A 57,671-nucleotide genomic window follows, 5' to 3' on the forward strand; every position below is an offset into this window, starting at 1 on the left:
CGACCCGGTCGACCCGGAGATCCTCGCCGGCCTCGCCCGCAACGCCCCGCTGACCCGCCCCCGCCCCGGCCACGCCGACCTCGCGGGCATGCAGAAGTACGGCTTCGACGAGGCCCGCCCGATCCTGGAGCGTGCCTCGGCCCGCGAGACGGCGGCCCGCGTGGCGCTGGGCGCGGTCGCCCGGTCGTACCTGAAGGAGACGACCGGCATCGAGATCGTCAGCCACGTCGTCGAGCTGTGCTCCGTGAAGGCGCCGCAGGGGGTGTACCCGACCCCGGCCGACGTCGAGCGGCTGGACGCCGACCCGCTGCGCTGCCTGGACGCGGACACCTCGAAGGCGATGGTCGCGGAGGTCGACCAGGCCCACAAGGACGGCGACACCCTCGGCGGCGTCGTCGAGATCCTCGCCTACGGCGTCCCCGTCGGCCTCGGCTCGCACGTGCACTGGGACCGCAAGCTGGACGCCCGGCTGGCCGGCGCCCTCATGGGCATCCAGGCGATCAAGGGCGTCGAGCTCGGCGACGGCTTCGAACTCGCCCGCGTCCCCGGCTCCAAGGCGCACGACGAGATCGTGGGCACCCCCGAGGGCATCCGGCGCGTCTCCGGCCGCTCCGGCGGCACCGAGGGCGGCCTGAGCACCGGCGAGCTGCTGCGCGTGCGGGCGGCGATGAAGCCCATCGCGACCGTGCCGCGCGCCCTGAAGACGGTGGACGTCACCACGGGCGAGGCCGCCCAGGCCCACCACCAGCGCTCGGACGTGTCCGCGGTCCCGGCGGCCGGCATCGTCGCCGAGGCCATGGTGGCGCTCGTCCTCGCGGACGCCGTCGCGGAGAAGTTCGGCGGCGACAGCGTGGCCGAGACCAGCCGCAACGTCCGCTCGTACCTCGACAACCTGCGCATCCGATGAGCGGGCCGCTGGTCGTCCTGGTCGGCCCGATGGGCGTCGGCAAGTCCACCGTCGGGCAGCTGCTCGCCGACCGGCTGGGCGTCGGCTACCGGGACACCGACGACGACATCGTCGCCGAGCAGGGCCGCACGATCGCGGAGATCTTCGTCGACGAGGGCGAGCCGGTCTTCCGCGCTATCGAGAAGGCCGCCGTGCGGCGGGCGCTCGCCGAGCACCGGGGCGTCCTGGCGCTGGGCGGCGGCTCGATCCTGGACGCGGACACCCGCGCGCTGCTGGCCGGGCAGCGGGTCGTCTACCTCTCGATGGACGTCGAGGAGGCCGTCAAGCGCACCGGCCTGAACGCGGCCCGCCCGCTGCTCGCGGTCAACCCGCGCAAGCAGTGGCGCGAGCTGATGGAGGCGCGCCGGCACCTGTACGAGGAGGTCGCCACGGCGGTGGTGGCCACCGACGGCCGTACGCCCGAAGAGGTCACGCAAGCCGCCCTGGACGCACTGGAGTTGAAGAAAGCATGAGCGAGGCAGTCACCCGCATCCAGGTCGGCGGCACCGCGGGCAGTGAGCCGTACGAGGTCCTGGTGGGCCGCCAACTGCTGGGCGAACTGGCCGGGTTGGTGGGCGAGAAGGCCAAGCGGGTCGCCGTCATCCACCCGGAGGCGCTCGCCGAGACCGGTGACGCCCTGCGCGCGGAGCTCGCCGAGCACGGCTACGAGGCGATCGCCATCCAGGTGCCGAACGCCGAGGAGGCCAAGACCGCCGAGGTCGCCGCCTACTGCTGGAAGGCCCTCGGCCAGTCCCACTTCACCCGCTCCGACGTCGTCGTGGGCGTCGGCGGCGGCGCCACCACCGACCTCGCCGGGTTCGTCGCCGCGACCTGGCTGCGCGGGGTGCGCTGGATCGCCATCCCCACCACGGTGCTGGCGATGGTGGACGCGGCGGTCGGCGGCAAGACCGGCATCAACACCGCCGAGGGCAAGAACCTGGTGGGCGCGTTCTTCCCGCCCGCCGGCGTCCTGTGCGACCTGGCCGCCCTCGACTCCCTCCCGGTCAACGATTACGTCTCCGGGCTCGCCGAGATCATCAAGGCGGGCTTCATCGCCGACCCGGTCATCCTGGACCTCATCGAGTCCGACCCGCAGGCCGCCCGCACCCCGGCCGGCCCGCACACCGCCGAACTCATCGAGCGCTCCATCCGCGTCAAGGCCGAGGTGGTCTCCTCCGACCTCAAGGAGTCGGGCCTGCGGGAGATCCTCAACTACGGTCACACGCTCGGTCACGCCATCGAGAAGAACGAGCGCTACAAGTGGCGGCACGGCGCGGCCGTCGCCGTCGGCATGCACTTCGCCGCCGAACTCGGCCGTCTGGCGGGCCGGTTGGACGACGCCACCGCCGACCGCCACCGCACGATCCTGGAATCCGTCGGGCTGCCCCTGCACTACCGCTACGACCAGTGGCCCAAGTTGCTGGAGAACATGCGGATCGACAAGAAGTCCCGCGGCGACCTGCTGCGCTTCATCGTCCTGGACGGTCTGGCCAAGCCGACCGTCCTGGAGGGCCCGGACCCGGCGGTGCTGCTCGCGGCCTACGGCGAAGTCGGCGAATAGGTCCGCCCACACCCCTCCGGTCCGCCCACACCCCCTCCGGTCCGCCCACGCCCCTTTCGGTCCGTCCACGTCCCTTCCGTCCGATGTGCCTTGCGCGAAAGGGCACTTCACACCGCCCCCGGCCGTTTCACCAAACGGCGGCCGGGGACGGTACCGTTCGGTAGGGAGCGGGGCGTCCCCGCTGCCAGCGCCAATTGCCTGTACGAGACGGAGTGGCACCGGATGCAGCACGCAGTGGGTTCTCCGCTGCCGCCGCCCCATCAGCCGGGGCACGGACCGGCCGCCGGCTGGTCGCCGGCCGCACACCACCCGGGCCACCCGGGCCCGCCGCAGGGCCCGGCGCCGGTCCCCGCGCCCCACCAGGGCTCGGCGCCGGTGCCTCCGCCGCCCCCGGCCCCCGGCTTCCAGGGCGTGCCACCGGCGGCCCCGCCGGTTCCGCAGCACGCTCCGGCTCCGCCCGCCCCGGACACCACCGGCCACGTCCCGCTCCCGCCCGGCGGCCCGGTCGCCATGCCCAGCGCGCCGCCCGCCCCGTCCGCCCCCGACCCGGCGGCGACGACCCTCGCCGTCCTGCTGATCGGGCCCGCGGGCGCCGGCAAGACCAGCGTCGCGCGGTACTGGGCGGACCACCGCCGAGTGCCCACCGCCCACATCAGCCTCGACGACGTCCGCGAATGGGTGCGCTCGGGCTTCGCCGACCCCCAGTCCGGCTGGAACGACAACTCCGAGGCGCAGTACCGCCTGGCCCGCCGCACCTGCGGCTTCGCCGCGCGCAACTTCCTGGCCAACGGCATCTCCTGCATCCTCGACGACGCCGTCTTCCCCGACCGCCCGGTCGTCGGCCTCGGCGGCTGGAAGCGTCACGTGGGTCCCGGTCTGCTCCCGGTGGTCCTGCTGCCCGGCCTGGAGATCGTCCTGGAACGCAACGCGGAACGCTCGGGCAACCGCCGCCTCACCGACGAGGAGGTGGCCCGCATCCACGGCCGCATGGCGGGCTGGTACGGCTCGGGCCTGCCCATCATCGACAACAGCCAGATGGACGTACCCCAGACGGCCCGGGTTCTGGACGACGTCCTGGCACGCTCGATCGCGAGCCCCCCGAACTGGTGACCAGGGTCCAAGGGGCGCGGGGCCGCATCGACACGCGCCTCCGCCGCGCGGACCCGGCAGGCCCCTGGCCACCCGCACCCGGCACCCACCCGCTCCAGGCACCACCGTCCCCCGATCGGCACCCCCTCAACCGGCACAAATCACCCACCGCTCCTACGCTCATCTCATGTCAGAGATGTACGCAGCCCGCCGAGGCCGGCTGAGGGAACGCTGCCAAGCCGGCGGCAGCCAGGCCGCGCTCGTCTCCCGCCCGGCCAACGTCCGCTACCTCGCCGGCCCGGCCCCGCAGGGCGCCGTACTGCTGCTCGGCAAGGACGAGGACCTTCTCGTGTGCCCGGGCCCCCTGGAGGACCGCCCCGCCGAAGGGCGCCCCGACGAGACCCTCCGCCTGCACGTCCTGCCCGGCCCGGGTGACCCCGCGGTCGCCGCCGTCGACCTCGCCCAGGGCATCCACGCCGACTCCCTCGCCGTGGAGGAACACCACCTCACCGTCGCCCGCCACCGGGCACTGCGTTCGGTCGCTCCCGGTGTGCGCGTTGCGGACCTCGGCACCGCGGTCGAACAGCTCAGGGTCGTCAAGGACGAGGAGGAGATCTCCTGTCTGCGCATCGGCGCCGAGATCGCCGACCAGGCCCTGGGCGAACTCCTGGAGTCCATCCTGGTCGGCCGCACCGAACGCCACCTCGCCCTGGAGCTGGAACGCCGCCTGGTCGACCACGGCGCCGACGGCCCGGCCTTCCCCACGTCCGTCGCCACCGGCCCGCACGCCGGCCGGCGTGCCCACCGCCCCACCGACCGGCGGGTGGAGGAGGGCGACTTCCTCTCCGTGTGCCTCGGCGCCACCTACCGCGGCTACCGCTGCGAGATCGGCCGTACGTTCGTCATCGGCACCACCCCCGCGGACTGGCAGATCGAGCTGTACGACCTGGTCTTCGCCGCCCAGCGCGCCGGCCGCGAGGCCCTCACGCCCGGCGCCGCCTGCCGGGACGTGGACCGCGCCGCACGTCAGGTCCTGGACAGCGCGGGGCACGCCGCGGGGCTGCCGTCCCTCACCGGTCACGGCGTGGGGCTCGAAATCGACGAGGACCCGCAGCTGGCCCCTTCGGCCATGGGTAAACTGGACGCTTGCGTGCCGGTCACCGTCGAACCGGGGGTCCACCTCCCGGGCCGGGGCGGCGTCCGGATCGATGACACGCTCGTCGTCCGCCCCGAGGCGGACGGCGGACCCGAGCTACTCACCATCACGACCAAGGAGCTGCTCGCCCTGTAGGCAGGCGCGTGCGCCGGGGTCGTCCACGTCAGTCCAGGAGATTCCGCAACCGTGGCTTCCACGAACGACCTCAAGAACGGCATGGTGCTCAAGCTCGAAGGCGGCCAGCTGTGGTCCGTCGTCGAGTTCCAGCACGTCAAGCCCGGCAAGGGCCCGGCCTTCGTGCGCACCAAGCTCAAGAACGTGCTCTCCGGCAAGGTCGTCGACAAGACCTTCAACGCCGGCGTCAAGGTCGAGACGGCCACTGTCGACAAGCGCGACATGCAGTTCTCGTACATGGACGGCGAGTACTTCGTCTTCATGGACATGGAGACCTACGACCAGCTCATGGTCGACCGCAAGGCCGTCGGTGACGCCGCCAACTTCCTCGTCGAGGGCTTCATGGCCACCGTCGCCACGCACGAGGGCGAGGTGCTCTTCGTGGAGCTGCCGGCCGCCGTCGAGCTGACCGTCGCCGAGACCGAGCCGGGCGTCCAGGGCGACCGCTCCACCGGCGGCACCAAGCCCGCCACGCTGGAGACCGGCCACCAGATCCAGGTCCCGCTCTTCATCACCACCGGCGAGAAGATCAAGGTCGACACCCGGACGAGCGACTACCTCGGCCGGGTGAACAGCTAACCGTGGCCGCCCGCAACACGGCTCGCAAGCGCGCCTTCCAGATCCTCTTCGAGGGCGACCAGCGCGGCGCCGACGTCCTGACCGTCCTCGCGGACTGGGTCCGGCTCTCCCGGGACGACACCCGGCAGCCGCCGGTGAGCGAGTACACGATGCAGCTCGTCGAGGGCTACGCCAAGCAGGCGAAGCGGATCGACGAGCTGATCGCGCAGTACTCGGTGGGCTGGACGCTCGACCGGATGCCGGTCGTGGACCGCAACATCCTGCGGCTCGGCGCCTATGAGCTCATCTGGGTCGACGAGGTCCCGGACGCCGTCGTCCTCGACGAGATGGTGCAGCTGGCGAAGGAGTTCTCCACGGACGAGTCGCCGGCGTTCGTCAACGGCCTGCTCGGCCGGCTCAAGGAGCTCAAGCCGTCGCTGCGCCGGGACGAGGCGTAGCGACGACACCGCAACGCCAGGGGGCCCGCAGCACGCACGCTGCGGGCCCCCTGGCGTTGCGGGTGCCCGGGAGGTCTCCGGGGCCGCAGAACGCCGCCGGGGTGGCCGGAACCGTGAAGTTCCGGCCACCCCGGCGGCACGTTTCTCCTGAGGCGCTGTGCGGCTCAGCCCTCCTCGTGGGACGCCACCGCACGGCGCGCGTCCGCGTCCAGCACGCCCCAGCTGATCAGCTGCTCGGTGAGGACGGAGGGGGACTGGTCGTAGATGACGGCGAGTGTGCGCAGGTCGTCCTGGCGGATCGAGAGCACCTTGCCGTTGTAGTCACCGCGCTGGGACTGGATCGTCGCGGCGTACCGCTGCAGGGGGCCCGCCTTCTCGGCCGGCACGGTGGCCAGCCGCTCCAGGTCCAGGACCAGCTTCGGCGGCGGCTCGGCGGCACCGCCGGGGGTGGTGCCGGGCAGCAGCTCCTGGACGGGAACGCCATAGAAATCCGCCAGCTCGGCGAGACGCTGCACGGTCACGGCGCGGTCACCGCGCTCGTACGAACCGACCACGACCGCCTTCCAGCGTCCCTGGCTCTTCTCCTCGACACCGTGGAGGGAAAGGCCCTGCTGGGTGCGGATGGCCCGGAGCTTGGCCCCGAGCTGTTTGGCGTATTCGCTGGACATATAGCTCCCCGGACACTGTGTCGACGCGGCTGAAGGGGTCCATGCCGCGCGTCTGGTAACTCACTGTGAGGTTACGCAGCGTGATTCTTCTGCGTCAAGCCGAATGGTCCACACCGACTCTTCCGTGCGAGCGATGGCCGATTACGCCAGGGGGGTGATCGGGGGTGTCGTCGGGGCCTGCTACCGTGGATGGCGCAAATCCGACGTCCTTTAAGGTCCGTCCCGTGAGGCGGAGAAGGAGGTCCGTTTCGTATGGACACGCAAGCGTCCGATGCAAGGCCGGTGCTCGAAGGCCCTGACATCGCGCGGGTGCTGACCCGCATCGCCCACGAGATCGTCGAGCGCGCCAAGGGCGCCGACGACGTGGTGCTCCTCGGCATTCCCACCCGGGGCGTCTTCCTCGCCCAGCGGCTCGCCGTCAAGCTGGAGCAGATCACCGACCGCAAGATCCCGGTCGGCATGCTCGACATCACCATGTACCGCGACGACCTGCGCATGCACCCGCCGCGTGCGCTGGCCCGCACCGAGATCCCCGGTGACGGCATCGACGGCCGCCTCGTCGTCCTCGTCGACGACGTGCTCTTCTCCGGCCGCACCATCCGCGCCGCCCTCGACGCCCTGAACGACATCGGGCGCCCGCGCGCGGTCCAGCTCGCGGTGCTGGTCGACAGAGGCCACCGCGAACTGCCCATCCGCGCCGACTACGTCGGCAAGAACCTCCCCACGTCGCTGCGGGAGACGGTCAAGGTCCAGCTCGCCGAGGAGGACGGTCGCGACACCGTCCTGCTCGGTGTGAAGCCGGCCGCCCAGTAGCGGTTCAGGCGTGTGCGCGCGCCCCGCCGTGCCCCAGCACGCGCCTGTCTGCCCCGAATCTCCCGAATGAACTGCCTTACGGAGCCTGACAGATGCAGCGTCATCTCATCTCGGCCGCCGACCTCACCCGCGACGACGCCGTCCTGATCCTCGACACCGCCGAGGAGATGGCTCGGGTCGCCGACCGGCCGATCAAGAAACTGCCGACCCTGCGCGGCCGCACCGTCGTCAACCTCTTCTTCGAGGACTCGACCCGGACCCGGATCTCCTTCGAGGCCGCCGAGAAGCGGCTGTCCGCCGACGTCATCAACTTCACCGCCAAGGGCTCCAGCGTCTCCAAGGGCGAGTCCCTGAAGGACACCGCCCAGACCCTGGAGGCCATGGGCGTCGACGCCGTCGTCATCCGGCACGGCGCCTCCGGAGCGCCCTACCGCCTGGCCAACTCCGGCTGGATCGACGCCGCCGTCATCAACGCGGGCGACGGCACCCACCAGCACCCCACGCAGGCCCTGCTGGACGCCTTCACCATGCGCCGCCGCCTCGTCGGCCGGGACGCCGGGATCGGCCAGGACCTGTCCGGCAAGCACATCACCATCGTCGGCGACGTCCTGCACAGCCGGGTCGCCCGCTCCAACGTCGACCTGCTGCACACCCTCGGCGCCGAGGTCACCCTGGTCGCCCCGCCCACGCTGCTGCCGGTCGGCATCGAGACCTGGCCCTGCGAGGTCTCCTACGACCTCGACTCCACGCTCACCAAGTCCGACGCGGTGATGATGCTGCGCGTCCAGCGCGAGCGCATGAACGCCGCGTTCTTCCCCACCGAGCGTGAGTACTCCCGGCGCTACGGCCTCGACGGCGACCGCATGGCGCGGATGCCCGAGCACGCCATCGTGATGCACCCCGGCCCGATGGTGCGCGGCATGGAGATCACCGCCGAGGTCGCCGACTCCGACCGCTGCACCGTCGTCGAGCAGGTCGCGAACGGGGTCTCCATCCGGATGGCCGTCCTGTACCTGCTGCTGGGCGGCAACGAACCCGCCGTCAGCCACGCCCGCATCGAGGAGAAGTAAGACACATGAGCAAGATCCTGATCCGTGGCGCGAGGGTGCTCGGCGGCGAGCCGCAGGACGTCCTGATCGACGGCTCCGTCATCGCCGAGGTCGGCACCGGACTGAGCGCCGAGGGCGCCGAGGTCGTCGAGGCCGACGGCAAGGTGCTGCTGCCCGGCCTCGTCGACCTGCACACGCACCTGCGCGAGCCGGGCCGCGAGGACTCCGAGACCGTGCTGACCGGCACGCGCGCGGCGGCGAGCGGCGGCTACACGGCCGTCTTCGCCATGGCCAACACCTTCCCGGTCGCCGACACCGCCGGCGTCGTCGAGCAGGTCTGGCGACTGGGCCGGGAGCACGGCTACTGCGACGTGCAGCCCATCGGGGCCGTCACCGTCGGCCTGGAGGGCAAGAAGCTCGCGGAGCTCGGCGCCATGCACGAGTCGGCCGCCGGCGTCACCGTCTTCTCCGACGACGGCAAGTGCGTCGACGACGCGGTGATCATGCGGCGCGCCCTGGAGTACGTGAAGGCCTTCGGCGGAGTCGTCGCCCAGCACGCGCAGGAGCCGCGGCTGACCGAGGGCGCCCAGATGAACGAGGGGATCGTCTCCGCCGAACTGGGGCTCGGGGGCTGGCCGGCCGTCGCCGAGGAGTCGATCATCGCGCGGGACGTGCTGCTCGCCGAGCACGTCGGCTCGCGCGTGCACATCTGCCACCTGTCGACCGCCGGCTCGGTGGAGATCGTGCGCTGGGCCAAGTCCCGCGGCATCGACGTCACCGCCGAGGTCACCCCGCACCACCTGCTGCTGACCGACGAACTGGTGCGCACCTACAACCCGGTCTACAAGGTCAACCCGCCGCTGCGCACCGAGCGCGACGTCCTCGCCCTGCGCGAGGCGCTCGCCGACGGCACGATCGACATCGTCGCCACCGACCACGCCCCGCACCCGCACGAGGACAAGGACTGCGAGTGGGCCGCTGCCGCCATGGGGATGGTGGGCCTGGAGACCGCGTTGTCAGTGGTGCAGGAGACCATGGTGGAGACGGGCCTGCTGGACTGGGCCGGGGTCGCCGAGCGCATGTCCTTCAAGCCCGCGCGGATCGGGCGGGCGAAGGGGCACGGGCGTCCCGTCTCGGCTGGTGAGCCCGCCAACCTCACGCTCGTCGACACGGCATACCGTGGGTCGGTGGACCCCGCGGGCTTCGCCTCGCGCAGCCGCAACACCCCGTACGAGGGGCGTGAGCTGCCGGGCCGTGTGACGCACACGTGGCTCCGGGGCAAGGCCACGCTCGTCGACGGGAAGCTCACGTGACACCTCTGATCCTGCTGGCGGCCGAGAAGAAGTCGGCCGAGGTCACCGACTGGGCCGCCCGCGTCGGCTGGCTGGTCGGCCTCGCCCTCTTCGTCGCGCTCGTCTACTGGCTGATGCGCGAGGGCTGGAAGTGGCGCGGCACGCTCCAGGGCGACCTGCCCGAGCTGCCCGGCGCGCCGGACGACCCCGGCGAGGCCAGACTGACCATGAGCGGCCGCTACCACGGCTCCACCACCGCCGGCCAGTGGCTGGACCGCATCGTGGCGCACGGCCTCGGCACCCGCAGCCGGGTCGAGCTCACGCTGACGGACGCGGGCCTGGACGTCGTACGGCCCGGGGCGACGGACTTCTTCGTCCCCCTGGAGGCCGTACGGGAGGCCCGGCTCGACAAGGGCATCGCCGGCAAGGTGCTCACCGAGGGCGGCCTGCTGGTGGTGACCTGGGCGCACGGCGAGCGGCTGATCGACTCCGGCTTCCGCTCCGACCGCGCGGCCGAGCACACCGAGTGGGTCGACACCCTGAACCACATGATCAACAAGACGGAAGGCGCACGATGACAACCTCCACCAGGGGAGCTGCCAGGGTTCCCGCCGTACTCGTCCTGGAGGACGGCCGGATCTTCCGCGGCCGTGCCTACGGGGCCGTGGGGGTGACCTTCGGCGAAGCCGTGTTCTCCACCGGCATGACCGGCTACCAGGAGACCCTCACCGACCCGTCGTACGACCGCCAGATCGTCGTCGCGACCGCCCCCCAGATCGGCAACACCGGCTGGAACGACGAGGACGACGAGTCCAAGCGCATCTGGGTCTCGGGCTACGTCGTGCGCGACCCCGCGCGCGTGCCGTCCAACTGGCGCGCCCGGCGCTCCCTGGACGACGAGCTGGTCGCGCAGGGCATCGTCGGCATCAGCGGCATCGACACCCGCGCCCTCACCCGCCACCTGCGCGAGCGCGGCTCGATGCGCGCCGGCATCTTCTCCGGGGACGCGATCGTCGCCGAGGACGAGCTCCTCGCGCGCGTGCAGGACCAGCCGCACATGAAGGGCGCCTCGCTCTACGAGGAGGTCGCCACCCAGGAGGCGTACGTCGTCCCGGCGATCGGCGAGAAGAAGTTCACCGTCGCCGCGATCGACCTCGGCATCAAGGGCATGACCCCGCACCGCATGGCCGAGCGCGGCATCGAGGTGCACGTGCTGCCCGCGACGGCCACCGCCGACGAGGTCTACGCCACCGACCCGGACGGGGTGTTCTTCTCCAACGGCCCCGGCGACCCGGCCACCGCCGACGGCCCCGTCGAGCTGATGACCGCCGTCCTGGAGCGCAGGACGCCGCTGTTCGGCATCTGCTTCGGCAACCAGATCCTCGGCCGCGCCCTCGGCTTCGGCACCTACAAGCTGAAGTACGGCCACCGGGGCATCAACCAGCCCGTGCAGGACCGCACCACCGGCAAGGTCGAGGTCACCGCGCACAACCACGGCTTCGCCGTCGACGCGCCGCTCGATAAGGTCAGCGAGACCAGGTTCGGCCGCGCCGAGGTCTCCCACGTCTGCCTGAACGACAACGTCGTGGAGGGGCTGCAGCTGCTCGACCAGCCGGCCTTCTCCGTCCAGTACCACCCCGAAGCGGCCGCCGGCCCGCACGACGCCGCCTACCTGTTCGACCGCTTCGTATCCCTGATGGAGGGCCAGCGTGCCTAAGCGCACCGATATCCAGTCCGTCCTGGTCATCGGCTCCGGCCCGATCGTCATCGGCCAGGCCGCCGAGTTCGACTACTCCGGCACGCAGGCGTGCCGCGTCCTGAAGGCCGAGGGCCTGAAGGTCGTGCTGGTCAACTCCAACCCGGCGACGATCATGACCGACCCCGAGATCGCCGACGCCACCTACGTCGAGCCGATCACCCCGGAGTTCGTCGAGAAGATCATCGCCAAGGAGCGCCCCGACGCGCTGCTGCCCACCCTGGGCGGCCAGACGGCCCTCAACACCGCCATCGCGCTGCACGAGAACGGCGTCCTGGAGAAGTACGGCGTCGAGCTGATCGGCGCCCGCCCCGAGGCCATCCACAAGGGCGAGGACCGCGACCGGTTCAAGGAGGTCGTCGAGGAGGTCCGCCGCAAAATCGGGCACGGCGAGTCCGCCCGCTCGGTCATCTGCCACTCCATGGACGACGTCCTCGCGGGCGTCGAGACCCTCGGCGGCTACCCGGTCGTCGTCCGTCCCTCCTTCACCATGGGCGGTGCCGGTTCCGGCTTCGCCCACAACGAGGAGGAGCTGCGCCGCATCGCCGGCCAGGGCCTCACGCTCTCGCCGACCACCGAGGTGCTCCTGGAGGAGTCCATCCTCGGCTGGAAGGAGTACGAGCTGGAGCTGATGCGCGACAAGCACGACAACGTCGTGGTCGTCTGCTCCATCGAGAACTTCGACCCCATGGGCGTGCACACCGGCGACTCGATCACCGTCGCCCCGGCCATGACGCTGACCGACCGCGAGTACCAGGTGCTGCGCGACGTCGGCATCGCGATCATCCGCGAGGTCGGCGTCGACACCGGCGGCTGCAACATCCAGTTCGCGGTGAACCCCGAGGACGGTCGCGTGATCGTCATCGAGATGAACCCGCGCGTGTCGCGCTCCTCGGCGCTCGCCTCCAAGGCGACCGGCTTCCCGATCGCCAAGATCGCCGCCAAGCTGGCCGTCGGCTACACCCTCGACGAGATCCCGAACGACATCACGCAAGAGACCCCGGCCTCCTTCGAGCCCACGCTCGACTACGTGGTGGTCAAGGCCCCGCGGTTCGCCTTCGAGAAGTTCCCGCAGGCCGACTCCACGCTGACCACCACCATGAAGTCGGTCGGCGAGGCCATGGCCATCGGCCGCAACTTCACCGAGGCCTTCCAGAAGGCGCTGCGCTCGCTGGAGAAGAAGGGCAGCCAGTTCACGTTCGTCGGCGACCCCGGCGACAAGAGCGCCCTGCTCGAAGCGGCCGTCCGCCCGACCGACGGCCGGATCAACACCGTCATGCAGGCCATCCGCGCGGGCGCCACGCCCGAGGAGGTCTTCGAGTACACCAAGATCGACCCCTGGTTCGTCGACCAGCTCTTCCTCATCAAGGAGATCGCCGACGAGCTGGCCGGGGCCGCGGAGCTCACGCCCGACCTGCTCGCCGAGGCCAAGCGGCACGGCTTCTCCGACCAGCAGATCGGCGAGATCCGGGGCCTGCGCGAGGACGTCGTGCGCGAGGTGCGGCACGCGCTGGGCATCCGCCCGGTGTACAAGACGGTCGACACCTGCGCCGCCGAGTTCGCGGCCAAGACGCCGTACTTCTACTCCTCGTACGACGAGGAGAGCGAGGTCGCGCGGCGCGAGAAGCCGGCCGTCATCATCCTGGGCTCCGGTCCCAACCGCATCGGCCAGGGCATCGAGTTCGACTACTCCTGCGTCCACGCCTCCTTCGCGCTGAGCGACGCGGGCTACGAGACGGTGATGGTCAACTGCAACCCCGAGACCGTCTCCACCGACTACGACACCTCCGACCGCCTGTACTTCGAGCCGCTGACGCTGGAGGACGTGCTGGAGATCGTCCACGCCGAGCAGCAGGCCGGCCCCGTGGCCGGTGTCGTGGTCCAGCTCGGCGGCCAGACCCCGCTGGGCCTCTCGCAGGCCCTCAAGGACAACGGCGTACCGATCGTCGGCACCTCGCCGGAGGCGATCCACGCCGCCGAGGACCGCGGCGCCTTCGGACGCGTGCTCGCCGAGGCCGGCCTGCCGGCTCCCAAGCACGGCACCGCCACCACCTTCGCCGAGGCCAAGGCCATCGCCGACGAGATCGGCTACCCGGTCCTCGTCCGGCCGTCGTACGTCCTGGGCGGGCGCGGCATGGAGATCGTCTACGACGAGACCCGCCTCGCCTCCTACATCGCCGAGTCGACCGAGATCAGCCCCTCCCGGCCGGTCCTCGTCGACCGCTTCCTGGACGACGCGATCGAGATCGACGTCGACGCCCTCTACGACGGCGAGGAGCTCTACCTCGGCGGCGTCATGGAGCACATCGAGGAGGCCGGCATCCACTCCGGCGACTCGGCGTGCGCGCTGCCGCCGATCACACTCGGCGGCTTCGACATCAAGCGGCTGCGCGCCTCCACCGAGGCCATCGCGCGCGGGGTGGGCGTGCGCGGCCTGATCAACATCCAGTTCGCGCTGGCCGGCGACATCCTGTACGTCCTGGAGGCCAACCCGCGCGCGTCCCGTACGGTCCCCTTCACCTCCAAGGCGACCGCGGTGCCGCTCGCGAAGGCCGCCGCCCGCATCTCGCTGGGCGCGACCATCGCCGACCTGCGGGCCGAGGGGCTCCTCCCGGCCGACGGCGACGGCGGCGAGCTGCCGCTGGACGCGCCGATCTCCGTCAAGGAGGCGGTCATGCCGTGGTCGCGCTTCCGCGACGTCCACGGCCGCGGCGTCGACACCGTCCTCGGCCCCGAGATGCGCTCCACCGGCGAGGTCATGGGCATCGACGCCGTCTTCGGCACGGCGTACGCCAAGTCGCAGGCCGGCGCCTACGGCCCGCTGCCCACCAAGGGCCGCGCGTTCATCTCGGTCGCCAACCGTGACAAGCGGTCGATGATCTTCCCGGCGCGCGAGCTGGTCGCCCACGGCTTCGAGCTGCTCGCCACCTCCGGCACCGCCGAGGTCCTCAAGCGCAACGGCATCAACGCCACCGTCGTGCGCAAGCAGTCCGAGGGCACCGGTCCGAACGGCGAGAAGACCATCGTCCAGCTCATCCACGACGGCGAGGTCGACCTCATCGTCAACACCCCGTACGGCACCGGCGGCCGCCTCGACGGCTACGAGATCCGTACGGCGGCCGTGGCGCGGTCGGTCCCGTGCCTGACCACGGTGCAGGCGCTCGCCGCCGCCGTGCAGGGCATCGACGCCCTCAACCACGGCGACGTGGGCGTGCGTTCACTCCAGGAACACGCGGAACACCTGACCGCGGCCCGCGACTAGCAGCCGACGAGGGGGACACCGGAAACGGTGTCCCCCTCGTCATGAGGCTCTTCATGAGGACAGCATGTACAAGATCTTCTTCAACCTCGTCTTCCAGCGCATGGACCCCGAGCAGGCCCACCGTCTGGCCTTCCGCTGGATCCGCCTCGCCGCCCGCGTCCCGGTGCTGCGCACCTTCCTCGCCGCCGCCCTCGCGCCCCGCTACAAGGAGCTGCGCACCGAGGCCTTCGGGCTGCGCATGCACGGCCCCTTCGGGCTGGCCGCCGGCTTCGACAAGAACGCCGTCGCCATCGACGGCATGTCGATGCTGGGCTTCGACCACGTCGAGATCGGCACGGTGACGGGGGAGCCCCAGCCGGGCAACCCCAGGAAGCGGCTGTTCCGGCTGGTGAAGGACCGGGCGCTGATCAACCGCATGGGCTTCAACAACGACGGTTCGCTGGCCGTGGCGGCCCGTCTGGCGTCCCGTGAGCCGGTCTTCAAGACCGTCGTGGGCGTCAACATCGGCAAGACCAAGGTCGTCCCCGAGGCCGAGGCCGTCGGCGACTACGTGAAGTCGGCCGAGCGGCTGGCGCCGTACGCCGACTACCTGGTCGTGAACGTCTCGTCGCCCAACACGCCCGGCCTGCGCAACCTCCAGGCCACCGAGGCGCTGCGCCCGCTGCTGACCGCCGTGCGCGAGGCCGCGGACCGGGCGGCGCAGAACCGCCGCGTGCCGCTCCTGGTGAAGATCGCCCCGGACCTCGCGGACGAGGACGTCGACGCGGTCGCCGATCTCGCGGTCGAACTCGGCCTGGACGGGATCATCGCCACGAACACCACCATCGCGCGCGAGGGACTAGGTCTGGCATCCGCACCGTCCGTCGTCAAGGAGACCGGCGGCCTGTCCGGCGCGCCGCTGAAGGCGCGCTCCCTGGAGGTGCTGCGCCGCCTCTACGCGCGCGTGGGCGACCGCATCACCCTCGTGGGCGTCGGCGGCATCGAGAACGCCGAGGACGCCTGGCAGCGCATCCTGGCCGGGGCCACCCTCGTGCAGGGCTACAGCGCCTTCGTCTACGAAGGGCCCTTCTGGGCCCGAGCCATCCACAAGGGCCTCGCCGCACGCCTGCGCACCAGCCCGTACGCCACCCTCGCCGACGCGGTCGGCGCCGACGTGAGGAAGACGGCATGACCTCGTACGAGCCCTTCGGCGCCCGGCTGCGCCGGGCCATGGACGAACGCGGCCCGCTGTGCGTCGGCATCGACCCGCACGCCTCGCTGCTCACCCAGTGGGGCCTGAACGACGACGTGGCGGGCCTGGAGCGGTTCAGCCGCACGGTCGTCGAGGCGCTGGCCGACCGGGTCGCCGTGATGAAGCCGCAGAGCGCGTTCTTCGAACGGTTCGGCTCGCGCGGGATCGCCGTACTGGAGAAGGCGGTCCAGGAGGCGCGCGCGGCCGGCACGCTGGTCGTGATGGACGCCAAGCGGGGCGACATCGGCTCCACCATGGCCGGCTACGCCGAGGCGTACCTGCACAAGGACGCCCCGCTGTTCTCCGACGCCCTCACCGTCTCGCCCTATCTCGGCTACGGCTCGCTCAGCCCCGCCGTGGCGCTGGCGCGGGAGAGCGGTGCCGGTCTGTTCGTGCTGGCGCTGACCTCGAACCCGGAGGGTCCCGAGGTGCAGCACGCCGTGCGTGGGGACGGCCGCACCGTGGGCGCGACGATGCTGGGCCACCTCGCCGCGGAGAACGCGGGGGAGGAGCCGATGGGTTCCTTCGGCGCCGTCGTCGGCGCCACGGTGGGCGACCTGTCGTCGTACGACCTCGACATCAACGGTCCGCTGCTCGCGCCCGGCGTCGGCGCGCAGGGGGCCACTGCGGCCGACCTTCCCGGCGTCTTCGGGGCGGCCGTGCGCAACGTCGTGCCGAACGTCAGCCGAGGGGTGCTGCGGCACGGTCCGGACATCGCCGCGCTGCGTGCGGCCGCCGAGGGCTTCGCGCGGGAGATCCGAACGGCTGTGACGGCTTCCTGACCGCCGTCAGAGGTGTTCGAGCCACTCGATCGAGTCCTCCGATCAGTGGTTCGAAGCCCACTTGAGTCTGAATACACCCTCAAATCCAGGGCAATATGTCTTAAATGTCCGCCCTGACGGAGGCTGACCAGGACTTTTCCGCTGTTCTCGCTGACTCTGGCGGAGTTGGCCGCTAGTCTCCGACGAGTGGGGGCACCCCCACACCCTTTGAGTAGTGGGGGACAACGGGCGAGCGTGTTGCTCGTGGCTCCCCAGGTGTGGGGCGACTAGGTTCCTCACCGGTCCGTATCCGACAGTTCGACATCCGAGGTGACGTAGGCGTGGCTCTTCCGCCCCTTACCCCTGAACAGCGCGCAGCCGCGCTCGAAAAGGCCGCCGCGGCTCGCCGGGAGCGGGCCGAGGTCAAGAATCGACTCAAGCACTCCGGCGCCTCCCTTCACGAGGTCATCAAGCAGGGCCAGGAAAACGACGTCATCGGCAAGATGAAGGTCTCCGCCCTGCTGGAGTCCCTGCCGGGCGTGGGCAAGGTCCGCGCCAAGCAGATCATGGAGCGACTCGGCATCTCCGAGAGCCGCCGTGTGCGTGGCCTCGGTTCCAACCAGATCGCCTCCCTGGAGCGTGAGTTCGGCAGCACCGGCTCCTGAGTCCGGACCTCCGGAACAGGAGTCCCGGGCACACCGGGATTGCTGGAATAATCGCTGCATGAGTGAACGTCCGCGGCTGACCGTGCTCTCCGGCCCCTCGGGGGTCGGCAAGAGCACGGTCGTCGCCCATATGCGCAAGGAACACCCCGAGGTCTGGCTCTCGGTGTCGGCGACGACCCGCAGGCCCCGCCCCGGCGAGAAGCACGGGGTCCACTACTTCTTCGTCACCGACGAGGAGATGGACAAGCTGATCGCCAACGGCGAGCTGCTGGAGTGGGCCGAGTTCGCCGGAAACCGGTACGGCACGCCGCGCGCGGCCGTGCTGGAGCACCTGGAGGCGGGTGTGCCGGTCCTGCTGGAGATCGACCTCCAGGGCGCCCGGCAGGTCCGCGAGACCATGCCGGAGGGCCGGCTGGTGTTCCTGGCTCCGCCCTCCTGGGAGGAGCTCGTGCGCAGGCTCACCGGCCGGGGCACCGAGCCGCCCGAGGTGATCGAGCGCCGCCTGGAGGCGGCGAAGATCGAGCTGGCGGCCGAGCCGGAGTTCGACATGACCTTGGTCAACACCTCCGTCGAGGACGTGGCGCGCGAGCTGCTAGCCTTGATGGACGTTGTGTGATCGTGCCTGATCGTTCAGGCTTGATCGTTTACACTGAATCTTTCCCATCCATCGGAAGGTAGAGCGTGTCCTCTTCCATCTCCGCGCCCGAGGGCATCATCAACCCGCCGATCGACGAGCTCCTCGAAGCCACCGACTCGAAGTACAGCCTGGTGATCTACGCGGCCAAGCGTGCCCGCCAGATCAACGCGTACTACTCGCAGCTCGGCGAGGGCCTCCTTGAGTACGTCGGTCCGCTCGTCGACACCCACGTGCACGAGAAGCCCCTCTCGATCGCCCTGCGCGAGATCAACGCCGGTCTGCTGACGTCCGAGGCCGTCGAGGGCCCGGCGCAGTAGTTCCTGGCGCAGTAGTACTTTCAGATTGCAGTTGGCTTTTCCACAGGCCCGGCAGCGCGACTGTCGGGCCTGTGGTGTGTCATGGAGGCCTAGGTTCAACGAATGGGAGTCCCGGTGGACAAGCCGAAGGTCGTTCTGGGCGTCAGTGGCGGCATCGCCGCCTACAAGGCCTGCGAGCTGCTGAGAAGGTTCACGGAGTCGGGGCATGACGTCCGCGTCGTCCCCACCGCCTCCGCCCTGCACTTCGTCGGCGCCGCCACCTGGTCCGCCCTCTCCGGCCACCCCGTCGCCACCGAGGTCTGGGACGACGTCCACGAGGTCCCGCACGTCCGCATCGGCCAGCACGCCGACCTGGTGGTCGTCGCCCCGGCCACCGCCGACATGCTCGCCAAGGCCGCCCACGGCCTCGCCGACGACCTGCTCACCAACACCCTCCTGACCGCCCGCTGCCCGGTCGTCTTCGCCCCCGCCATGCACACCGAGATGTGGGAACACCCGGCGACGCAGGAGAACGTGGCGACGCTGCGCCGGCGCGGCGCCGTCGTCATCGAGCCGGCCGTCGGCCGCCTCACCGGCGTCGACACCGGCAAGGGCCGGCTGCCCGACCCCGCCGAGATCTTCGAGGTCTGCCGCCGCGTCCTCGCCCGGGGCGTCCGCGAGCCCGACCTGGCCGGCCGGCACGTCGTCGTCAGCGCCGGCGGCACCCGCGAGCCCCTCGACCCGGTCCGCTTCCTCGGCAACCGCTCCTCCGGCAAGCAGGGCTACGCCCTCGCCCGCACCGCCGCCGCGCGCGGCGCCCGGGTCACGCTCGTCGCCGCCAACACCGGCCTGCCGGACCCGGCCGGTGTGGACGTCGTCCCGGTCGGGACGGCCGTCCAGCTGCGCGAGGCGGTGCTGAAGGCGGCCGCCGACGCGGACGCGGTGGTGATGGCGGCGGCCGTCGCCGACTTCCGCCCGCAGACCTACGCGGCCGGGAAGATCAAGAAACAGGACGGCCAGGACCCCGACCCCCTGGTGCTGGTGCGAAATCCGGACATCCTCGCCGAGATATCGGCCGAGCGCGCCCGCCCCGGACAGGTGATCGTCGGCTTCGCCGCCGAGACCGACGACGTCCTGGCCAACGGCCGGGTGAAGCTGGCGCGCAAGGGATGCGACCTGCTCGTGGTGAACGAGGTGGGCGAGCGCAAGACGTTCGGCTCCGAGGAGAACGAAGCGGTGGTGCTGGGCGCCGACGGCAGCGAGACGCCCGTACCGCACGGGCCGAAGGAACAGCTGGCCGAAACCGTCTGGGACCTGGTGGCGGAACGCCTCGGCTGAATGTTTCATTCGCTTCACGTCCCTCTCAAACCTCCGCAACCTCCGCGACAGAGGTGTGGCGGCTCTGGCCAAGCCGCCCGCGGACGGGGCAGAATGCCCGTGCCGCAGGTCACAGCGCTCCCGAGAGGCGAGACAGGGAGACCGGTGGCCGAGCGCGACCGATAAACTGTTCTCGGACGACGCCGGGCGCAGCCCCCGAGCCCGTCCGCCCATGATCAGCCAGCAGCCGCTGCAACCCCAGGGAGCGTTGTGTCCCGTCGCCTGTTCACCTCGGAGTCCGTGACCGAGGGTCACCCCGACAAGATCGCTGACCAGATCAGCGACACCATTCTCGACGCGCTCCTGCGCGAGGACCCGACCTCCCGGGTCGCCGTCGAGACGCTGATCACCACCGGCCTGGTGCACGTGGCCGGCGAGGTCACCACCAAGACCTACGCGGACATCGCGACCCTCGTCCGCAACAAGATCCTGGAGATCGGCTACGACTCCTCCAAGAAGGGCTTCGACGGCGCCTCCTGTGGCGTCTCGGTGTCCATCGGCGCGCAGTCCCCGGACATCGCGCAGGGCGTCGACGCGGCGTACGAGTCGCGGGTCGAGGGCGACGAGGACGAGCTGGACAAGCAGGGCGCCGGCGACCAGGGCCTGATGTTCGGCTACGCGACCGACGAGACGCCCACCCTGATGCCGCTGCCGATCTTCCTGGCGCACCGCCTGTCGAAGCGCCTGTCCGAGGTCCGCAAGAACGGCACCATCCCCTACCTGCGCCCGGACGGCAAGACGCAGGTCACCATCGAGTACGACGGCGACAAGGCCGTCCGCCTGGACACGGTCGTCGTCTCCTCGCAGCACGCGAGCGACATCGACCTGGAGTCCCTCCTCGCGCCCGACATCCGCGAGTTCGTCGTCGAGCCCGAGTTGAAGGCGCTCCTCGACGAGGGCATCAAGCTCGACACCGAGAACTACCGCCTGCTGGTCAACCCGACCGGCCGCTTCGAGATCGGCGGCCCGATGGGCGACGCCGGTCTGACCGGCCGCAAGATCATCATCGACACCTACGGCGGCATGGCCCGCCACGGCGGCGGCGCCTTCTCCGGCAAGGACCCGTCCAAGGTGGACCGCTCGGCCGCGTACGCGATGCGCTGGGTCGCCAAGAACGTCGTCGCCGCGGGCCTCGCCTCCCGCTGCGAGGTCCAGGTCGCCTACGCCATCGGCAAGGCCGAGCCCGTCGGTCTCTTCGTCGAGACCTTCGGCACCGCCAAGATCGACCACGAGAAGATCGAGAAGGCCATCGACGAGGTCTTCGACCTGCGCCCGGCCGCGATCATCCGCGACCTCGACCTGCTGCGCCCGATCTACGCCCAGACGGCGGCCTACGGCCACTTCGGCCGCGAGCTGCCCGACTTCACCTGGGAGAAGACGGACCGCGTGGACGCCCTCCGCAAGGCCGCGGGCCTGTAAGCCCCGAACGCCACACGAGGCCCGGTCTCCCTTCGGGGGACCGGGCCTCGGCGCGTCCCGGCGCGCGGCGGTGTCAGTGGGGTTTGGTAAGAATGCAAGGGTGAACGGCGAGGACGGGCGGCAGGGTGAGGGCGCTGAGGGGGTGGCGGGGGAGCAGCTCGCGCTGATCCGGGAGAGTGTGCGCAAGGGGGCGCGGGCCAAGCCCCGGACGTGGCGGGGGGCCGCGTTGGCCAAGGAGCTGCCCGTGGCGCGGGTGCTGGTGGACAAGGGGGTGCTGCACCTTGACCGGTACTTCGACTACGCGGTGCCCGAGGAGCTGGACGCCGACGCGCAGCCCGGGGTGCGGGTGCGGGTGCGGTTCGGGGCCGGACGGCACCGGGTGCGGGAAGGGCGGCGCGAAGGGGGCGGGCTGATCGACGGGTTCCTCGTCGAGCGGCTGGCCGAGAGCGACTACTCCGGACCCCTGGCCGCGCTTGCCCAGGTCGTGTCGCCCGAGCGGGTGCTGAGTGAGGAACTGCTCGGCCTGGCGAGGGCCGTGGCCGACCGGTACGCCGGGAGCCTCGCCGATGTGCTGCAGCTCGCCGTGCCGCCGCGCAGTGCGCGGGCCGAGCAGCGGCCGTCGCCCGAGCCCCTGCCGCCGCCCCCGGCGCCGGAGGCGGGATCGTGGACGCGGTACGAGCGGGGGGCCGCGTTCGTCGAGGCGCTGGCGGCGGGCGGTGCGCCGCGTGCCGTGTGGAACGCGCTGCCCGGACCCGAGTGGAGCGAGGAGATCGCGCGGGCCGTCGCGGCGACGCTGGCCTCCGGGCGCGGCGCGCTGGTCGTCGTACCGGACGGGCGGGCGGTCGCGCGGGTCGACGCGGCGTTGGACAGGGTCCTGGGGGAGGGGCGGCACGCCGTCCTCACCGCGGACGCCGGACCCGAGAAGCGGTACCGGGAGTGGCTCGCGGTGCGGCGGGGCGCCGTCCGGGCCGTCGTGGGCACGCGGGCCGCGATGTTCGCGCCCGTCCAGGACCTCGGGCTGGTCGTCATCTGGGACGACGGGGACGACAGCCACAGCGAGCAGCACGCGCCCCAGCCGCACGCGCGGGAGGTGCTGCTGCTGCGGGCCGCGCAGGACAAGTGCGCTTTCCTGCTGGGGGCCTGGAGCTGCACCGTCGAGGCGGCTCAGCTCGTCGAGAGCGGGTGGGCCCGGCCACTCGTCGCCGCGCGGGAGCAGGTGCGGGCCGTCGCGCCGCTCGTACGGACCGTCGGGGACGGGGATCTCGCCCGGGACGAGGCCGCGCGCGCCGCCCGGCTGCCCACCCTCGCCTGGCAGGCCGTGCGCGAGGGGCTGAAGCACGGGCCGGTGCTGGTGCAGGTGCCCCGGCGGGGATACGTACCGCGGATGGCCTGCGCCGACTGCCGGGCGCCCGCCCGCTGCCGGCACTGCTCCGGGCCCCTGGAGGCGCAGGAGTCGGGGGCCGCGCTGAAGTGCGGCTGGTGCGGGCGCGAGGAGGGGGCCTGGCACTGTCCGGAGTGCGGCGGGTTCCGCTTGCGGGCCCAGGTCGTCGGTGCCCGGCGCACCGCCGAGGAGCTCGGGCGGGCCTTCCCGGCCGTGCCGGTGCGGACCTCGGGGCGGGAGCATGTGCTGGACACCGTGCCGGGGGCGCCCGCGCTCGTCGTCAGCACACCGGGGGCCGAGCCCGTCGCCGACGGCGGCTACGCGGCGGCGCTGCTGCTGGACGGCTGGGCGATGCTCGGACGGCCCGACCTGCGGGCCGGTGAGGACGCGCTGCGCCGGTGGATCGCGGCCGCCGCGCTGGTACGGCCGCAGAGCGCGGGCGGCACGGTCGTCGCCGTCGCCGAGCCGACGCTGCGGCCGGTGCAGGCGCTGGTGCGGTGGGACCCCGTGGGGCACGCGGTGCGGGAACTCGCCGAGCGGGCCGAGCTGGGCTTTCCGCCCGTGTCGCGGATGGCGGCCGTGTGGGGGGAGGCGGAGGCTGTCGCGGACTTTCTCCGTACGGTCGAACTGCCGCCGCGAGCCGAGGTGTTGGGGCCGGTTCCGCTGCCGGTCACGGCCGCCGGGCGACCGCGTCGGACGGGGGCGCCGCCGCCGGGGGAGCGGTGGGAACGGGCGCTGGTGCGGGTGCCGCCGGGCAGTGGGGCCGCGTTGGCGGCCGCGTTGAAGGCGGGGCAGGCGGCTCGGATGGCGCGGGGGGCGCGGGGGAGTGGGGAGGCCGTGGTGCGCGTGCGGATCGATCCGCCTGACATCGGGTGAGCGTCGGGTGGGTCGGGTGGAGGGGTGTGGGCCGTGGGTGGGGGGAATCGGCGGGAATGCGGGTGCCCTCCCGGGGACGTGCCGGGAGGGCGGGCAGGGGGAACGTGGCTCAGCCGTTGCGCGGGCCGGGGAAGGCCGTCGGTCTCACCTCGTCGCGCAGCGCGGGGCTGCCGGCCGTCGGCTGGGTCGGCATCGAGCGGGCGGCGGGGACCGTCGGCATCGTGGGGATGCCGGTGTTCACGTTGACGGTCCGGGTGCCGGACGGCTCGGTCGTCCGCTCGGCCTCGGCGGCGGCCTGGGCCGCGGCGCGGCGGGCGCCGTAACGGCGGTGGACCGCCTGCTTGGTGACCCCGAGTGCGGAACCCACCGCGTCCCACGAGAAGCCGAGTGAGCGGTCGAAGTCGACCGCGGCCGTGACCAGGGTCTCGACACTGTCCCGCAGTTCCTGCGCGAGGCGGACCGTCGGGGCGGGGGCGCGTCCGTAGACGACGAAGCCCGTGGAGGGGCCGGAGCGGCGCGGACGGTAGACGTTGCCCAGCTGGGCGGTGAGCGTGCGCAGTGCGTCCACCTGCCGGCGGACCCGCTCGATGTCCCGCACCAGCAAGTGCAGGCTGGCCCGGGCCTGGGCGTCGTGGGTTGCGTGGTCGGCCATGAACAAGCCTCTCGAACCGGCGTTGAAAAGGGTCGGGCCGCGCGGAAGCGGCCCGTTGTGGTCAACTCTTTCTTGACCAACGCGGGAGTGGTCCGCGGGTCACGCAGAGGGGGCGTGTGGGCATATGCGTGCGCCCCGGTGGGGGTGGCGGTGCGCCTCGGCCTTCGGCCGTCGTGCGGGTTCTTGCCCACCCCGCCCACCCGTTTCCAGTCGGCCAGGAGGCTGGACTCGCCAGCGGGGGTACGACACCGTCGGCGGCTTTCCCGGCTACGGGGGCTTTCGCGGTTACGGGGGCTTTCCCGGCTATGGGGGCTTTCGGGGTTACGGGAGCTTTCCGGCCCGCGTCGGCTTCCTGCCCACGGCGGGTTTCCTGCCTGCGGGGGCTTTGCTCCGGCGGCTTTCCCGCCTGCGGCGGTTTTTCCGGCTACGGTGGCGTCCCCGCCCGCGTCGGCTTCCTGCCCACGGCGGGTTTCCTGCCTGCGGGGGCTTTCCTCCGGCGGCCTCCCCGCCTGCGGCGGTCTTCCCGGCCCCGGTGGCTTTCCCGTCTGCGGTGGCTTTCGTTGCCTGTCGCGGTCTTCCCGGATCCGGCGGTTTTCGCCGTCTGCGGCGGTCTTCCCGGCCCCGGTGGCTTTCGCCGCCTGCGGCGGTCTTCCCGACCCCGGCCGCTCTCGCCTCCTGCGGCCGGTGCCTGGCAGGGCGGGGTCATAGACTTGTGCGTTGCCCCGTCCGACCCCGCTCGAGAGGCTCCACGCCAGTTATGAAGCTTGTCTTCGCCGGTACCCCGGAAGTCGCCGTTCCCGCTCTGGACGCTCTCGTCGGGTCCGGGCGGCATGACGTGGTCGCCGTCGTCACGCGGCCCGACGCGCCGGCCGGGCGGGGGCGGCGGCTGGTCGCGTCGCCGGTTGCCGAGCGGGCGGAGGAGGCCGGGATCGAGGTGCTGAAGCCGGCGAGGCCGCGCGACCCGGAGTTCCTGGAGCGGCTCAGGGAGATCGCCCCGGACTGCTGCCCCGTCGTCGCCTACGGCGCCCTGCTGCCCCGCGTCGCCCTCGACATCCCCGCCCACGGCTGGGTCAACCTGCACTTCTCGCTGCTGCCCGCCTGGCGCGGCGCCGCCCCCGTGCAGCACTCCATCATGGCGGGCGACGAGATCACCGGGGCCTCGACCTTCCTCATCGAAGAAGGGCTCGACTCCGGCCCGGTGTACGGCACCGTCACCGAGGAGATCCGCCCCACCGACACCAGCGGCGACCTCCTCACCCGCCTCGCCTTCGCCGGCGCCGGCCTGCTCGCGGCGACCATGGACGGCATCGAGGACGGCACCCTGAAGGCCGTACCGCAGCCGAACGACGGTGTCAGCCTCGCCCCGAAGATCACCGTCGAGGACGCCCACGTGGACTGGGCCGCCCCGGCCCTCCGGGTCGACCGGGTCGTGCGCGGCTGCACCCCCGCCCCCGGCGCCTGGACCGTCTTCCGCGGCGAGCGGCTGAAGCTGATCCAGGTCACGCCCGTGCCCGAGCGGACCGACCTCGCGCCGGGGCAGCTCGCCGTCGGCAAGAACAGCGTGCACGTCGGGACCGGGTCGTACGCCGTGGAGTTGCTGTGGGTGCAGGCCCAGGGCAAGAAGCCGATGAAGGCCGCCGACTGGGCCCGCGGCGTGCGCATCGCCGACGGCGAGGGCCTCGGCGGGTAGCGGACGCGCCCGGGCGACGTACGCTGGGGGCGTATTTCCCTGATCTCACCTCCGGAGCACCTTTTTCGTGAGCGACAGCCCCCGTCGGCCCCGCAAGCCCGGCAAGCCCTACCGTCGGCCCAAGAAGGACCCCGTCCGCATCCTCGCCTTCGAGGCGCTGAGGGCCGTGGACGAGCGGGACGCCTACGCCAACCTCGTCCTGCCGCCGCTGCTGCGCAAGGCGCGGGAGAAGGGCGACTTCGACGGGCGGGACGCGGCGCTCGCGACCGAGCTGGTGTACGGGACGCTGCGTCGGCAGGGGACGTACGACGCGGTCATCGCCGAGTGCGTGGACCGGCCGCTGCGCGAGGTCGACCCGCCTGTGCTGGACGTCCTCGGTCTGGGCGTGCACCAGCTGCTCGGCACGCGGATTCCCACGCACGCCGCCGTGTCCGCCTCCGTGGAGCTCGCGCGGGTCGTGCTCGGCGACGGGCGGGCCAAGTTCGTCAACGCCGTGCTGCGCAAGGTCGCCCAGCACGATCTCGACGCGTGGATCGAGCGGGTCGCGCCGCCGTACGACGAGGACCCCGAGGACCATCTCGCCGTCGTGCACTCGCACCCGCGCTGGGTCGTCTCCGCCCTGTGGGACTCGCTCGGCGGCGGACGCGCCGGCATCGAGGCACTGCTGGCCGCCGACAACGAGCGGCCCGAGGTGACGCTCGTGGCGCGTCCCGGGCGGGCCACCACCGACGAACTGCTGCGCGAGGAGGCCGCCGTACCGGGGCGCTGGTCGCCGTATGCCGTGCGGCTGGCCGAGGGCGGCGAGCCCGGCGCTATCGAGGCCGTGCGCGAGGGGCGGGCCGGCGTCCAGGACGAGGGCAGTCAGCTCGTCGCGCTCGCGCTCGCCCACGCACCCCTGGACGGGCCGGACGAGCGGTGGCTCGACGGCTGTGCCGGGCCCGGCGGCAAGGCCGCGCTGCTCGGTGCGCTGGCCGCCGAGCGGGGCGCCGTGCTGCTCGCCTCCGAGAAGCAGCCCCACCGCGCCGGGCTGGTGGCCAGGGCGCTGCGGGGCAACCCCGGGCCGTACCAGGTCATCGCCGCCGACGGCACCCGCCCGCCGTGGCGGCCGGGCTCCTTCGACCGGGTGCTGGTGGACGTGCCCTGCACCGGGCTCGGTGCCCTGCGCCGGCGGCCCGAGGCGCGCTGGCGGCGCCGGCCCGAGGACCTCGACGGGTTCGCGCCGCTCCAGCGGGCCCTGCTGGGCAGCGCCCTGGACGCCGTACGCGTGGGCGGGGTCGTCGGCTACGCGACCTGCTCGCCGCACCTCGCCGAGACCCGGGCCGTCGTCGACGACCTGCTCAAGCAGCGTCCGGAGGCCCAACTCCTCGACGCCCGGCCCCTGTTGCCCGGTGTTCCGGACCTGGGCGACGGCCCCGACGTACAGCTGTGGCCGCATCTGCACGGGACCGACGCCATGTATCTGGCGCTCATTCGGAAGGCCGGCTGACCCCGGCGCCGACCGCCTCGGGCGTGCGTTCCCCGCCGTCGGCGTGCGCCAGGCGGTGCGGCCACCACACCTTCCTGCCCACGTCCAGGAAGAGGGACGTGACCAGCACGGACCGGACGACGAACGTGTCCAGCAGGACGCCGAGCGCCACCGCGAAGCCGATCTCCGCGAAGCCCACCATGGGCAGCGTGCCGAGGGCGGCGAAGGTGCCCGCGAGGACCAGGCCCGCCGAGGTGATCACCGCGCCGGTGGCGGCGAGGCCGGTGACCACGCCGGGGCGGGTGCCCTGGCGGACGGCCTCCTCGCGGACGCGGGTGGTCAGGAAGATGTTGTAGTCGATGCCGAGGGCCACCAGGAAGACGAAGACGAACAGCGGGAACGCCACGTCCTCGCCCGCGTAGTCGAAGACGTGACGGAAGGCCAGGGCGCTCAGGCCCAGCGCACTGGCCAGCGACAGGCACACGGTCCCGACCAGCAGCAGCGGCGCCACCAGCGCGCGCAGCAGCACGCCCAGCACCAGCAGGACCACGGCCAGGACGAGCGGGATGACCAGGTAGTTGTCGTGGGTCTGGGCGTCCTCCATGTCGAGGAGCGCGGCCGTGCCGCCACCGACCTGGGCGTGGGCGCCGGGCACCGCATGCACCGCGTCCCGTACGCGCTCCACGGTCGCCTTCGCCGCGTCGCTGTCGGAGGGGGCGCGCATGGTCGCCTCGAACAGCACCTGGCCGTCGTGCTCGGGCGCGGTGCCGGGCGGTACGCCGATGCTCCGCGGTACGACACCCCGGTCGGCCGCGACCGCGCGGCCCACCTGCTCGGCCTGCGCCTTGTCGGAGACGATGACCAGGGGGTCGCCGGTGCCGGCGGGGAAGTAGCGGGCCGAGACCTGCTGGCCGACGATCGAGTCCGGGGTGTCGGTGAAGGCGTCGGCGTTGGCGATGCCGGCCGCGCGCAGCTGGAACAGGCCCATCGACAGGGCGACCAGGACCGCGGCCGTGATGCCCCAGACCATACGGGGACGGCGGGCGATACGGCGGCCCATGCGCGCCCAGACGCCGCGCTCGGTCGGGTCGGCCGAGCCGTGGTGCGGGATCGCGGGCCAGAAGATCCAGCGGCCGAAGACCAGCAGCAGGGCCGGGAAGAGGGTGAGCATGGCCAGCAGCGCGATCACGACGCCGATGGCGGCGACCGGGCCGAGGCCCCGGGTGGAGTTCATCTCGGCGACCAGCAGGACCAGCATGCTCAGCACGACGGTCGCCCCGGAGGCCAGGACGGCGGGCCCGGCCCGGTTCATGGCCAGCTCCATCGCCTCGTGCCGGTCGGTGTGGCGCCGCAGCTCCTCCCGGTACCGGGCGACCAGCAGCAGCGCGTAGTCGGTGCCCGCGCCGAAGACGAGCACCGTCAGGATGCCCGCGCTCTGGCCGTTGACGGTCAGGCCGGCGTGCCGGGCGAGCAGGTAGATCAGCGCCTGCGCCGTGAACAGGGCGGCCACCACCCCGAGTAGCGGCACGAACAGCAGGGTCGGACTGCGGTACGTCAGCAGCAGCATCACGATCACGACGCCCATCGCCGAGAACAGCAGCGTCGAGTCGATGCCCTCGAAGGCCTTGGAGAAGTCCGCGGACGTGCCGCCCGGCCCGGTGATGTGCACGGTCAGCCCGCCGCCGCCCTTGCCCACCTGGTCGCGGATGGAGTCGACCGCGGGCGCGATGCGCTGCCAGCCCTGCGCGTCCATGGTGATCGGCACGTAGATCTGGGCGGCGCGCGGCGCGGTGGGCCGGTCGTAGACGGGACCGCGCGTCTCCGCGCCCCGGATGCCGTGGTCGCGCAGCGCCCTGATCTGCCCGGCGTCCTCGGTGATCTGCCGCCGGTCCTGTGCCGTCAGGCCGCCCGCGCGGGCGTAGACGACGACCGCCGGGATCTGCTCGGGCCTGAAGTGTTCGGACGTGTTCAGGACCTGCGTGGACTCGGCGGAGCCGGGCAGCCAGGACTGGGCGTCGTTGTCCTGGGCGTCGTTCAGCTTGGCCCCGAGCGGGGCCGCGATCACCAGGACCACCAGCCACAGGATCACGATCAGCCACTTGGAACGGCGCCCGCAGACGAACCGGACGGCGTTCCGCTTCCAGGCGTACAGCTGCCTCATGGCGACCCCCGTGGACGTACGTGGTGCCGGTCGGCCGCCCAGCATGGCACGGTGCGCCCGCGCACAACATCCGATGAACGGCTTAGGTCTGGACCGGCGCGAACAAACGTGCCCGGACATGGCAGGCTTGGGTCATGGCCGTGCAGATCAACCCCAGCATCCTGTCCGCCGACTTCGCCCGCCTCGCGGACGAGGCGAAGGCGGTCGAGGGAGCCGACTGGCTCCACGTCGACGTCATGGACAACCATTTCGTCCCGAACCTCACGCTCGGTGTGCCGGTCGTAGAGTCCCTGGCCCGTGCGACGGACACCCCGCTGGACTGCCATCTGATGATCGAGGCCCCCGATCGGTGGGCGCCCCAGTACGTCGAAGCGGGGGCCGGTTCGGTCACCTTCCACGTCGAGGCGGCCACCGCTCCGGTGCGGCTCGCCCGGGAGATCCGGGCCAAGGGCGCCCGCGCCTCCATGGCGCTCAGGCCCGCGACGCCCATCGAGCCGTACGAGGACCTGCTCCCGGAGCTCGACATGCTGCTGATCATGACGGTCGAGCCGGGCTTCGGCGGGCAGGCGTTCCTCGACATCATGCTCCCGAAGATCCGGCGCACCCGCGAGTTGATCAGCAAGCACGGTCTTGAGCTGTGGCTCCAGGTCGACGGCGGGGTCTCCGCCGGCACCATCGAGCGCTGCGCGGAGGCCGGCGCGGACGTCTTCGTCGCGGGGTCCGCGGTGTACGGCGCCGAGGACCCCGCGCAGGCGGTACGTGCACTGCGCACCCAGGCCGAGGGGGCGACCGCTCAGGCGTCCTGGGCGTGCAACCACTGAGCCACAGGTCGGTGAACAGCTGTGAACGGCGCCCATCGGGGCGGATCAACTACGCCGGATCTGCAAGGATGAACGGCGAATCCAGAGTGTGAACAGCAGTGAGGAGATCGCCGTGTCGGGTATGACGGCGGGCCGGTCAGCAGTGCGGATGGGACCCGCTGAGCTGGTGCAGGCGGCGGCCATGGCCCGCCGCTTCTACCTGGAGGGCAAGTCCAAGATCCAGATCGCGGAGGAGTTCGGGGTCAGCCGCTTCAAGGTGGCCCGCGTCCTGGAGACCGCCCTCGAACGGGATCTCGTACGCATCGAGATCCGCGTCCCGGCCGAGCTGGACGCCGAGCGCTCGGACGCGCTGCGCGCCCGCTACGGCCTCAGGCACGCCGTGGTGGTGGAGTCCCCGGCGGAGGCCGAGGACACGCCCGACCCGGAGAACCTCGGCGAGGTGGCCGCCGACCTGCTCGGCGAGCTCGTCAACGAGGGCGACGTGCTGGGCCTGGCCTGGGGCCGCTCCACCATCCACATGGCCGCGGCCCTGGACCGGCTGCCGCCGTGCACGGTGGTGCAGCTGACGGGCGTGTACGACGCCGGGACCGCCGAGCGCGGCTCCGTGGAGGCCGTGCGCCGCGCCGCCCAGGTCTCCGGCGGCGACGCCCACCCCATCTACGCGCCGATGCTGCTGCCGGACGCGGCCACCGCGGCGGCGCTGCGCAACCAGACCGGCATCGCGCGGGCCTTCGAGTACTTCGACAAGGTCACCGTCGCCTGCGTCTCCATCGGCTCCTGGGAGCCCGGCATCTCCACGGTGCACGACATGCTCACCGAGGAGGAGCGCGCGCACTACGCCTCCCTCGGCGTCGCCGCCGAGATGTCCGCCCACCTCTTCAACGCCGAGGGCCGCCGCGTCGGACGGGACCTGGGCGAGCGGTGCATCACCGTCAAGGCCGACCAGCTGCGCCGTATCCCCGAGGTCGTCGCGATCGCGGGCGGGGCGCGCAAGGCGGCCGCGATCGACGCGGTGCTGCGCTCGGGGCTCGTCACCAGCCTGGTGACCGACACGTCGGCGGCCGACGTGCTGATGACGACCGGCCAGACGCCGAGGCCGGCGCTCAACAGGGCCGACCCGGACGGGCCCTGACGGACCGTCGGCGGGGGACGGCCGTGGCAGCATCGACCGCATGCTGCTCCGGTTCGTCCCCCGTGTGCTGGTCTGCCTGCTCGTCGCCCTGCTGACGGCGTGCTCGTCGAGCGACACGACCGCCACCCCTCCCGCGTCCTCGGCCGCCGGCCTGGCCACCGTGCGGGTCTCCCGGCTCCCCGCCGAGGCACGGCACACGCTCGCCCTCATCGACCGCGGCGGCCCCTTCCCGTACGCCAAGGACGGCGCCGTCTTCGGCAACTTCGAGGGACGGCTGCCCGCGCACGAGCGGGGCTACTACCACGAGTACACCGTCCGGACGCCGGGCTCGCGCGACCGCGGGGCCCGGCGCATCGTCACCGGGCGCGGCGGGGAGATCTACTACACCGATGATCACTACGACTCGTTCAGGGCGGTACGCAGATGACTCAGCGCGTGATCGAGCTCGACCTCGACGGCGTCACGGACAAGGCGGGCCTGATGGACCGCTGTGCCCGCGCCCTCGCCCTGCCCGACTGGTTCGGCCGCAACTGGGACGCGCTGGCCGACAGCCTCTCCGACCACACCGTCTGGCCCGAGGGGGCCGTCGAACAGGGGCTGCTGATCGTCGTACGCGGATGGCAGCCGTACGCGACGGCGCGGCCGGACGAGTGGGAGACCGCGCGGGACGTCTTCGCCGAGGCCGTCGACCGCACACCGGCGCTCACCGTGAAGCTCGCCCCGTGAGGGATCGCGCGTCGCGAACTCGCCAGTCCACAGCGTGAATCGGCCACGGCGCACCGCTTTCCCTAGTTTTCCTATCGAATTACTAGGAAAGTGTTGACGGTGGGCCGCGAGGCGCGTGAGGATGAGGGAGCCGACGAAGGAAGACTCCATGACCACAGCACTGAGCTGCAGTGACCGCCGCAGCCGCGGCCCGATGAAGCGGACGCTCGTGTGACGGTGACGGCGGACGAGGTGACCGGCGCGGGGTCCGGGCCGGTCGACTGGCTGCACATCGCCCGCGAGATCGCGGACGACCTCGCCACGGACGCGGTCGAGCGCGAGCAGGCCGGGAAGACACCGCTGGACGAGGTCGCGCGGCTCCGGGAGTCGGGGCTGCTGGCACTGCTGGCGCCGGCCGAGCACGGCGGCGCGGGCGCCGACTGGCGCACCGCCTACGCGGTCGTACGGACCGTCGCCGCCGCCGACGGGGCCATCGGGTATCTGCTGGGCAGCCACTACTTCCTCTCCTACAGCCCCCGGTTCTTCGCCGACCGCACCCGCGCCGACCGCATCGAGCGGGACTCGACGGCGGGACAGTGGTGCTGGGGCGGCGGCATCGGCTCGCACGAACCGCCGCTCATCCTGACCCCCAGGGCGGACGGCCACCTCCTGAACGGCTACCAGCGCTACGCCACCGGCGTCGGGATCGCCGACCGCCTGGTGGTCCGCGCCGCCCGGTACGGCACCGGCGAGCCGCTCGCCGTCCTGGTCGACCCCGCCCGCGCGGGCGTCGTGCTCGGCAGCGGCGGCGACTCCTTCGGGCAGCGGCTGGCGGCCGGCGGCGGCGTGGAGTTCGACTCCGTCGAGGTCGCCGCGGACGACGTGTTCGGCTCGCTCTCGCCGGACGAGGGCGTCCTGTCCCCCTTCGCCTCGCTGGCCGCGCCCACCGCGCGGCTGGTCTCCGTGCAGTTCTGTCTCGGCGTCGCCGAGGGGCTGCTGGCCGAGGTCCACGAGTGCGGCCGGACCGTACGGTCGCCGTGGCAGCCCTTCTCGGCGCAGCCCTGGGCGGACGGCGCACCGCAGGACCCGTACGCGCTGACGGCGTACGGCGAACTGGCCGTCGGCGCGCGGGCCGCGTCCGCCCTCGCCGACCAGGCGGTGGACGCGCTGCTGCGCGGGCTCGCGCGCGGCGAGGACCTCGACGACGAGGAGTGCGCGGAGATCGCCGTCCTGGCGAGCGTCGCCGAGGCCGCCGCGTCGCGCGCCGCGCAGGAGATCACCACCCGGGCCCTGGACGTCATCGGCGCCGACGCGGCCTCCTCCCGGCACGGCTTCGACCGCTTCTGGCGCGACGCCCGCACCCACACCCTGCGCGAGCCGGTCGCCCACCGGCTGCGGGAGGTCGGGGACTACTTCCTCAACGGGGCGCATCCGCCGTTCGTCCTGCCCGCCTGAGCCGGGGCGGGGCGTCCGCTCACAGGACGGCACCGGCTCGCCGCGAGGTGGCGAGCCGGTGCCGTCGGCGCTGTCGGCCGGGTCAGTTCCTCACCAGGAGGCCGCGGGTGCGCAGGACCCAGCGTTCCAGGGGGCTGAAGAGGAGCAGATCGATGGCGATGCCGACGAACAGGATGAGGATGATGGCCTCGAAGACCATCGCCATGTCGCTCGCGGTGCGGGCGTTCTCGAGGAGCTGGCCGAGGCCCACGCCGAGGTCGGGGAAGCTGGCGATGATCTCGGCGGCCATCAGGGAGCGCCAGGAGAACGCCCAGCCCTGCTTGAGGCCGGCGACGTAGCCCGGTAGGGCGGCGGGCAGGGTGACGTGCCAGATGCCCTTGACGCCGGTGGCGCCCATCGTGCGGCCGGCGCGCAGGAACAGCGGCGGGACCTGGTCGACGCCGGAGACCAGGCCGTTGGCGATGGAGGGCACCGCGCCGAGCAGGATGACGGCGTACATCATCGAGTTGTTCAGGCCCAGCCAGATCACCGCGGGCGGCACCCAGGCCACCGAGGGCAGCGACTGCAGGCCGGACAGGATCGGGCCGATGGCGGCGCGCACGAACCTCACCCGGGCCACCAGCAGCCCCAGCGGCGTGCCGATGAGCAGGGCGAAGAAGAAGCCGAGCAGACCGCGGCTGACGCTGGTCCAGATGTAGCCGAGCAGGTCTCCCTTGAGCCACGCGTCCTTGAAGGCGCTGGCGACCGCGCCCGGAGAGGGCAGCTTGGACGGGTCGTCGACCACCGGGTACAGCAGGAACCAGACGACGAGCACCACGGCGAGCGCGGTGACCGGCGGCAGGATCTTGGTGGTGAGGGTGTGCCGGAGGGTGGGGCGGCCGGCGGCCGAGGTCTCCAGGGCGTCCAGGCCCGCCTCGACGCCGGCGGCGTCCTGGACGGGAGTGGTGTCAGTGCTGGCCATGGCGGCGGATCTCCCCACGCAGGACTTCGGTGATCTCAAGGGACAGTTCGGCCACGGGCGCGTCCTCGATGCGGCGCGGCTGCGGGATGTCGACGGTCCACTCGCGGGCGATGCGGCCGGGCCGGGAGGACAGCAGGATCACCCGCTGGGCCAGCCGGACCGCCTCGCGCACGTTGTGCGTCACGAACAGCACCGACAGGCCGGTCTCGGCCCAGATGCGGGTCAGTTCGTCGTGCAGGACGTCCCGGGTGATGGCGTCCAGGGCCGCGAACGGCTCGTCCATCAGCAGCAGACCGCTCTCCTGGGCGAGCGCGCGGGCCATCGCCACGCGCTGGCGCATGCCGCCGGACAGTTCGTGGACGCGCTTGCCGTACGCGCCCTTGAGGCGGACCAGTTCGAGCAGTTCCTCGGCCCTGGCGCGCCGGTCGGCCTTGGCGACTCCGCGTAGTTTCAGGACGAGTTCGATGTTCTTGCCGGCGGTCAGCCAGGGGAACAGGGCGTGCTCCTGGAACATGAGGGCGGGCCGGCCGTCGGTGGTGATGGTGCCGGCACTGGGCGCGTCGAGGCCGGCCACCAGGTTGAGCAGGGTGGACTTGCCGCAGCCCGAGGCGCCCAGGAGGGTGACGAACTCGCCCGGCGCGACATCGAGGCTGATGTCGTCCAGGACGAGCTGCTGCCCGGCGGGGGTCGCGAAGGACTTCGAGACGTGCTCAAGCCGTGCCGCGTGCGTGAGCGACTCCTGGGCCCTGGCGATCGTCGTGGCCATGGTCGTCACCTCCTGGGTGTCTCGTCGGGTGCGGGGTCAGCTGGTGCCGAGGCCGGCGGCGTCGACCGGGCTCTCGCCCGCGGCCTTGAGGACCTTGTTGAGCAGGGTCAGGTCGTAGATGCCCTTGAGGTTCGGCTTCTCCAGCAGGCCGGCCTTGACGGCGTGGTCGGCCTCGGTGTTCAGCGTGGACGCCAGCGGGTCGTTGGTGATCTGGATGGACGACCAGGCGGAGTCGAGGACGTCGGTGGACAGGGCCTTGCCGGAGTCGATCGCCAGCTGCTTGTTGGCGGCGGTCTTGGCGGCGTCCGGGTTGGCGTTGATCCACTTGTTCGTCTCGACGGAGGCCTTCAGCATGGCTTCGACGGCCTTCGGGTGCGCCTTGAGGAACTTCTGCGACACGATGATGTTGGTGATTACGAACTTCTTGTCCGGCCACAGCGTCGACTCGTCGAGCAGCACCTTGGCGCCCTCGGCGACCAGCTTCGAGGCGGTCGGCTCCGGCACCCAGGCGCCGTCGATGGAACCGGCCTTGTAGGCGTCCGGCGTGATCTTGTTGTCCGTGCGGACGACGGTGACGTCACCCTTGCCGCTCTGCGCGTCGACCTTCCAGCCCTGGTCGGCGATCCAGTTGAGGAAGGCCACGTCCTGGGTGTTGCCCAGCTGCGGGGTGGCGATCTTCTTGCCCTTGACGTCGGCCAGGGACTTGATCTTCTTCGGGTTCACCACCAGCTTCACGCCGCCCGAGGCCGAACCGCCGATGATCTTCAGGTCGGTGCCGCCGGACTTGGTGTAGCCGTTGATCGCGGGGGAGGGACCGATCCAGCCGATGTCGATGGAGCCGGAGTTGAGCGCCTCGATCTCGGAGGGGCCGGCATTGAAGACGGCGTACTTGGCCTTGGTGGCGCCGAGTTCCTTCTGGAAGAAGCCCTTCTGGTTGCCGACCAGGGCGGTGGCGTGTGTCAGGTTGCCGAAGTAGCCGATCTTGACGGAGTCCAGGCCGTCGATCTTCTGCGACCCGGCGGCCACCTTCGCGGTGTCGTCGCCCTTGTCGGACTGGGACCCGTAACCGCACGCGGTGAGCAGGAGCGGGAGCGTCGTGACGACGGCGAGGGCGCGCAGGGCGGCGAGCGGTCTTACGGCAGACACGGAGGTGTCCTCTCAGGGAAAGGGTGACAGGGAGGTACGGAACGACGGGGCGTGAAGCCCCTCGGCGGCACTGCTGGGCGGGCCGGTCCGGTGGACGGCGGCCTCAGACAGGGCGACAGATGGCGCTGGACGTACGGCCGAGGTCGATGTGGCGACGCGAGGTCAACAGGGGCAGCGACAGGTCTGCGAGGTCGCGCGTCCTCATGCCCACCCCTCGGTTCCCTAGCTTTCCTACCTGGTTGCTAGGGATCGTGACAGAAGGCGGCGCCCACCCCAAGGGGTCGTCCATATTATGGACATGGTTGTTTCATGCATTGAGATGATGAGATGGCGGCCCAGCGTGTCAGCCGTTTTCCGGGTCCCTGCGCCCCGCCGGACCGCGGAAGGTCAGGTTCGAGAAGGAGTGGCCCTGGAAGACGGGACCGTACTGCGTCCCGCCGGAGATCGTGTTGACCACCGGCCCGCTGCCGGCGAGGTCCTCGACGAGGTGGCGGAGGTCGTCGGCGGCGTCCGGGTGCTGTTCCAGGAGGCGGCGCAGGCGGAGTCGCAGCGTCGCCGTGACGTCGGCGGTGACGTGCGGCTCGTCCGGGGTGCCGGCCGCGGCGGCGAGCGCGGCGCGGGACTCGTCCAGGTCCTCGCCTACGGTGTCCGCTCGGCCGGTGCGGGCGAGTATCCGTACCAGGCGCTGCTTGGTCTGCTCCCAGGCGTCGGTGACCATGAGACCGACGACGGTCGTCGCCCCGGTCCCGACAAGCGCCGCCAACTCCGCGTCCACGGTGCCTCCTTGGGGGCGTCGCGTCCTGGATGTCCGGTTCTCCACGGTAGGTGCGGAGTGGTGGATGCGGCCAGGGTGCGGTGGCGTGGGCCGCGTCTGCGGTTGCGTGGCGAAGCCCTTTGCTAACGGGAGCGGCGAGAGCTGACCAAGGTGTCAATTCACCTATCAAACAGGCAAGTTGGCGCGGTCGCACTGGGTTTCGCGAATGTGATGCAAGGCCTCCCGTAGATCGGATAAGTTCGGCCCGCCGACGGTCGATCGCCGGCCTTCCGACATGAACACGATGAGGTGTGCCTTGAGCAACTCCGAAAGACTCCGCGCGCAGTTCGGTCAGGCCGCGGACACCGACCTGGTGAACCCCCTGCGCTGGATGTGGTGGCTCCCGGCGTAGGCAGCGAGGCCGGCTCCTGAGAACAGGGGCTCAGGAGCCGGTCGGCTTGTGTTCCGTCAGGTCCTGGAGCAGCCGCTCCGCCTCCGCCTGTGCGCCGAGGGAGCGGTACAGGGCGGCCGCCCGTTCCGCGTGGTGGCGGGCCTGCTGGGCGCCGCCGGGACGCTGGAACGCCGTGCGGGCCAGGCCCGCGAGGGCCTGCGCGGAGCCCAGGGGGAAGTCGACGCCCTCCGCCACCGCGAGCGCCTCCTTGTACCCCTTGAACGCGATGTCGAGCCGTCCCGACTCCCGCTGCACATCCGCCGTCCCGATCAGCGCGCGCAGCCTCTCGTACGGGTTGTCGATGCCGGCGGCGACCTGCTCCGCCATGGAGAGATGCAGCAGCGCCTCGCCCCGGCGCCCGGACTCGGCGTGGGCCATGCCCAGCCTGATCAGGACGTCGGCCTCGCCCAGCACGTCACCGCTGCCGCGGTGGGCCGTCAGCGCCCTGCGGTAGCAGGCCAGCGCCTGGTCGGTGCGGCCCGTCGCCTGGTGCACGGCGCCGAGGTTGGTGTCGAGGATCGCCAGATCGGCCGGGCCACCGTGTTCCCGCATCAGCGCGAGAGAGCGTTCGTAGCACTCGCGGGCGGCGTCGTGACGCCCCTGAAGGACGGCCAACTCGCCCCTGTTGTTGAGGGCCTGGGCCAGACCGTACGGGTCGGGCAGCGTCTCGTAGATCTCCTGCATCGACTCGACCCGGTCCAGAGCCGCGTCGTACTGCCCCGCGTAGTAGAACGCGACGCCCTGCACATTGAGGCACTCGGCCTCCCCGCAGCGGTCGCCGGCCTCTCGGTACAGCGCCAGCGCCTGTTCCAGGGCGTGCATCGCCCGCGAGCCCTGGCCGGCGGCGAGGCGGGCGCGGCCGGACTGCAGGAGGGCGTCGGCCTGCCCGGCCGCGTCGCCGAGGTCCCGGTGGATCGACAGGGCCTCGGTCGCGCACCGCAGGGCCTCCGCGTGGTCGCGTTGGGCCAGCAGATCGGCGCGGGCCGTCAGGGTGTGGGCGAGCGCGGGCCGGTCGCCCGCGGCGCGGAGGGCCGGCAGGGCGGCGTCGAAGAGCTCGGCCGCGGTGTCCCACGCGCCCCACAGTCTGAGGGAGCGTGCCAGGACGGCCGGGAACAGCGCCGCGTACTCCGGATACCGGGCCGCCGCCGTGCGGGCGACCGCCAGCAGGTTGGCCCGCTCCACCGTCAGCCACACCGATGCCTCGTCCGCGTCGGCGAACTCCGGGGCATGCCACGCCACTTCAGTGCCGGGATGCCACGCGACCGTCCGGCGGTGGGGATGCGCCGCACGCTCGGCCCGGTGCGCGCCGGTGAGATGGTGGGCCACGAGACGGCCGACCGCGGCTCGGGCGGCACCGTCGGAGTCGCCGGTGCCCGAGTCGGCGTCGGCCCGCAGCCCGAACGCCCGGGTCAGGTCGTGCAACCGGTACCGTCCGCGGACCGGCTCGTCGAGGAGACTGGCGTCCAGCAGCTCCTCGACGCACCTCTCCAGCAGCCCTGGCTCGTCCTCCAGGTCGGCCCCGGCCAGTGCGGCCGCCGCGCCCAGGGCGACGTCGGGGCCGGGGTGCAGGGCGAGCCGGCGCAGCAACAGCCGCGCCGGGGAGGTGAGTTCGGCGTACGAGAAGTGGAAGGCGGCGGCGATCCGGCCGTCGAACTCGCCGAGCGGGTCGGGCGCGTGCGCCAGCCGGTCGAGCAGGTCCTGCAGCACCCACGACTCCCGGTGGCGCAAGCGGCTCGCCAGCAGCGTCAGGGCCAGGGGGTGGCAGTCGACGGCCTCCACGACCCGGGTCAGGGCCTCGGGCTCCGCCGCGGTCCGCGACGCGCCGACGATGCGGGTGAAGAGGGCGGCGGCCTCCGCCCGGGACAGGGCGTCGACCCGCACGAACGTGGCACCGTCGAGCCCGGCCAGCCGGCTCCGGGTGGTCACCACGGCCAGGCAACCGGGGGTGCCGGGCAGCAGGGGCGTCAGCTGGACGGCGTCCCTGGCGTTGTCGAGCACCACCAGCGCCCGGTGCCGCGCGGTCCACTCCCGCCATCGCGCCGCCCGCTCGTCGGGCGTCGGCGGCAGCTCACCGGACCAGCCGGCCGAGCGCAGCAGGAGGGCCAGGGCCTCGGCCGGAGCGAGCGGCTGCTCGCTGCTGTAGCCGCGCAGGTCGACGTAGAACTGCCCATCCGGGTAGGCGGCGGCGAGTCGGTGTGCCGCGTGCACCGCGAGCGCCGTCTTGCCGATGCCGGGCATGCCGTGCACGACGGTGACGGGCAGGGCGCTCGACGCGCCGTCCGAGGCGGCTGCGCCGGCCGTGGCCGCAGGCGTCGACGGGGCCAGCAGGATGCGCAGTTCGCTCGCGCGTCCGGTGAAGTCGGGGGTGTCCCGCGGCAAACAGTTGCGGGACTCGGCGGCGGGCGCGACGGTGACCGTGTCCGCGGTCCCCGTGCGCATGAGGGTGCCGTCCTGTTCGAGCATGCGCAGATGCAGTTCCTGGAGTTCCGCGCCGGGCTCGATGCCCTGACCGGCGTGCAGCCGGGCGCGCGTGTCCCGGTAGACGGCGAGCGCCTCGTCGGGCCGTCCGGACCGGTACAGCGCCAGCATCAGCGCGCCGATCACCTTCTGCGCCAGCGGGTTCTGCGAGGCGAGCTCCTGCAGTTCGCCCACGAGATCGGCGTGCCGTCCCAGCTCCATGTCCAGGGCGATGCGTTCCTCGCGCACCCGGCGGTGCTCCTCCACCAGCCGGGCGCGCGCCGACAGCGCCCAGTCGTGGTCGGCGAACTCCGGCAGCGGCTCCCCGCGCCACAGTGCCTCGGCGGTGCGCAACAGCCCGATGGCCAGCTCGCGTTCGCCCCGTGCCGCCGCCTCCGCCGCGTCCGCGCGCAGCCGTTGGAAACGCAGCAGGTCGATGTCGTCGGGGTCGGCGCGCAGTTGGTACAGCCGCGGCGAGGGGCGGTCCAGTCGGGCCAGTTCGTCGCCCACCGCCCGGCGTAATCGCCCCCGCAGCCGGGAGAGGTAACTGTGCAGTGTCCCCTGGGCGGTCGGCGGCGGCCGGCCGTTCCAGACCCGGTCCGTCAGCGTGTCCACGGACACCGGTTCGCAGCGGGCATGGATCAGTACCGTCAGCACCCTGCGCTCCTGCAGGGAGCCGAGTCCGTACTGCCGGCCCTCGTGCCACAACTCCAGCGGTCCCAGCGCGAGAAGGTCCACCGTCACCCCCGATGGATGTTCCTGCCACTTTCGGCGCGGCCGTACATGTGTGCGGAACTCACTCCACTGTTCTGCCGGATCGCGGGGTGGAGTCAGAGGCGCACTGGAGCGCAAGGGGCGCACAGGACCGGTGCTTTCGCCGGGACGCGAGGACTGCAGGATTCCTGCAAGCCCGTCATCCAACCCCCGGGGCACGCCACCCTCGACGGCCGCCGCGGAGCGGCCCGGACGACATCCGACAAGAACCGGGGGACGACGATGAGCGTGACAGTGCCCGAAGCGCACTGGAGGCATGTACCGGTACGGCCCGACGTCGAGCGCTGGGCGACCCGCCGCACCCGCAGGCGGCTCCTGGTCGTGGTGCACACCGTGATCGCCGGGCAGCGGCTGCTCGACACGGTACGGCTGCTGGAAGGCGACAACCGGGTGCAGACCTTCTTCACCCAGGCACCCGACGTGTTCGGCAACGGCGTGGCCGCGTTCCTGGACCGGCTGCAGGGACTGGTGGTCCCGTGGAGCCAGGCGGTGCAGACGCGTTTCGACCTCGCCCTGGCCGCGAGCCACGGCAGCCTGCACGAACTGCACGCCCCGGTGATCGTGCTCCCGCACGGAGCCGGTCACAACAAGCTCACCCCGGCCGGACCGCCCGGCCGGCCGGTGGCGCAGCGCGGTGTGTACGGCCTGAGCAGGCAGCGGCTGGTACGGGACGGCGTGCTGGTGCCCGAGGCGATCGTGCTCGCCCACGACGAGGAGCTGACCCGGCTCGGCCGGGAATGCCCCGAGGCCCTGCCGGTGGCCGAGGTGGTTGGCGATCCGTGCTTCGACCGCATCGCCGCCGGCCTGCCCTTCCGCGCCCTGTACCGGGACGCCCTGGGCGTGCGGGCCGGACAGCGCCTGGTCCTCGTCACCTCCACCTGGGGGCCCGACTCCCTGCTCGGCCAGGGCTGGGAGCTCCTGGAGCGCCTGGTCGGCGAACTGCCCCGGGACGAGTTCCGCATCGCCGCGCTCCTGCACCCCCACGTCTGGACCGCGCACGGCGTCTGGCAGGTCCGGGCCTGGCTCGCCGGACTGGGCCGCTCGGGCCTGACCCTGGTCAGCCCGTACGGCGACTGGACCGGAGCGGTCGTCGCGGCCGACTACGTCGTCGGCGACCACGGCTCGGTCACCCTCTACGGCGCGATGACCGGCGTGCCCGTCCTCATGGCGGGCCGGCCCGACGCCGACGTCGATCCCGGCTCGCCGCTCGCCGAACTCATGTCCTTCGCGCCGCGCCTGCGCCCGGACCGGCCGCTGCGCCCGCAGCTCAGGCGGAGCGAGGCGACTTGCCGTACGCGCCGGTACGAGCGGGTGGCGGCCCGCATCTCCTCCGAACCGGGCCGCTTCTGCCGCAAGATGCGCGCGCTGCTCTACCGCAAACTGCGCCTGCGCGCCCCCGCCCTGCGGCCGACGACGGAACCGGCACGCCTCCCGCTCACGGTGCGCTACGACGAGCCGGGCAGTGTGGGTGCCCCATGACGGCGCCCTCCCGTGGCCCCGTGTGCCGGGTCCGGGCCCTGCTGCTGCACCCGGTCTCCAAGACGCTCACCGTCGACGAGCACGTGCGCGTCGCCCTTCCCGCGCCCGCGGCGCCGCTCGGTGACGTGCTGGTCGGACGCGGTACGGACGCGGCCGGAGCGATCGAGACGGCCTGTGCCCACCCCGGAGCACTGGTGGTCGCGGTGCACGACGGCCCCCGCTGCTGGCTCCGGTTCGCCCCGGACGGGACGGTGGTCGCACTCCGGGTCCGCGGCGACCAGGGCCCGCGGCTGTGGCCGGTCCTGGCCTCGCTGGCCCATGCCTGGCTGGTGGCGGGGCTGCCCGCCGGCGAGTTCGGCGCGGCGGCGTCGTACGCCCTGGGGCTTCACTCGCCGCCTTCCAGCCGCCCGAGCCGGCGGCGCGCCGCTTCCGCCTCCTCGGAGCCGGCCCGGCCCACGGAGGCGTAGAGCTCCAGCGCCTCCCGGTACCGGTCGCGGGCGGTGCCGGCCGCGCCGCGTCGCTCGGCGACCTCGGCCAGAGCGGCGACCGCACGGGCCATCTCGGAGCGTGCGGCCGTCTCGCGCAGGGTCGTCAGGGCGGACGACAGGTGCTCGTCCGCCTCGTCGACCCGGCCGAGGGCGAGTGCCGCGCGGCCCAGCAGCAGGGTCGCGCGGGCGGCGTTGTACGTGTCGCCCTCCTGGCCGAGCGTGCCGCACGCGGCGTCGGCCTGCTCCAGCGCCGACGCGGGGTGGCCGGTGGCGAGGGCGGTGTCGGCGAGGTTCAGCCGGGCCAGCGCCCCGGCCCGCCGGTCGCCGTGCGCCGGCAACTCCTCGGCGGCGCGCCGGAAGTGGTCGGCCGCCTCCTCCGGCCGCCCCAGACGCTGCAGGGCGAGCCCGCGGTAGTTGAGCGTGCGGGCATGCCCGAGCCGGTCGCCGGCGTCCAGGAAGAGCCGCGCCGCGTGCGCGAACATCTCCAGCGCGCGTTCGTGGTTCCCGGCGCCGAGCTGCCCCACGCCGCCGGAGGTGAGCATCCGGCACTCGGCCGCCGTGTCGCCGAGCTCCCGCGCCGCCGCGAGCCCCTCCTCGTGCGCGGCCTGCCAGTCGTCGTAGAACTTGCGCCGCAGGAAGAGCGGCCACAGCGCGTCCGCCAACTGCCAGGCGACGGACGGGAAACCCGCGCCGCGCGCCTGCCGGATCACGGCCAGTGCGGCCGGCAGCTCCCGTTCCAGCCAGTCCAGGGCGGCCTGCGGAGCGGACCCGACGTCGGCGGTGACCACCGGGCCGGGCCCGTAGTCCCGGGCCATGGTGCGGTGCTGCGGATCGACGAGCTCCTCGGCGCGGGTGGCGCTCGCCAGGTAGTGGTCGGCGATACGGCGCCGGGCCGTCGCGCGCTCGGACGGCGGCTCGTCCTCCCGCGCCTTCGTGGCCGCGTGCAGCCGTACGAGGTCGTGGAAGCGGTGGCGTTCGTCCCCGGCGTCCAGGAGCAGGCTCGCGTCGTGCAGCAGGTCCAGCAACTCCGTCGCGCTGCGCGGCGACTCCGCCCTGCCCTCGTCACCGGGGCCGGCGCACAACGCGGCCGCCACCTCGCTGCCGAACTCGCGGCCGGGATGCAGCCCCAGCAGCCGGTAGAGCCGGGCGGCCGGGGCGGGCAGCGCCCGGTACGACACGTCCAGGGCCGCCCGTACGTCGTGGTCGCCGTCGATCGCCAGCGCCTCCAGCCGGCCGTGCTCCTCGGCGAGGGCGCGCACCATCGTGGCGATACGGCGCTCCGGCCGCGCCGCCAGCCGGGCCCCGGCGACCCGGACCGCCAGGGGCAGCCCGGCGCACAGCTCCACCAGGGTGCGCGCGGCGTCGGGCTGCGCGGCCACCCGGTCGTCGGACAGGGTGTCGGCGAGCAGTTCCACCGCCGCCTCGGGGGCGAGGGGGTCCACGTGGACGGGGAAGCAGCCGTCGACGGTCAGTCCCGGCAGTCTGCTGCGGCTCGTCACCGCCGTAACGTTTCCGCCCGCGGGCAGCAGCGGCCGCACCTGGGCCGCGGTCGCGGCGTCGTCGAGCAGCACCACCAGGCGCCGGTCGGTGGTCAACGACCGGTACAGCGCGGTGCGTTCGGCCAGGGTCGCGGGCACCTGGGGCGCGGCGACCCCGAGGGCCCGCAGGAACCGCCCGAGCACCTCGTCCGGGAGCGCCGGGCCGTCGGGGGACTGGGCGCCGAGGTCGGCGTAGAGCTGTCCGCCCGGAAAGTGCGGGCGCAGGCCGCGCAGCCATCCCAGGGCGAGGGTGGTCTTGCCGACCCCGCCCAGCCCGCTCACCGCGGCCAGCACGGGCCGCTCCTCCCGGGCGGCGCGGGCCCGGTACCGCTCCAGCGCGGCCAGCTCCCGGGACCGGTCGACCACGCGCACGGAGGGCGGGAACTGCCAGGGCGTGCGCACCGCCGTCTCCGCGTCCGGCCCGATGCGGATCCCGCCGTGGACCGTACCGGCCTGGATGACCGGGCCGTGCACCGTGCCGCTCAGATCGTTGCCGGTCCCGAACTCGTGACTGCGCACTCGTGGCCCCCCGCGGCAAATGCGAACCGGTTCCCAGGGTGGATCATTTCCGCACGTGTGATCGATATCCGTGCCGGCGTCCACGCGGCGGGAAGTGATCGCTCCTGCCCGCCCCGCCCTCTTGGAGGATCCTCCCAAAGGCCGCCTGACCTGCCTGGACGATCCGCCCGGGCATCGCATTCCGGCCGACATGGGACAATGAAGTACGTGCTCTTCCCCCTGGCTGACCTGTCCGGGGGCCACCTCTGATCGACTGGGATGTGCAGCACGTGCGTTTCCTCAACGACATCCAGCCCGCGTACGACCTGACGTACGACGACGTCTTCATGGTCCCGAGCCGCAGCGCGGTCGGCTCGCGGCAGGGCGTGGACCTCAGCTCCCCGGACGGCACGGGCACCACGATCCCGCTGGTCGTCGCCAACATGACCGCCATCGCCGGCCGCCGGATGGCCGAGACGGTGGCCCGGCGCGGCGGTCTCGTGGTCATCCCGCAGGACATCCCGATCGAGGTCGTCACCGACGTCGTCTCCTGGGTGAAGAGCCGCCACCTCGTCCTCGACACGCCGATCGTGCTCACCGCGCACCAGACCGTCGCCGACGCGCTGGCCCTGCTGCCCAAGCGGGCGCACAACGCCGGCGTGGTCGTCGACGAGGCCGGCCGCCCCGTCGGCGTGGTCACCGACCGGGACCTGACCGGCGTCGACCGCTTCACGCAGCTCGAAGTCGTCATGTCGAAGGACCTGCTGCTCCTCGACGCCGGCATCGACCCCCGCGAGGCCTTCAACCGGCTCGACGCGGCCAACCGCCGCTACGCCCCCGCGGTCGACGCCGAGGGCCGCCTCGCCGGCATCCTCACCCGCAAGGGCGCCCTGCGCGCCACGCTCTACACGCCGGCCACCGACGCCGAGGGCAGGCTGCGCATCGCCGCCGCCGTCGGCATCAACGGCGATGTCGCCGGCAAGGCGAAGCAGCTGCTCGACGCGGGCGTCGACACGCTGGTCATCGACACCGCGCACGGCCACCAGGAGTCCATGATCAGCGCCATCAAGCTGGTCCGGGACCTGGACCCGCGGGTGCCGGTCGTGGCGGGCAACATCGTCGCCGCCGAGGGCGTACGGGACCTGATCGAGGCCGGCGCGGACATCGTCAAGGTCGGTGTCGGCCCCGGCGCCATGTGCACCACCCGCATGATGACCGGCGTCGGCCGGCCGCAGTTCTCCGCCGTCCTGGAGTGCGCGGCCGAGGCGAGGAAGTACGGCAAGCACGTGTGGGCCGACGGCGGCGTGCGGCACCCGCGCGACGTGGCGATGGCGCTGGCCGCCGGCGCGTCCAACGTGATGATCGGGTCCTGGTTCGCCGGCACCTACGAGTCCCCGGGCGACCTCCAGCAGGACGCCAGCGGGCGGCTGTACAAGGAGTCCTTCGGCATGGCCTCGGCCCGCGCGGTGCGCAACCGCACGTCCGAGGAGTCGGCGTACGACCGCGCCCGCAAGGCCCTGTTCGAGGAGGGCATCTCCACCTCCCGCATGTTCCTCGACCCGGCCCGCCCCGGCGTGGAGGACCTGATCGACTCGATCATCGCGGGCGTCCGCTCCTCCTGCACCTACGCCGGCGCCGCCTCCCTGGAGGAGTTCGCCGAGAAGGCCGTCGTCGGCATCCAGAGCGCGGCCGGCTACGCCGAGGGCAAGCCGCTGCACGCCAGCTGGAGCTGAACCGGCACCCGCCCGCACGGCCTCCGCCGCACACCGGAGCCCGTACGGGCGGGCCCGGGCCACACCGTCGCAGCGATGGAGACCACCGTCTGCCACGCCGCCGACGTGGCACTGCTCGACCGGCACATGACGCCCCCCTCGGAGCCACCTCGCTCCACGCCCGGCGCTGCGCCCGGCAGCAGGCGGGAGAGTGCGCCCACCTCGTCGCCTGGCTGGACGGTCGGCCCGTGGGGCGCGCGGAGATGCCCTGGACCTTCGGCGCCCCCGAGGTCACCGTGGACTTCCCTGAGACCGGCGGGCCGGCCGTCTGGCCGGAGGAGTTCCGCTCGGGCGGTATCGGGAGCCAACCGGTCCGCACGGCCGAGGAGTTGGCGCAGGGGCGGGGTCTGCCGGCGGTCGGCATCGGGGTGGGCCGGGACACCCCGCGCGACGCCGCGCTCCACGCCCGGCTCGGCTACCACCCGGTCGTCGACTGCCTCGACCGCTACGGCTGCGGCGGCCGGGACGGCGTGGAGCACGCGTGCGTGGACCCGTGCACCTTCCCTCGTCACCTCGTCACCTCGCCACCTCGCCACCTCGCCACCTCGTCACCTCGCCACCTCGTCAAGGAGCTGGAGCCGGCCGGCCGTCGCACAACGAATGGGCGTCCTGCCGCCGGGAACGCAATGATCTTGCGCGCACACGCAAGGTTGCTGCATTTCGCCTGCGAAGGCCCGCCCCGTAGGGTGCTGCGCTGTACGTGGCGTGGCGAGGACCCCGCTCGGTGGGTTCCCGTTCGCGCGGGAGTGCCGCCGGTCCCACCCGCCCTGACCGCAGTGACGAAGGAGTCAGCGCGTGCTCGACCAAGGCGCACCCCCGAACGACCGCCTCACCACCGCCCCGCCGTCCCCCGGCCTCGGCGCCCGCCTGATGCGCCGCAAGCCGGTGGAACGCCTGGTCGCGGAGGGTGGCCAGGGTGAGGGAGGGAGCCTGCGGCGGTCGCTCGGGCTGTGGCAGCTGACCATGATCAGCATCGGCGCCACCCTCGGCACCGGCATCTTCGTGGTGCTCGGCGAGGCCGTCCCCAAGGCCGGTCCGGCCGTGACCCTGTCCTTCGTGATCGCCGGACTCACCGCGCTCTTCTCGGCCCTCTCCTACGCCGAGCTGGCTGGCACCATCCCCGTCTCCGGTTCCTCCTACTCGTACGCATACGCAACGATGGGCGAACTGATCGCCTGGATCTGCGGCTGGTGCCTGGTGCTGGAGTACGGCGTGTCCGTCGCCGCCGTCGCCGTCGGCTGGGGCGAGTACCTCAACGAACTGCTCGACGGGACGATAGGCGTCACCATCCCCGACGCCCTGTCCGCCCCGCCCGGGGACGGCGGCGTGTTCAACCTGCCGGCGCTGATCGTCGTCCTGCTCGCCATGGCGTTCCTGCTCGGCGGCGCCCGCGAGTCGGCTCGCGCCAACACCGTCATGGTCTGCGTGAAGATCGCCGCACTGGTGCTGTTCTGCGCGATCGGCATCCAGGGGTTCCGGTCCGGCAACTACGCGCACTTCATGCCGCTGGGCATGGCCGGCGTCAGCGCCGCCGGAGCCACGCTGTTCTTCTCCTACATCGGCTTCGACGCGGCCTCCACCGCCGGCGAGGAGGCCAGGGACGCCCAGCGCGACCTGCCCCGCGCCATCATGCTGTCGCTGGTCATCGTCACCGCCCTGTACGTCCTCGTCGCCGCCGTCGCCGTCGGCGCCAAGCCCTGGCGGCGGTTCAACGACTCCGAGGCCGCGCTCGCCCAGATCATGCGCGAGGTCACCGGCCAGAGCTTCTGGGGAACCCTGCTCGCCGCCTGCGCGGTCATCGCCATCGCCAGCGTCGTGCTGACCGTCCTGTACGGCCAGACCCGCATCCTCTTCGCGATGTCCCGGGACGGCCTGGTGCCGAAGGTCTTCGCCAAGGTCCACCCGAAGACCGGCACCCCCCGCGCCAACACCGTGATCGTCTCCCTGTTCTGCGGTGTCCTCGCCGCCGCGATCCCGCTCGGCCAGCTCGCCGACGCCACCAGCATCGGCACCCTGTTCGCCTTCGCGCTGGTCAACATCGCCGTGGTGGTGCTGCGCCGCACCCGGCCGCACATGAACCGCACCTTCCGCGTGCCGCTCTCGCCGCTGCTGCCCGCGCTGGGCTTCGGCTTCTGCGTGTGGATGATGGGCAGCCTGTCCGCCGTCACCTGGGTCGTCTTCGGTGTCTGGATGGCCGTCGGGCTCGTGTTCTACTTCGTGTACGGCCACCGCCGCTCCCGACTCGCAACACCTGAGAGCTGAACCACCCACCGTGCTGAACGATCTCGACGAACGCATCGTGCACGCCCTCGCCGAGGACGCCCGCCGCTCCTACGCGGACATCGGGCACCAGGTCGGCCTGTCCGCGCCCGCCGTGAAGCGGCGCGTGGACCGGCTGCGCGCCACCGGCGCCATCACCGGCTTCACCGTACGGGTGGATCCCTCGGCCCTGGGCTGGGAGACCGAGGGGTTCGTGGAGATCTACTGCCGGCACAACACCTCGCCGGAGACCATCCGGCGCGGTCTGGAGCCCTACCAGGAGGTCGTGGCCGCGTCCACCGTCACCGGGGACGCGGACGCGATCGTGCAGGTCTTCGCCTCCGACATGCGGCACTTCGAACGGGTGCTGGAGCGGATCGCCGGGGAGCCCTTCGTGGAGCGGACCAAGTCCGTGCTGGTGCTCTCGCCCCTGCTGCGGCGCTTCTCGTCCGGGTCGCCGACGTAGAAAACCGGGGGACGGGGCCGCCCGGGCCCGCTTACCATCGGTGACATGACCTGGCGACATTGATCCTCCCGGCACGGACTCACCAGGACGCTGTACGCCTACGCGTTCCTGGACGACTTCATCCTGCTCTACCCGGTGTACGCGCTGCTGTTCAGCGACACCGGGCTGTCGGTCCCGCAGATCTCCTCCCTCTTCGCGATCTGGTCGCTGACCGGCGTCCTGCTGGAGGTGCCCTCCGGCGCCTGGGCGGACGCCGTCTCGCGCCGGCTGCTGCTGTGGCTCGGCCCGCTGCTCGCCGCGGCCGGCTTCGCCCTGTGGGTGCTCGTCCCCTCGTACGCCGCCTTCGCCGCCGGCTTCGTGCTGTGGGGCGCCCGCGGCGCGCTCGGCTCCGGGGCGCTGGAGGCGCTGGTGTACGAGGAACTGGAGCGGCTCGGCGCGGGGGAGCGGTACGCCCGCGTCATGGGCCGCGCCCGGGCGGCCGGGCAGGTGGGCGTGATGGCGGCGATGGGCCTCGCCGGGCCCGTGTTCGCCTGGGGCGGCCATCCGGCCGTCGGGGCCGCAAGCGTCCTGGCCTGTCTGGCCTCCGCCGTCACGGCGACACGGTTGCCGGAACACCGCTCGCCCGCGCACGGCGGGGAAGAGGACTGGGCGGCGACCCTGCGTGCCGGGCTCGGCGAGGCCCGCCGCGACCGCTCTCTGCGCGGGGCGATCCTCCTCGTGCCGGCCGCCGGCGCGGTGTGGGGCGCCCTGGACGAGTACACACCGCTGCTGACCCGGGACACCGGGGTGCCGGAGGCGGACGTCCCGTACCTGCTCCTGCTGATCTGGGCCGGCGTGACGGCCGGCAGCCTGCTCGCCGGTGTCTGCGCGCGGCTGGGCACGGCGGGGTTCGCGGCGCTGCTCACCGGGTCCGCGCTCGCGCTGGCGGCGGGCGCGCTGCTGCGCACGCCGGCCGGCCTCGGTCTGGTGGCCCTCGCCTTCGGCGGCTTCCAGCTGGCGACCGTGCTGGCCGACGTACGCCTGCAACGGCGCATCGACGACACCGGCCGGGCCACCCTGACCTCGGTCGCGGGCCTCGGCACGGACCTGGCCACCATCGCCGTCTACGGCGCCTACGGCTACCTCGCCGCCGCATCCGGCCACGCCACGGCCTTCGCCCTGAGCGCGGCGCCCTACCTGGCGACGGCACTGCTGCTGACCGCCGGGCGGACGGCACGGTCCCGAAGGCACCCTCGATAGCGGCAGGCCGGAGCCCCGCACGCCGCCGCGCAACGAATCGCCGCTTCCTGCCCCGTGCACGCAACAAACCGCTCTCCGGCGCGCAACGGCTCCTTCTTGTCCCGCCGAGCCCGCCCCTCGTACCGTCTAGATGGCCCTCAGCCCCCCCTTTCACCCGGTGAGGAACACCCATGCGCACCGCCCTGCTCCAGAGCTCCGGCCGCCCCGGATCCGTCGCCGAGAACCTCAAGGTGCTCGACGCGGCCGCGGGCCGTGCCGCCGCGGCGGGTGCCGGGCTGCTGGCCGCGCCGGAGATGTTCCTGACCGGGTACGCGATCGGCGACGACATCGCCCGCCTCGCCGAGCCCGGCGACGGCGCCGGCGCGGAGGCGATCGCCTCCATCGCCGGCCGGCACGGGCTCGCGATCGCCTACGGATACCCGGAGCGCGACGGCGGGACCGTCTTCAACTCCGCCCAGCTGATCTCCGCGGACGGCGACCGCCTGGCCAACTACCGCAAGACCCACCTCTTCGGCTGCTTCGAGCGCGACCACTTCACGCCGGGCGAGCAGCCGGTCGTCCAGGCCGAGCTGGGCGGACTGCGCGTCGGGCTGATGATCTGCTACGACGTGGAGTTCCCGGAGAACGTCCGCGCCCACGCCCTGGCCGGCACCGACCTCCTCGTCGTGCCGACGGCCCAGATGCACCCGTTCCAGTTCGTCGCCGAGTCGATGATCCCGGTGCGGGCCTGGGAGAGCCAGATGTACGTCGCGTACGTCAACCGGGTCGGACAGGAAGGGGAGTTCGACTTCGTCGGCCTCTCCACGCTGGCCGGCCCCGACGGGGTCGCCCGCACCCGCGCCGGCCGCGGCGAGGACCTGCTCCTCGCCGACGCCGACCCCGCCTTCCTCGCCGCCTCCCGCGAGGCGAACCCGTACCTCAGGGACCGCCGCCCCGGTCTGTACCGGTCGCTCGTCTGACCAGCCCCACCCTCACCAGCAGTTCTCGCAAGGAGTCCGTACCTCATGACGTCCACCGTGCCCAACGCCGTCGAGCATGCGGACGAGCAGCAGCTGCCGCCGATCACCATGTTCGGCCCGGACTTCCCGTACGCCTACGACGACTTCCTCGCCCACCCGGCGGGCCTCGGCCAGATACCGGCGACCGAGCACGGCACCGAGGTCGCGGTCATCGGCGGCGGACTGTCCGGCATCGTCGCCGCGTACGAGCTGATGAAGATGGGCCTGAAGCCGGTCGTCTACGAGGCCGACCGGATCGGCGGACGGCTGCGGACCGTCGGCTTCGAGGGGCAGGGCACCGAGGGCCTGACCGCCGAGATGGGCGCGATGCGCTTCCCGCCCTCCTCCACCGCCCTCCAGCACTACATCGACCTGGTGGGCCTGGAGACCCGGCCGTTCCCCAACCCGCTGGCCGAGGCGACTCCTTCGACGGTCGTCGACCTCAAGGGCGAGTCGCACTACGCCGAGACGATCGACGACCTGCCGCAGGTCTACCGCGACGTCGCCGACGCCTGGAACAGGTGCCTCGAAGAGGGCGCCGACTTCTCCGCCATGAACCGGGCCCTGCGCGAGCGGAACGTGCCGCGCATCCGCGCGATCTGGTCGCGGCTCGTCGAGAAGCTCGACAACCAGACCTTCTACGGCTTCCTCTGCGACTCCGCGGCCTTCAAGTCCTTCCGGCACCGCGAGATCTTCGGCCAGGTCGGCTTCGGCACCGGCGGCTGGGACACCGACTTCCCCAACTCCATCCTGGAGATCCTGCGGGTCGTCTACACCGAGGCCGACGACCACCACCGCGGCATCGTCGGCGGCTCCCAGCAACTGCCGCTCAGGCTCTGGGAGCGCGAGCCGGAGAAGATCGTCCACTGGCCCTACGGCACCTCGCTGAAGTCCCTGCACGTGAACGGCGAGCCCCGCCCGGCCGTGACCCGGCTGCACCGCGCGGCCGGCAACCGGATCACGGTGACCGACGCGAACGGCGACATCCGCACCTACAAGGCGGCGATCTTCACCGCCCAGTCCTGGATGCTGCTGTCGAAGATCGCCTGCGACGACTCGCTCTTCCCGATCGACCACTGGACCGCCATCGAGCGCACCCACTACATGGAGTCCAGCAAGCTCTTCGTGCCCGTGGACCGGCCGTTCTGGCTGGGCAAGGACGAGGAGACCGGCCGGGACGTCATGTCGATGACCCTCACCGACCGCATGACGCGCGGGACGTACCTCCTCGACGACGGCCCCGACAAGCCGGCCGTCATCTGCCTCTCGTACACCTGGTGCGACGACAGCCTGAAGTGGCTGCCGCTGTCCGCGAACGAGCGGATGGAGGTCATGCTGAAGTCGCTCGGCGAGATCTACCCGAAGGTCGACATCAGGAAGCACATCATCGGCAACCCGGTGACCGTCTCCTGGGAGAACGAGCCGTACTTCATGGGCGCGTTCAAGGCCAACCTGCCCGGCCACTACCGCTACCAGCGGCGCCTGTTCACGCACTTCATGCAGGACCGGCTGCCCGAGGACAAGCGGGGCATCTTCCTCGCCGGAGACGACATCTCCTGGACGGCGGGCTGGGCCGAGGGCGCGATCCAGACCGCGCTGAACGCGGTCTGGGGCGTCATGCACCACCTCGGCGGCACGACCGACCCGACCAACCCGGGCCCGGGCGACCTGTACGACGAGATCGCCCCGGTCGAACTGCCGGAGGACTAGAGCCCGGCCGCGCGTACGGCCTCGTAGAGCTCGGCCGAGACGTCCTTGAGCTCCTCGGCGTCCCGTGCGGCGCCCTGGAGTTCGAAGAAGAAGGCGTCGAGGCCGCTGCGCTCGGCGTGGGCCGCGAGGTCCTCGACGATCTGCGCGGTGCTGCCCTGGAAGGGGGAGCGGTCCGTGCCGTCGTACGCCTTGGGGGTGTGCCGCGCGTTGACCCGGACCATCGTCCCGATCGGCGCGGTGCGCCCGCGTTCGGCCGCCAGGTCCTGCAACTGCCGCCACTGCGTGGCCAGTCGCCCGGCGCCCATGGCGATGGGCATCCAGCCGTCGGCGCGGTCGACGAGCCGGGTCATCGCCTTCCTGCTGTTGGTGGGCAGCAGGATCGGGATCGGCCGGGCGGGCTTGGGCCCCACCACGGCCGAGGCGATCTTCGTGATCCGGCCCTCGTACGTCACCGGGTCCGGGCCCCACACCGCCCGGCACACGTCGATGACCTCGTCCAGGACCCTGCCCCGCTCCTCGAACGGGGCCACGCCGGCCGCCGCGTACTCGTCGAGCGACCAGCCCGTGCCGAGGCCCGCCTCCACCCGGCCGCCGCTCGCCGCGTCCAGCGTGGCGAGGGACTTGGCCAGCTGGAAGGGATTGTGCAGCGGCGCGACCAGGATGCTCGTGCCGAGCCGGACCCGCTCGGTCGAGGCGGCGGCCAGGGTCAGGGTGACCAGCGGGTCGGGCACACCGCGGTACATCTCGGGCCAGGGGAGGCCCTCGATGCCGTACAGGCCCTGGGTCGCGGGCTCCGGGAAGAGGGCGCGCTCGTAGACCCACAGGCTCTCGTAGCCGGTCCGCTCGGCGGCGCGGGCCACGTCGGGCACGTCCCGTCCGATGTCGTACTGCCGGGCTTGGGGAAGGCTCAGACCCAGTCGCATGGCCATGCGTACGCTCCTTCGCGTCGGTTCAACGGTCGACTCGGTCCGGCAGGGGAGTCAGCAGCATGCGGCCCGCCAGGCCGACCGCCATGTCCAGCCGTTCGGCGAACTCCTCTGCCACCTCCGGCAGTCGGCGCAGCGCCCACAGCGCCCGCGCCGCCGACCAGGTGGCCTGCCGCGCCCGCTCCAGGCTCCAGGAGCCGAGCAGATGGGTCAGCGGGTCGGCGATCTGCAAGAGGTCGGGGCCCGGCATCAGATCCTCGCGGATGCGCTCCTCCAGCGTTGCGAGGAGGTCGCCCACGCGGTCGAACTCGTCCTCCAGATCGGCTGGTTCGCACTCCAGCGTACGGCAGCTGTCCACGACGGCGAGCGCCAGGTCGTGCCCGATGTGCGCGTTGATGCCCGCGAGCGCGAACTGCAGTGGGCGTACCCCGGGATGACGGCGGAACTGGAACAGGGGCCGCCAGCAGGCCGGCGGGCGGCGCTCGTCGGCCACCGCCTCGACGGCCGCGAGATAGCGCTCCGCGAACCGCACGTCCAGCGTGATCGCCGCCCGCGGGTCGGCGAACCGGCCGGCGTCGATGTGCCGGTCGACGGACTCCGTGACGGTGAGGTAGACGCGGTTGAAGACCGCGAGGCCGTCCCGCTCGGGCAGGCTCGCGTCGAGGGCGCGCATACGGGAGACGACCGTGTCCACGGATGGGGTGAAGTGTGCCGGTTGCGCCATGGCAGAAGCGTCCCAGTCCTAGGCTGACGGGAGTGCCGGCGGGCCCGGCGCTTCCCCGGAACGGGGGAACGCGCGCGGCGCGGGGGAGGGGGACGACGTCGTGTCAGGCTCACGTGCCCGGCGTCTGGCCGCCCGCAGGGCCGAGCGCAGGCGTGCCGCCCGGCGCGGCGCGATGGTGGCCGCCGCCTCCGTGGTGGTCGCCGTCGGCACCGCGACCGGCATGCTGTCGGCCCTCGGCGACGGACGCGGCGCCCCGGAGGCGAGGCCCACGGCGTCGGGCGCACCGCGCCCGGAGCGGTCGCCCGTGACTCCGACGGTCACCAAGTCGGCGTCTCCCGTGCGGAGTTCACCGTCGGCCGCCCGGCCCTCGCCCACCAGGACGACGCGCAGGCCGTCGCCCCCGGCCGCCGCCCGCCTCTACCGGCACCCCGGATCCCAGGTCCTCGACTGGGTCCGGGCCCATCCGGACGACCCGCGCACGCCGGTCATAGAGTCCCGCATCGCCGACCGGCCGGCGGCCGTGTGGTTCGCCGACTTCACCCCGGCGACCATCGCCTCCCGGGTCCGCGCGGTCACTTCGGGCGCCGCCGCGCAGGGCCGGGTGCCGGTCCTCGTGGCGTACGCGATACCGGACCGCGACTGCGGGGGCGCCTCCCAGGGCGGGGCGCCGGACCTGGCCGCCTACGACGGCTGGATCGGCGACTTCGCGGCGGGCCTCGGCTCGGGCGAGGTCGTCGTGATCCTGGAGCCCGACTCCGTGGCCCAGGCCGACTGCCTCTCCGCGCCGCGCCGCGCCGCCCGTTTCGCCTCGTTGGCCCGCGCCGGCCGCGTCCTGAAGGCCGCCGACCCCAGGGCGCGCGTGTACTACGACGCCGGGCACTCCGACTGGAACCCGGCGGCCCGGCAGGCCGCCCTGCTGCGCCAGGCGGGCGCCGCCTCGCCCGCCTCCTCCGACGGGATCTTCAGCAACGTCTCCAACTTCCAGACCACCTCCGACGAGATCGCCTACGACCGTGCCGTCCTCGCCGACCTGGGCGGCCCCGCGAGCCTGGGCGCCGTCATCGACACCAGCCGCAACGGCAACGGCGCCCCGGCCGACGGCACCTGGTGCGACCCGGCGGGCCGGGGCCTCGGCCGCGCGCCGACGCTGAGCACCGGCGAGGCGCGCATCGACGCCTACCTGTGGGTGAAGCTGCCGGGGGAGTCGGACGGGTGCCAGGGGGCGCCGGGCACGTTCAGCCCGTCGTACGCCTACGACCTGGCCTCGTCGTAGGAGGACGTCCCCTCGTCGAGCAGCGGCGGCTGGTCCTTGAGGTGGGCGGGGGCGAAGACGCGCAGCGCGTGGTAGCCGGTGATGACGACGACCGTGCCGAGCGCGATGCCGCTGAGGGAGAAGGTGTCGGTGAACTTCATCGTCACGTTGCCGACGCCGATGATGACGCCCGCCGCGGCCGGCACCAGGTTGAGCGGATTGCGCAGGTCGACGCGGGCGTTGGTCCAGATCTGCGCGCCGAGCAGGCCGATCATGCCGTACAGGATGACGGTGATGCCGCCCAGGACGCCGCCGGGGACGGCGGCGACGACCGCGCCGAACTTGGGGCACAGGCCGAAGAGGAGGGCGAAGCCGGCGGCGGCCCAGTAGGCGGCGGTGGAGTAGACGCGGGTCGCGGCCATCACGCCGATGTTCTCGGAGTACGTGGTGTTGGGCGGGCCGCCGAGGGCGGTGGACAGCATGGAGCCGACGCCGTCGGCGGAGATCGCCGTGCCGAGCTTGTCGTCGAGGGGGTCGCCGGTCATCTCGCCGACGGCCTTGACGTGCCCGGCGTTCTCGGCGACCAGGGCGATCACGACCGGGAGCGCGACGAGGATCGCCGACCACTGGAACGTGGGGCCGTGGAAGGAGGGCAGGCCGATCCAGTCCGCCTTGCCGACGCCGGAGAGGTCCAGCCGCCAGTGGTCGGTGAGCTTGCCGCTCGCGTCCACCGAGTGGATCCTGCCGAAGAGCCGGTCGAAGGCCCAGGAGACGCCGTAGCCGAAGACCAGGCCCAGGAAGATCGCGATCCGGGACCAGAAACCGCGCAGACAGACCACCGCCAGCCCGGTGAACAGCATGACCAGCAGCGCCGTCCACTGGTCCTGCGGCCAGTACGTGGACGCCGTCACCGGCGCCAGGTTGAACCCGATCAGCATGACCACCGCGCCGGTGACGACCGGGGGCATCGCGGCGTGGATGATCCGCGCCCCGAAGCGCTGCACGGCGAGTCCGACCAGGAACAGCGCGACGCCGACGACGAAGACCGCGCCGGTGACGGTGGCGCTGGTGCCGCCCTGCGCGCGGATCACCGCGGCCACGCCCACGAACGACAGCGAACAGCCCAGGTAGCTCGGCACCCGGCCGCGCGTCGCCAGCAGGAAGATCACGGTCGCGACGCCCGACATCATGATCGCGAGGTTGGGGTCCAGGCCCATCAGGACCGGCGCCACGAAGGAGGCGCCGAACATCGCCACCACGTGCTGGGCGCCGAGGCCCACCGTGCGCGGCCAGGAGAGCCGTTCGTCGGGGCGTACCACCGCTCCGGGCGCGGGCGTGTGCCCGTCTCCGTGCAGTCGCCAGCGCACGCCGAGGTCCATGGTGGGGGTTCGCTTTCTCTGTACGTGAAGTCCTGTCCGGACCATTGTCACGGGTACCTCGGGGTCCTACGCTCGCACGGTCCTGCTCATGAACGACGTTCACATTCCTGACCCCTCGTTCGACGGAT

50 protein-coding genes (1 of these 50 only partly in view) are annotated in these 57,671 nt (G+C 72.5%); 37 read left to right on the forward strand and 13 right to left on the reverse strand.

Annotation, left to right across the window (positions count from 1 at the left end):
- The 7 genes from aroC to nusB form a co-directional block, all read left to right on the forward strand.
- On the forward strand, positions 1 to 907 hold the 3' portion of the coding sequence (gene aroC / locus ACYF6T_RS23730; RefSeq protein WP_461698831.1) for a chorismate synthase. The gene continues 278 nt to the left of window position 1, outside the view; only the last 907 of its 1,185 coding nucleotides appear in the window; the start codon falls outside the window, past its left edge; the stop codon is at positions 905 to 907.
- Positions 904 to 1,419 carry a shikimate kinase gene (locus ACYF6T_RS23735; RefSeq protein ID WP_461698832.1) on the forward strand — a complete coding sequence of 172 codons (516 nt, stop codon included), beginning with the start codon at positions 904 to 906 and terminating at the stop codon, positions 1,417 to 1,419. The genes aroC and ACYF6T_RS23735 overlap by 4 nt, the downstream gene beginning before the upstream one ends.
- On the forward strand, positions 1,416 to 2,507 hold the full coding sequence (aroB, locus tag ACYF6T_RS23740; protein WP_461698833.1) for a 3-dehydroquinate synthase: 1,092 nt from the start codon (positions 1,416 to 1,418) through the stop codon (positions 2,505 to 2,507). Before ACYF6T_RS23735 ends, aroB begins: the two co-directional genes overlap by 4 nt.
- Before the next feature lie 222 nt (positions 2,508 to 2,729).
- Positions 2,730 to 3,617, forward strand: coding sequence for a Pro-rich N-terminal domain-containing protein (locus ACYF6T_RS23745; protein ID WP_461698834.1), 888 nt, complete (start codon positions 2,730 to 2,732; stop codon positions 3,615 to 3,617).
- Positions 3,618 to 3,783: 166 nt separating this feature from the next.
- Complete coding sequence (locus ACYF6T_RS23750) at positions 3,784 to 4,887, forward strand: aminopeptidase P family protein (RefSeq protein ID WP_461698835.1); 1,104 nt, start codon at positions 3,784 to 3,786, stop codon at positions 4,885 to 4,887.
- Between the two features lie 51 nt (positions 4,888 to 4,938).
- Positions 4,939 to 5,505, forward strand: coding sequence for an elongation factor P (efp, locus tag ACYF6T_RS23755; protein WP_461698836.1), 567 nt, complete (start codon positions 4,939 to 4,941; stop codon positions 5,503 to 5,505).
- Positions 5,506 to 5,507: 2 nt separating this feature from the next.
- A complete protein-coding gene (nusB, locus tag ACYF6T_RS23760; protein ID WP_461698837.1) occupies positions 5,508 to 5,942 on the forward strand; it encodes a transcription antitermination factor NusB in 435 nt (144 codons plus the stop codon).
- A gap of 164 nt (positions 5,943 to 6,106) precedes the next feature.
- On the opposite strand, the gene bldD is transcribed toward nusB, so the two are convergent.
- On the reverse strand, positions 6,107 to 6,610 hold the full coding sequence (gene bldD / locus ACYF6T_RS23765; RefSeq protein ID WP_030166512.1) for a transcriptional regulator BldD: 504 nt from the start codon (positions 6,608 to 6,610) through the stop codon (positions 6,107 to 6,109).
- 252 nt (positions 6,611 to 6,862) lie between these two features.
- On the opposite strand from bldD, the gene pyrR reads away from it, so the two are divergent.
- From pyrR to ACYF6T_RS23835, 14 genes are all read left to right on the forward strand, one after another.
- Entirely contained in the window at positions 6,863 to 7,423 is a 561-nt protein-coding gene (pyrR, locus tag ACYF6T_RS23770) for a bifunctional pyr operon transcriptional regulator/uracil phosphoribosyltransferase PyrR (RefSeq protein ID WP_461698838.1), read from the forward strand.
- A 92-nt stretch (positions 7,424 to 7,515) separates the two neighbouring features.
- Positions 7,516 to 8,493, forward strand: coding sequence for an aspartate carbamoyltransferase catalytic subunit (locus tag ACYF6T_RS23775; protein WP_461698839.1), 978 nt, complete (start codon positions 7,516 to 7,518; stop codon positions 8,491 to 8,493).
- Positions 8,494 to 8,498: 5 nt separating this feature from the next.
- Positions 8,499 to 9,785 carry a dihydroorotase gene (locus ACYF6T_RS23780; RefSeq protein WP_461698840.1) on the forward strand — a complete coding sequence of 429 codons (1,287 nt, stop codon included), beginning with the start codon at positions 8,499 to 8,501 and terminating at the stop codon, positions 9,783 to 9,785.
- Positions 9,782 to 10,342, forward strand: a complete 561-nt coding sequence (locus tag ACYF6T_RS23785) for a PH-like domain-containing protein (RefSeq protein WP_461698841.1) — start codon at positions 9,782 to 9,784, stop codon at positions 10,340 to 10,342. Before ACYF6T_RS23780 ends, ACYF6T_RS23785 begins: the two co-directional genes overlap by 4 nt.
- Positions 10,339 to 11,481, forward strand: a complete 1,143-nt coding sequence (gene carA / locus ACYF6T_RS23790) for a glutamine-hydrolyzing carbamoyl-phosphate synthase small subunit (RefSeq protein WP_461698842.1) — start codon at positions 10,339 to 10,341, stop codon at positions 11,479 to 11,481. The genes ACYF6T_RS23785 and carA overlap by 4 nt, the downstream gene beginning before the upstream one ends.
- On the forward strand, positions 11,474 to 14,782 hold the full coding sequence (gene carB, locus ACYF6T_RS23795) for a carbamoyl-phosphate synthase large subunit (protein ID WP_461698843.1): 3,309 nt from the start codon (positions 11,474 to 11,476) through the stop codon (positions 14,780 to 14,782). Before carA ends, carB begins: the two co-directional genes overlap by 8 nt.
- Positions 14,783 to 14,846: 64 nt before the next feature.
- Positions 14,847 to 15,953: a quinone-dependent dihydroorotate dehydrogenase gene (locus ACYF6T_RS23800; protein WP_461698844.1), complete on the forward strand. Its 1,107-nt coding sequence runs from the start codon at positions 14,847 to 14,849 to the stop codon at positions 15,951 to 15,953.
- The gene (gene pyrF / locus ACYF6T_RS23805) at positions 15,950 to 16,795 is read left to right on the forward strand and encodes an orotidine-5'-phosphate decarboxylase (protein WP_461698845.1); all 846 of its coding nucleotides are present in this window, start codon (positions 15,950 to 15,952) and stop codon (positions 16,793 to 16,795) included. Before ACYF6T_RS23800 ends, pyrF begins: the two co-directional genes overlap by 4 nt.
- Positions 16,796 to 17,115: 320 nt before the next feature.
- Complete coding sequence (locus tag ACYF6T_RS23810; protein ID WP_003977346.1) at positions 17,116 to 17,439, forward strand: integration host factor; 324 nt, start codon at positions 17,116 to 17,118, stop codon at positions 17,437 to 17,439.
- Positions 17,440 to 17,497: 58 nt separating this feature from the next.
- Positions 17,498 to 18,055 (forward strand): guanylate kinase, encoded by a 558-nt coding sequence (gene gmk / locus ACYF6T_RS23815; RefSeq protein ID WP_461698846.1) that lies wholly within the window; start codon positions 17,498 to 17,500, stop codon positions 18,053 to 18,055.
- A gap of 65 nt (positions 18,056 to 18,120) precedes the next feature.
- Positions 18,121 to 18,393: a DNA-directed RNA polymerase subunit omega gene (gene rpoZ / locus ACYF6T_RS23820; RefSeq protein WP_003988945.1), complete on the forward strand. Its 273-nt coding sequence runs from the start codon at positions 18,121 to 18,123 to the stop codon at positions 18,391 to 18,393.
- 114 nt (positions 18,394 to 18,507) lie between these two features.
- Positions 18,508 to 19,710, forward strand: coding sequence for a bifunctional phosphopantothenoylcysteine decarboxylase/phosphopantothenate--cysteine ligase CoaBC (gene coaBC / locus ACYF6T_RS23825; RefSeq protein ID WP_461698934.1), 1,203 nt, complete (start codon positions 18,508 to 18,510; stop codon positions 19,708 to 19,710).
- A gap of 249 nt (positions 19,711 to 19,959) precedes the next feature.
- On the forward strand, positions 19,960 to 21,168 hold the full coding sequence (gene metK / locus ACYF6T_RS23830; RefSeq protein ID WP_461698847.1) for a methionine adenosyltransferase: 1,209 nt from the start codon (positions 19,960 to 19,962) through the stop codon (positions 21,166 to 21,168).
- A gap of 100 nt (positions 21,169 to 21,268) precedes the next feature.
- Positions 21,269 to 23,425 carry a primosomal protein N' gene (locus tag ACYF6T_RS23835; RefSeq protein WP_461698848.1) on the forward strand — a complete coding sequence of 719 codons (2,157 nt, stop codon included), beginning with the start codon at positions 21,269 to 21,271 and terminating at the stop codon, positions 23,423 to 23,425.
- 109 nt (positions 23,426 to 23,534) lie between these two features.
- On the opposite strand, the gene ACYF6T_RS23840 is transcribed toward ACYF6T_RS23835, so the two are convergent.
- A complete protein-coding gene (locus ACYF6T_RS23840; RefSeq protein ID WP_461698849.1) occupies positions 23,535 to 24,077 on the reverse strand; it encodes a hypothetical protein in 543 nt (180 codons plus the stop codon).
- A 757-nt stretch (positions 24,078 to 24,834) separates the two neighbouring features.
- Between ACYF6T_RS23840 and fmt the strand changes: the two genes are divergently transcribed.
- Both fmt and ACYF6T_RS23850 read left to right on the forward strand, forming a co-directional pair.
- On the forward strand, positions 24,835 to 25,767 hold the full coding sequence (fmt, locus tag ACYF6T_RS23845; protein ID WP_461698850.1) for a methionyl-tRNA formyltransferase: 933 nt from the start codon (positions 24,835 to 24,837) through the stop codon (positions 25,765 to 25,767).
- Positions 25,768 to 25,834: 67 nt separating this feature from the next.
- Complete coding sequence (locus ACYF6T_RS23850; protein ID WP_461698851.1) at positions 25,835 to 27,253, forward strand: RsmB/NOP family class I SAM-dependent RNA methyltransferase; 1,419 nt, start codon at positions 25,835 to 25,837, stop codon at positions 27,251 to 27,253.
- Here ACYF6T_RS23850 and ACYF6T_RS23855 read toward each other — a convergent pair.
- Positions 27,234 to 29,393: an MMPL family transporter gene (locus ACYF6T_RS23855; RefSeq protein WP_461698852.1), complete on the reverse strand. Its 2,160-nt coding sequence runs from the start codon at positions 29,391 to 29,393 to the stop codon at positions 27,234 to 27,236. The genes ACYF6T_RS23850 and ACYF6T_RS23855 overlap by 20 nt on opposite strands.
- A 134-nt stretch (positions 29,394 to 29,527) precedes the next feature.
- On the opposite strand from ACYF6T_RS23855, the gene rpe reads away from it, so the two are divergent.
- From rpe to ACYF6T_RS23880, 5 genes are all read left to right on the forward strand, one after another.
- The gene (gene rpe, locus ACYF6T_RS23860; RefSeq protein ID WP_461698853.1) at positions 29,528 to 30,214 is read left to right on the forward strand and encodes a ribulose-phosphate 3-epimerase; all 687 of its coding nucleotides are present in this window, start codon (positions 29,528 to 29,530) and stop codon (positions 30,212 to 30,214) included.
- 88 nt (positions 30,215 to 30,302) lie between these two features.
- Positions 30,303 to 31,346 carry a sugar-binding transcriptional regulator gene (locus ACYF6T_RS23865; RefSeq protein ID WP_461698854.1) on the forward strand — a complete coding sequence of 348 codons (1,044 nt, stop codon included), beginning with the start codon at positions 30,303 to 30,305 and terminating at the stop codon, positions 31,344 to 31,346.
- A 40-nt stretch (positions 31,347 to 31,386) separates the two neighbouring features.
- A complete protein-coding gene (locus ACYF6T_RS23870) occupies positions 31,387 to 31,773 on the forward strand; it encodes a guanyl-specific ribonuclease (RefSeq protein WP_461698855.1) in 387 nt (128 codons plus the stop codon).
- A complete protein-coding gene (locus ACYF6T_RS23875) occupies positions 31,770 to 32,072 on the forward strand; it encodes a barstar family protein (RefSeq protein WP_461698856.1) in 303 nt (100 codons plus the stop codon). The genes ACYF6T_RS23870 and ACYF6T_RS23875 overlap by 4 nt, the downstream gene beginning before the upstream one ends.
- Positions 32,073 to 32,282: 210 nt before the next feature.
- Positions 32,283 to 33,506 carry an acyl-CoA dehydrogenase family protein gene (locus ACYF6T_RS23880; protein WP_461698857.1) on the forward strand — a complete coding sequence of 408 codons (1,224 nt, stop codon included), beginning with the start codon at positions 32,283 to 32,285 and terminating at the stop codon, positions 33,504 to 33,506.
- An 82-nt stretch (positions 33,507 to 33,588) separates the two neighbouring features.
- Here the strand turns inward: ACYF6T_RS23880 and ACYF6T_RS23885 are convergent, their stop codons facing one another.
- From ACYF6T_RS23885 to ACYF6T_RS23910, 6 genes are all read right to left on the reverse strand, one after another.
- Entirely contained in the window at positions 33,589 to 34,467 is an 879-nt protein-coding gene (locus ACYF6T_RS23885; protein ID WP_461698858.1) for an ABC transporter permease, read from the reverse strand.
- A complete protein-coding gene (locus ACYF6T_RS23890) occupies positions 34,454 to 35,233 on the reverse strand; it encodes an ABC transporter ATP-binding protein (protein WP_461698859.1) in 780 nt (259 codons plus the stop codon). The genes ACYF6T_RS23885 and ACYF6T_RS23890 overlap by 14 nt, the downstream gene beginning before the upstream one ends.
- A gap of 36 nt (positions 35,234 to 35,269) precedes the next feature.
- Positions 35,270 to 36,379 carry an aliphatic sulfonate ABC transporter substrate-binding protein gene (locus tag ACYF6T_RS23895; protein WP_461698860.1) on the reverse strand — a complete coding sequence of 370 codons (1,110 nt, stop codon included), beginning with the start codon at positions 36,377 to 36,379 and terminating at the stop codon, positions 35,270 to 35,272.
- A 103-nt stretch (positions 36,380 to 36,482) separates the two neighbouring features.
- Positions 36,483 to 36,668 carry a putative leader peptide gene (locus tag ACYF6T_RS23900; RefSeq protein ID WP_461698861.1) on the reverse strand — a complete coding sequence of 62 codons (186 nt, stop codon included), beginning with the start codon at positions 36,666 to 36,668 and terminating at the stop codon, positions 36,483 to 36,485.
- A 54-nt stretch (positions 36,669 to 36,722) separates the two neighbouring features.
- Entirely contained in the window at positions 36,723 to 37,154 is a 432-nt protein-coding gene (locus ACYF6T_RS23905) for a hypothetical protein (RefSeq protein ID WP_461698862.1), read from the reverse strand.
- Between the two features lie 421 nt (positions 37,155 to 37,575).
- On the reverse strand, positions 37,576 to 40,785 hold the full coding sequence (locus tag ACYF6T_RS23910; RefSeq protein ID WP_461698863.1) for an AfsR/SARP family transcriptional regulator: 3,210 nt from the start codon (positions 40,783 to 40,785) through the stop codon (positions 37,576 to 37,578).
- Between the two features lie 252 nt (positions 40,786 to 41,037).
- Here ACYF6T_RS23910 and ACYF6T_RS23915 point away from each other — a divergent pair, with 252 nt between their 5' ends.
- Positions 41,038 to 42,294 (forward strand): hypothetical protein, encoded by a 1,257-nt coding sequence (locus ACYF6T_RS23915; protein ID WP_461698864.1) that lies wholly within the window; start codon positions 41,038 to 41,040, stop codon positions 42,292 to 42,294.
- Positions 42,291 to 42,761, forward strand: coding sequence for a transcriptional regulator (locus ACYF6T_RS23920; RefSeq protein ID WP_461698865.1), 471 nt, complete (start codon positions 42,291 to 42,293; stop codon positions 42,759 to 42,761). Before ACYF6T_RS23915 ends, ACYF6T_RS23920 begins: the two co-directional genes overlap by 4 nt.
- Here ACYF6T_RS23920 and ACYF6T_RS23925 read toward each other — a convergent pair.
- Positions 42,680 to 44,839 carry an ATP-binding protein gene (locus tag ACYF6T_RS23925; RefSeq protein ID WP_461698866.1) on the reverse strand — a complete coding sequence of 720 codons (2,160 nt, stop codon included), beginning with the start codon at positions 44,837 to 44,839 and terminating at the stop codon, positions 42,680 to 42,682. The genes ACYF6T_RS23920 and ACYF6T_RS23925 overlap by 82 nt on opposite strands.
- 269 nt (positions 44,840 to 45,108) lie before the next feature.
- Here ACYF6T_RS23925 and ACYF6T_RS23930 point away from each other — a divergent pair, with 269 nt between their 5' ends.
- The 6 genes from ACYF6T_RS23930 to ACYF6T_RS23955 all read left to right on the forward strand — a co-directional run bounded on the left by ACYF6T_RS23930 (position 45,109) and on the right by ACYF6T_RS23955 (position 53,262).
- Positions 45,109 to 46,551: a GuaB1 family IMP dehydrogenase-related protein gene (locus ACYF6T_RS23930; protein WP_461698935.1), complete on the forward strand. Its 1,443-nt coding sequence runs from the start codon at positions 45,109 to 45,111 to the stop codon at positions 46,549 to 46,551.
- Between the two features lie 834 nt (positions 46,552 to 47,385).
- Entirely contained in the window at positions 47,386 to 48,852 is a 1,467-nt protein-coding gene (locus ACYF6T_RS23935; protein WP_461698867.1) for an amino acid permease, read from the forward strand.
- Positions 48,853 to 48,862: 10 nt separating this feature from the next.
- Positions 48,863 to 49,315, forward strand: coding sequence for an Lrp/AsnC family transcriptional regulator (locus ACYF6T_RS23940; protein WP_461698868.1), 453 nt, complete (start codon positions 48,863 to 48,865; stop codon positions 49,313 to 49,315).
- A gap of 135 nt (positions 49,316 to 49,450) precedes the next feature.
- Positions 49,451 to 50,554, forward strand: a complete 1,104-nt coding sequence (locus ACYF6T_RS23945) for an MFS transporter (protein WP_461698869.1) — start codon at positions 49,451 to 49,453, stop codon at positions 50,552 to 50,554.
- Positions 50,555 to 50,724: 170 nt separating this feature from the next.
- Positions 50,725 to 51,513 carry a carbon-nitrogen hydrolase family protein gene (locus tag ACYF6T_RS23950; RefSeq protein WP_461698870.1) on the forward strand — a complete coding sequence of 263 codons (789 nt, stop codon included), beginning with the start codon at positions 50,725 to 50,727 and terminating at the stop codon, positions 51,511 to 51,513.
- Positions 51,514 to 51,558: 45 nt separating this feature from the next.
- Entirely contained in the window at positions 51,559 to 53,262 is a 1,704-nt protein-coding gene (locus ACYF6T_RS23955) for a flavin monoamine oxidase family protein (protein WP_461698871.1), read from the forward strand.
- Here ACYF6T_RS23955 and ACYF6T_RS23960 read toward each other — a convergent pair.
- Together ACYF6T_RS23960 and ACYF6T_RS23965 are read right to left on the reverse strand one after the other, a co-directional pair.
- Entirely contained in the window at positions 53,259 to 54,191 is a 933-nt protein-coding gene (locus ACYF6T_RS23960; protein WP_461698872.1) for an LLM class F420-dependent oxidoreductase, read from the reverse strand. The two genes, ACYF6T_RS23955 and ACYF6T_RS23960, sit on opposite strands and share 4 nt — an antisense overlap.
- Before the next feature lie 22 nt (positions 54,192 to 54,213).
- Positions 54,214 to 54,912 carry a DUF5995 family protein gene (locus tag ACYF6T_RS23965; protein WP_461698873.1) on the reverse strand — a complete coding sequence of 233 codons (699 nt, stop codon included), beginning with the start codon at positions 54,910 to 54,912 and terminating at the stop codon, positions 54,214 to 54,216.
- Positions 54,913 to 55,084: 172 nt separating this feature from the next.
- Between ACYF6T_RS23965 and ACYF6T_RS23970 the strand changes: the two genes are divergently transcribed.
- On the forward strand, positions 55,085 to 56,185 hold the full coding sequence (locus tag ACYF6T_RS23970; protein WP_461698936.1) for a glycoside hydrolase family 6 protein: 1,101 nt from the start codon (positions 55,085 to 55,087) through the stop codon (positions 56,183 to 56,185).
- Here the strand turns inward: ACYF6T_RS23970 and ACYF6T_RS23975 are convergent.
- Positions 56,164 to 57,543 carry a uracil-xanthine permease family protein gene (locus ACYF6T_RS23975; protein ID WP_461698874.1) on the reverse strand — a complete coding sequence of 460 codons (1,380 nt, stop codon included), beginning with the start codon at positions 57,541 to 57,543 and terminating at the stop codon, positions 56,164 to 56,166. The genes ACYF6T_RS23970 and ACYF6T_RS23975 overlap by 22 nt on opposite strands.
- Positions 57,544 to 57,671 lie beyond the last annotated feature (128 nt).

It is taken from the genome of Streptomyces sp. 7R007 (assembly GCF_054850255.1).

Coding starts and splice junctions, on each gene's coding strand:
- ACYF6T_RS23900 (WP_461698861.1), bottom strand. CDS start 36,668: ATGGACGACCCCTTGGGGTGGGCGCCGCCTTCTGTCACGATCCCTAGC.
- ACYF6T_RS23960 (WP_461698872.1), bottom strand. CDS start 54,191: ATGGCCATGCGACTGGGTCTGAGCCTTCCCCAAGCCCGGCAGTACGAC.
- ACYF6T_RS23970 (WP_461698936.1), top strand. CDS start 55,085: ATGGTGGCCGCCGCCTCCGTGGTGGTCGCCGTCGGCACCGCGACCGGC.
- fmt (WP_461698850.1), top strand. CDS start 24,835: ATGAAGCTTGTCTTCGCCGGTACCCCGGAAGTCGCCGTTCCCGCTCTG.
- carA (WP_461698842.1), top strand. CDS start 10,339: ATGACAACCTCCACCAGGGGAGCTGCCAGGGTTCCCGCCGTACTCGTC.
- ACYF6T_RS23780 (WP_461698840.1), top strand. CDS start 8,499: ATGAGCAAGATCCTGATCCGTGGCGCGAGGGTGCTCGGCGGCGAGCCG.
- ACYF6T_RS23975 (WP_461698874.1), bottom strand. CDS start 57,543: ATGGACCTCGGCGTGCGCTGGCGACTGCACGGAGACGGGCACACGCCC.
- ACYF6T_RS23870 (WP_461698855.1), top strand. CDS start 31,387: ATGCTGCTCCGGTTCGTCCCCCGTGTGCTGGTCTGCCTGCTCGTCGCC.
- ACYF6T_RS23775 (WP_461698839.1), top strand. CDS start 7,516: ATGCAGCGTCATCTCATCTCGGCCGCCGACCTCACCCGCGACGACGCC.
- ACYF6T_RS23800 (WP_461698844.1), top strand. CDS start 14,847: ATGTACAAGATCTTCTTCAACCTCGTCTTCCAGCGCATGGACCCCGAG.
- ACYF6T_RS23750 (WP_461698835.1), top strand. CDS start 3,784: ATGTCAGAGATGTACGCAGCCCGCCGAGGCCGGCTGAGGGAACGCTGC.
- pyrF (WP_461698845.1), top strand. CDS start 15,950: ATGACCTCGTACGAGCCCTTCGGCGCCCGGCTGCGCCGGGCCATGGAC.
- ACYF6T_RS23885 (WP_461698858.1), bottom strand. CDS start 34,467: ATGGCCAGCACTGACACCACTCCCGTCCAGGACGCCGCCGGCGTCGAG.
- ACYF6T_RS23890 (WP_461698859.1), bottom strand. CDS start 35,233: ATGGCCACGACGATCGCCAGGGCCCAGGAGTCGCTCACGCACGCGGCA.
- bldD (WP_030166512.1), bottom strand. CDS start 6,610: ATGTCCAGCGAATACGCCAAACAGCTCGGGGCCAAGCTCCGGGCCATC.
- ACYF6T_RS23855 (WP_461698852.1), bottom strand. CDS start 29,393: ATGAGGCAGCTGTACGCCTGGAAGCGGAACGCCGTCCGGTTCGTCTGC.
- ACYF6T_RS23875 (WP_461698856.1), top strand. CDS start 31,770: ATGACTCAGCGCGTGATCGAGCTCGACCTCGACGGCGTCACGGACAAG.
- ACYF6T_RS23745 (WP_461698834.1), top strand. CDS start 2,730: ATGCAGCACGCAGTGGGTTCTCCGCTGCCGCCGCCCCATCAGCCGGGG.
- ACYF6T_RS23920 (WP_461698865.1), top strand. CDS start 42,291: ATGACGGCGCCCTCCCGTGGCCCCGTGTGCCGGGTCCGGGCCCTGCTG.
- gmk (WP_461698846.1), top strand. CDS start 17,498: ATGAGTGAACGTCCGCGGCTGACCGTGCTCTCCGGCCCCTCGGGGGTC.
- ACYF6T_RS23840 (WP_461698849.1), bottom strand. CDS start 24,077: ATGGCCGACCACGCAACCCACGACGCCCAGGCCCGGGCCAGCCTGCAC.
- ACYF6T_RS23965 (WP_461698873.1), bottom strand. CDS start 54,912: ATGGCGCAACCGGCACACTTCACCCCATCCGTGGACACGGTCGTCTCC.
- rpe (WP_461698853.1), top strand. CDS start 29,528: ATGGCCGTGCAGATCAACCCCAGCATCCTGTCCGCCGACTTCGCCCGC.
- ACYF6T_RS23950 (WP_461698870.1), top strand. CDS start 50,725: ATGCGCACCGCCCTGCTCCAGAGCTCCGGCCGCCCCGGATCCGTCGCC.
- ACYF6T_RS23735 (WP_461698832.1), top strand. CDS start 904: ATGAGCGGGCCGCTGGTCGTCCTGGTCGGCCCGATGGGCGTCGGCAAG.
- ACYF6T_RS23915 (WP_461698864.1), top strand. CDS start 41,038: ATGAGCGTGACAGTGCCCGAAGCGCACTGGAGGCATGTACCGGTACGG.
- pyrR (WP_461698838.1), top strand. CDS start 6,863: ATGGACACGCAAGCGTCCGATGCAAGGCCGGTGCTCGAAGGCCCTGAC.
- ACYF6T_RS23955 (WP_461698871.1), top strand. CDS start 51,559: ATGACGTCCACCGTGCCCAACGCCGTCGAGCATGCGGACGAGCAGCAG.
- aroB (WP_461698833.1), top strand. CDS start 1,416: ATGAGCGAGGCAGTCACCCGCATCCAGGTCGGCGGCACCGCGGGCAGT.